Annotated in this window: 56 protein-coding genes (1 of these 56 cut by a window edge); 29 read left to right on the top strand and 27 right to left on the bottom strand. The window is 66.0% G+C overall.

Annotated elements, in window-relative coordinates:
• Nucleotides 1–344, bottom strand: partial view of a molybdenum cofactor biosynthesis protein B gene (moaB, locus tag J6500_RS02635; protein ID WP_225711113.1) — the 5' portion only. Its footprint begins 217 nt before the window's first position; 344 of the gene's 561 nt are visible here — the first part of the coding sequence; the start codon lies at nt 342–344; the stop codon falls past the left edge of the window.
• 174 nt (nt 345–518) lie between these two features.
• On the bottom strand, nt 519–1,457 hold the full coding sequence (gene ypfJ, locus J6500_RS02630; protein ID WP_225711112.1) for a KPN_02809 family neutral zinc metallopeptidase: 939 nt from the start codon (nt 1,455–1,457) through the stop codon (nt 519–521).
• A gap of 394 nt (nt 1,458–1,851) precedes the next feature.
• Between ypfJ and J6500_RS02625 the strand changes: the two genes are divergently transcribed.
• The 3 genes from J6500_RS02625 (at nt 1,852) to J6500_RS02615 (ending at nt 4,270) form a co-directional block, all read left to right on the top strand.
• Entirely contained in the window at nt 1,852–2,985 is a 1,134-nt protein-coding gene (locus J6500_RS02625) for a site-specific DNA-methyltransferase (RefSeq protein WP_225711111.1), read from the top strand.
• Nucleotides 2,986–3,153: 168 nt separating this feature from the next.
• Nucleotides 3,154–3,450, top strand: a complete 297-nt coding sequence (locus J6500_RS02620) for a hypothetical protein (protein ID WP_225711110.1) — start codon at nt 3,154–3,156, stop codon at nt 3,448–3,450.
• A gap of 133 nt (nt 3,451–3,583) precedes the next feature.
• Nucleotides 3,584–4,270 carry a glutathione S-transferase family protein gene (locus J6500_RS02615; protein WP_225711109.1) on the top strand — a complete coding sequence of 229 codons (687 nt, stop codon included), beginning with the start codon at nt 3,584–3,586 and terminating at the stop codon, nt 4,268–4,270.
• Between the two features lie 126 nt (nt 4,271–4,396).
• Here the strand turns inward: J6500_RS02615 and J6500_RS02610 are convergent, their stop codons facing one another.
• Nucleotides 4,397–4,840 carry a nuclear transport factor 2 family protein gene (locus J6500_RS02610; RefSeq protein ID WP_225711108.1) on the bottom strand — a complete coding sequence of 148 codons (444 nt, stop codon included), beginning with the start codon at nt 4,838–4,840 and terminating at the stop codon, nt 4,397–4,399.
• Nucleotides 4,841–4,932: 92 nt separating this feature from the next.
• Here J6500_RS02610 and J6500_RS02605 point away from each other — a divergent pair, with 92 nt between their 5' ends.
• Nucleotides 4,933–5,847: a LysR family transcriptional regulator gene (locus J6500_RS02605; protein WP_225711107.1), complete on the top strand. Its 915-nt coding sequence runs from the start codon at nt 4,933–4,935 to the stop codon at nt 5,845–5,847.
• Nucleotides 5,848–5,914: 67 nt separating this feature from the next.
• Here the strand turns inward: J6500_RS02605 and J6500_RS02600 are convergent, their stop codons facing one another.
• The gene (locus J6500_RS02600; protein WP_225711106.1) at nt 5,915–6,538 is read right to left on the bottom strand and encodes a glutathione S-transferase family protein; all 624 of its coding nucleotides are present in this window, start codon (nt 6,536–6,538) and stop codon (nt 5,915–5,917) included.
• 173 nt (nt 6,539–6,711) lie between these two features.
• On the opposite strand from J6500_RS02600, the gene J6500_RS02595 reads away from it, so the two are divergent.
• On the top strand, nt 6,712–7,986 hold the full coding sequence (locus tag J6500_RS02595) for a flavin-dependent oxidoreductase (RefSeq protein WP_225711105.1): 1,275 nt from the start codon (nt 6,712–6,714) through the stop codon (nt 7,984–7,986).
• A gap of 270 nt (nt 7,987–8,256) precedes the next feature.
• Here J6500_RS02595 and J6500_RS02590 read toward each other — a convergent pair whose 3' ends face one another.
• Nucleotides 8,257–8,676, bottom strand: a complete 420-nt coding sequence (locus J6500_RS02590) for a PaaI family thioesterase (protein WP_225711104.1) — start codon at nt 8,674–8,676, stop codon at nt 8,257–8,259.
• Between the two features lie 70 nt (nt 8,677–8,746).
• Nucleotides 8,747–9,856, bottom strand: a complete 1,110-nt coding sequence (gene mutY / locus J6500_RS02585) for an A/G-specific adenine glycosylase (RefSeq protein ID WP_225711103.1) — start codon at nt 9,854–9,856, stop codon at nt 8,747–8,749.
• 156 nt (nt 9,857–10,012) lie between these two features.
• Between mutY and J6500_RS02580 the strand changes: the two genes are divergently transcribed.
• From J6500_RS02580 to J6500_RS02545, 8 genes are all read left to right on the top strand, one after another.
• Nucleotides 10,013–10,492 (top strand): DUF721 domain-containing protein, encoded by a 480-nt coding sequence (locus tag J6500_RS02580; protein ID WP_225711102.1) that lies wholly within the window; start codon nt 10,013–10,015, stop codon nt 10,490–10,492.
• Between the two features lie 120 nt (nt 10,493–10,612).
• Nucleotides 10,613–11,269, top strand: coding sequence for a DsbA family protein (locus J6500_RS02575; protein WP_225711101.1), 657 nt, complete (start codon nt 10,613–10,615; stop codon nt 11,267–11,269).
• Between the two features lie 390 nt (nt 11,270–11,659).
• Nucleotides 11,660–15,124 (top strand): chromosome segregation protein SMC, encoded by a 3,465-nt coding sequence (gene smc / locus J6500_RS02570; RefSeq protein WP_225711100.1) that lies wholly within the window; start codon nt 11,660–11,662, stop codon nt 15,122–15,124.
• Between the two features lie 148 nt (nt 15,125–15,272).
• Nucleotides 15,273–16,280, top strand: coding sequence for a small ribosomal subunit Rsm22 family protein (locus J6500_RS02565; protein WP_225711099.1), 1,008 nt, complete (start codon nt 15,273–15,275; stop codon nt 16,278–16,280).
• A gap of 215 nt (nt 16,281–16,495) precedes the next feature.
• Nucleotides 16,496–17,056 (top strand): LemA family protein, encoded by a 561-nt coding sequence (locus J6500_RS02560; protein ID WP_225711098.1) that lies wholly within the window; start codon nt 16,496–16,498, stop codon nt 17,054–17,056.
• Nucleotides 17,057–17,089: 33 nt separating this feature from the next.
• The gene (locus J6500_RS02555) at nt 17,090–18,289 is read left to right on the top strand and encodes a M48 family metallopeptidase (protein WP_225711097.1); all 1,200 of its coding nucleotides are present in this window, start codon (nt 17,090–17,092) and stop codon (nt 18,287–18,289) included.
• Between the two features lie 165 nt (nt 18,290–18,454).
• On the top strand, nt 18,455–19,204 hold the full coding sequence (locus J6500_RS02550; RefSeq protein WP_225711096.1) for a P-loop NTPase family protein: 750 nt from the start codon (nt 18,455–18,457) through the stop codon (nt 19,202–19,204).
• A 60-nt stretch (nt 19,205–19,264) separates the two neighbouring features.
• On the top strand, nt 19,265–19,933 hold the full coding sequence (locus tag J6500_RS02545; RefSeq protein WP_225711095.1) for a P-loop NTPase family protein: 669 nt from the start codon (nt 19,265–19,267) through the stop codon (nt 19,931–19,933).
• Between the two features lie 165 nt (nt 19,934–20,098).
• On the opposite strand, the gene J6500_RS02540 is transcribed toward J6500_RS02545, so the two are convergent.
• Nucleotides 20,099–20,638, bottom strand: coding sequence for an adenine phosphoribosyltransferase (locus J6500_RS02540; RefSeq protein WP_225711094.1), 540 nt, complete (start codon nt 20,636–20,638; stop codon nt 20,099–20,101).
• A gap of 114 nt (nt 20,639–20,752) precedes the next feature.
• Entirely contained in the window at nt 20,753–22,918 is a 2,166-nt protein-coding gene (locus tag J6500_RS02535) for an anthranilate synthase component I (RefSeq protein WP_225711093.1), read from the bottom strand.
• Nucleotides 22,919–23,244: 326 nt separating this feature from the next.
• Between J6500_RS02535 and J6500_RS02530 the strand changes: the two genes are divergently transcribed.
• Together J6500_RS02530 and J6500_RS02525 are read left to right on the top strand one after the other, a co-directional pair.
• Nucleotides 23,245–24,243 carry a VOC family protein gene (locus J6500_RS02530; protein WP_225711092.1) on the top strand — a complete coding sequence of 333 codons (999 nt, stop codon included), beginning with the start codon at nt 23,245–23,247 and terminating at the stop codon, nt 24,241–24,243.
• 161 nt (nt 24,244–24,404) lie between these two features.
• The gene (locus J6500_RS02525) at nt 24,405–24,560 is read left to right on the top strand and encodes a hypothetical protein (RefSeq protein ID WP_225711091.1); all 156 of its coding nucleotides are present in this window, start codon (nt 24,405–24,407) and stop codon (nt 24,558–24,560) included.
• 51 nt (nt 24,561–24,611) lie between these two features.
• Here J6500_RS02525 and J6500_RS32140 read toward each other — a convergent pair whose 3' ends face one another.
• The 5 genes from J6500_RS32140 to petA all read right to left on the bottom strand — a co-directional run bounded on the left by J6500_RS32140 (nt 24,612) and on the right by petA (nt 28,752).
• A complete protein-coding gene (locus J6500_RS32140) occupies nt 24,612–24,902 on the bottom strand; it encodes a type II toxin-antitoxin system RelE/ParE family toxin (RefSeq protein WP_225711090.1) in 291 nt (96 codons plus the stop codon).
• Nucleotides 24,899–25,126: a hypothetical protein gene (locus J6500_RS02515; protein ID WP_225711089.1), complete on the bottom strand. Its 228-nt coding sequence runs from the start codon at nt 25,124–25,126 to the stop codon at nt 24,899–24,901. The genes J6500_RS32140 and J6500_RS02515 overlap by 4 nt, the downstream gene beginning before the upstream one ends.
• Before the next feature lie 118 nt (nt 25,127–25,244).
• Nucleotides 25,245–25,919 (bottom strand): dienelactone hydrolase family protein, encoded by a 675-nt coding sequence (locus J6500_RS02510; RefSeq protein ID WP_225711088.1) that lies wholly within the window; start codon nt 25,917–25,919, stop codon nt 25,245–25,247.
• Between the two features lie 158 nt (nt 25,920–26,077).
• Complete coding sequence (locus J6500_RS02505; RefSeq protein ID WP_225711087.1) at nt 26,078–28,150, bottom strand: cytochrome c1; 2,073 nt, start codon at nt 28,148–28,150, stop codon at nt 26,078–26,080.
• 71 nt (nt 28,151–28,221) lie between these two features.
• Complete coding sequence (gene petA / locus J6500_RS02500; protein ID WP_211984960.1) at nt 28,222–28,752, bottom strand: ubiquinol-cytochrome c reductase iron-sulfur subunit; 531 nt, start codon at nt 28,750–28,752, stop codon at nt 28,222–28,224.
• A 277-nt stretch (nt 28,753–29,029) separates the two neighbouring features.
• On the opposite strand from petA, the gene J6500_RS02495 reads away from it, so the two are divergent.
• The 6 genes from J6500_RS02495 to J6500_RS02470 all read left to right on the top strand — a co-directional run bounded on the left by J6500_RS02495 (nt 29,030) and on the right by J6500_RS02470 (nt 32,547).
• Nucleotides 29,030–29,491 (top strand): tRNA (cytidine(34)-2'-O)-methyltransferase, encoded by a 462-nt coding sequence (locus J6500_RS02495; protein WP_225711086.1) that lies wholly within the window; start codon nt 29,030–29,032, stop codon nt 29,489–29,491.
• Between the two features lie 11 nt (nt 29,492–29,502).
• Nucleotides 29,503–30,135: a 7-carboxy-7-deazaguanine synthase gene (gene queE / locus J6500_RS02490; RefSeq protein ID WP_225711085.1), complete on the top strand. Its 633-nt coding sequence runs from the start codon at nt 29,503–29,505 to the stop codon at nt 30,133–30,135.
• A 34-nt stretch (nt 30,136–30,169) separates the two neighbouring features.
• Nucleotides 30,170–30,535, top strand: coding sequence for a 6-pyruvoyl trahydropterin synthase family protein (locus J6500_RS02485; protein ID WP_225711084.1), 366 nt, complete (start codon nt 30,170–30,172; stop codon nt 30,533–30,535).
• A gap of 2 nt (nt 30,536–30,537) precedes the next feature.
• Nucleotides 30,538–31,428: an oxygen-dependent coproporphyrinogen oxidase gene (gene hemF, locus J6500_RS02480; protein ID WP_225711083.1), complete on the top strand. Its 891-nt coding sequence runs from the start codon at nt 30,538–30,540 to the stop codon at nt 31,426–31,428.
• Nucleotides 31,419–32,159 (top strand): HAD family hydrolase, encoded by a 741-nt coding sequence (locus J6500_RS02475; protein WP_225711082.1) that lies wholly within the window; start codon nt 31,419–31,421, stop codon nt 32,157–32,159. The genes hemF and J6500_RS02475 overlap by 10 nt, the downstream gene beginning before the upstream one ends.
• A 112-nt stretch (nt 32,160–32,271) precedes the next feature.
• Nucleotides 32,272–32,547, top strand: coding sequence for a DUF2158 domain-containing protein (locus J6500_RS02470; protein ID WP_225711081.1), 276 nt, complete (start codon nt 32,272–32,274; stop codon nt 32,545–32,547).
• Nucleotides 32,548–32,674: 127 nt separating this feature from the next.
• On the opposite strand, the gene J6500_RS02465 is transcribed toward J6500_RS02470, so the two are convergent.
• Genes J6500_RS02465 through J6500_RS02450 form a run of 4 tightly spaced genes read right to left on the bottom strand, consistent with a single transcriptional unit; the run spans nt 32,675 to nt 35,515 of the window.
• Nucleotides 32,675–33,931, bottom strand: coding sequence for a CCA tRNA nucleotidyltransferase (locus J6500_RS02465; protein ID WP_225711080.1), 1,257 nt, complete (start codon nt 33,929–33,931; stop codon nt 32,675–32,677).
• Entirely contained in the window at nt 33,928–34,194 is a 267-nt protein-coding gene (locus tag J6500_RS02460; RefSeq protein WP_225711079.1) for a DUF6111 family protein, read from the bottom strand. Before J6500_RS02460 ends, J6500_RS02465 begins: the two co-directional genes overlap by 4 nt.
• Nucleotides 34,191–34,862 carry a CoA pyrophosphatase gene (locus J6500_RS02455; RefSeq protein ID WP_225711078.1) on the bottom strand — a complete coding sequence of 224 codons (672 nt, stop codon included), beginning with the start codon at nt 34,860–34,862 and terminating at the stop codon, nt 34,191–34,193. The genes J6500_RS02460 and J6500_RS02455 overlap by 4 nt, the downstream gene beginning before the upstream one ends.
• Nucleotides 34,859–35,515 (bottom strand): DUF1285 domain-containing protein, encoded by a 657-nt coding sequence (locus J6500_RS02450; RefSeq protein WP_225711077.1) that lies wholly within the window; start codon nt 35,513–35,515, stop codon nt 34,859–34,861. The genes J6500_RS02455 and J6500_RS02450 overlap by 4 nt, the downstream gene beginning before the upstream one ends.
• A gap of 242 nt (nt 35,516–35,757) precedes the next feature.
• Between J6500_RS02450 and J6500_RS02445 the strand changes: the two genes are divergently transcribed.
• The 6 genes from J6500_RS02445 (at nt 35,758) to J6500_RS02420 (ending at nt 45,727) form a co-directional block, all read left to right on the top strand.
• Complete coding sequence (locus tag J6500_RS02445; protein WP_225711076.1) at nt 35,758–36,762, top strand: AAA family ATPase; 1,005 nt, start codon at nt 35,758–35,760, stop codon at nt 36,760–36,762.
• On the top strand, nt 36,762–37,703 hold the full coding sequence (locus J6500_RS02440) for a DUF58 domain-containing protein (protein ID WP_225711075.1): 942 nt from the start codon (nt 36,762–36,764) through the stop codon (nt 37,701–37,703). Before J6500_RS02445 ends, J6500_RS02440 begins: the two co-directional genes overlap by 1 nt.
• Nucleotides 37,703–40,513 (top strand): DUF4159 domain-containing protein, encoded by a 2,811-nt coding sequence (locus tag J6500_RS02435; RefSeq protein WP_225711492.1) that lies wholly within the window; start codon nt 37,703–37,705, stop codon nt 40,511–40,513. Before J6500_RS02440 ends, J6500_RS02435 begins: the two co-directional genes overlap by 1 nt.
• Nucleotides 40,514–40,580: 67 nt before the next feature.
• Nucleotides 40,581–42,644, top strand: a complete 2,064-nt coding sequence (locus J6500_RS02430) for a hypothetical protein (protein ID WP_225711074.1) — start codon at nt 40,581–40,583, stop codon at nt 42,642–42,644.
• Nucleotides 42,645–42,798: 154 nt separating this feature from the next.
• Nucleotides 42,799–43,224 (top strand): DUF2946 family protein, encoded by a 426-nt coding sequence (locus tag J6500_RS02425; RefSeq protein ID WP_225711073.1) that lies wholly within the window; start codon nt 42,799–42,801, stop codon nt 43,222–43,224.
• 112 nt (nt 43,225–43,336) lie between these two features.
• Nucleotides 43,337–45,727, top strand: a complete 2,391-nt coding sequence (locus tag J6500_RS02420; RefSeq protein ID WP_225711072.1) for a TonB-dependent receptor — start codon at nt 43,337–43,339, stop codon at nt 45,725–45,727.
• A 408-nt stretch (nt 45,728–46,135) separates the two neighbouring features.
• On the opposite strand, the gene J6500_RS02415 is transcribed toward J6500_RS02420, so the two are convergent.
• From J6500_RS02415 to J6500_RS02405, 3 genes are all read right to left on the bottom strand, one after another.
• Entirely contained in the window at nt 46,136–46,453 is a 318-nt protein-coding gene (locus J6500_RS02415) for an EthD family reductase (RefSeq protein ID WP_225711071.1), read from the bottom strand.
• Between the two features lie 119 nt (nt 46,454–46,572).
• Nucleotides 46,573–47,085 carry a GNAT family N-acetyltransferase gene (locus J6500_RS02410; RefSeq protein ID WP_225711070.1) on the bottom strand — a complete coding sequence of 171 codons (513 nt, stop codon included), beginning with the start codon at nt 47,083–47,085 and terminating at the stop codon, nt 46,573–46,575.
• A 39-nt stretch (nt 47,086–47,124) separates the two neighbouring features.
• Complete coding sequence (locus J6500_RS02405) at nt 47,125–47,613, bottom strand: NUDIX domain-containing protein (RefSeq protein ID WP_225711069.1); 489 nt, start codon at nt 47,611–47,613, stop codon at nt 47,125–47,127.
• A gap of 135 nt (nt 47,614–47,748) precedes the next feature.
• On the opposite strand from J6500_RS02405, the gene J6500_RS02400 reads away from it, so the two are divergent.
• Complete coding sequence (locus J6500_RS02400) at nt 47,749–48,633, top strand: metallophosphoesterase family protein (RefSeq protein ID WP_225711068.1); 885 nt, start codon at nt 47,749–47,751, stop codon at nt 48,631–48,633.
• A gap of 160 nt (nt 48,634–48,793) precedes the next feature.
• Here J6500_RS02400 and J6500_RS02395 read toward each other — a convergent pair whose 3' ends face one another.
• From J6500_RS02395 to J6500_RS02375, 5 genes are all read right to left on the bottom strand, one after another.
• Nucleotides 48,794–49,597 (bottom strand): hypothetical protein, encoded by an 804-nt coding sequence (locus J6500_RS02395; RefSeq protein ID WP_225711067.1) that lies wholly within the window; start codon nt 49,595–49,597, stop codon nt 48,794–48,796.
• 215 nt (nt 49,598–49,812) lie between these two features.
• A complete protein-coding gene (locus tag J6500_RS02390; RefSeq protein ID WP_225711066.1) occupies nt 49,813–50,565 on the bottom strand; it encodes a glycine-rich domain-containing protein in 753 nt (250 codons plus the stop codon).
• Between the two features lie 22 nt (nt 50,566–50,587).
• Nucleotides 50,588–51,166 (bottom strand): hypothetical protein, encoded by a 579-nt coding sequence (locus tag J6500_RS02385; protein ID WP_225711065.1) that lies wholly within the window; start codon nt 51,164–51,166, stop codon nt 50,588–50,590.
• A 205-nt stretch (nt 51,167–51,371) separates the two neighbouring features.
• On the bottom strand, nt 51,372–51,581 hold the full coding sequence (locus J6500_RS02380; protein WP_028347002.1) for a DUF4170 domain-containing protein: 210 nt from the start codon (nt 51,579–51,581) through the stop codon (nt 51,372–51,374).
• Between the two features lie 30 nt (nt 51,582–51,611).
• Nucleotides 51,612–53,249 (bottom strand): isocitrate lyase, encoded by a 1,638-nt coding sequence (locus tag J6500_RS02375; protein WP_225711064.1) that lies wholly within the window; start codon nt 53,247–53,249, stop codon nt 51,612–51,614.
• A gap of 423 nt (nt 53,250–53,672) precedes the next feature.
• Here J6500_RS02375 and J6500_RS02370 point away from each other — a divergent pair, with 423 nt between their 5' ends.
• A complete protein-coding gene (locus tag J6500_RS02370) occupies nt 53,673–55,115 on the top strand; it encodes a helix-turn-helix domain-containing protein (RefSeq protein WP_225711063.1) in 1,443 nt (480 codons plus the stop codon).
• Nucleotides 55,116–55,144: 29 nt separating this feature from the next.
• On the opposite strand, the gene J6500_RS02365 is transcribed toward J6500_RS02370, so the two are convergent.
• On the bottom strand, nt 55,145–55,399 hold the full coding sequence (locus J6500_RS02365) for an iron oxidase (protein WP_225711062.1): 255 nt from the start codon (nt 55,397–55,399) through the stop codon (nt 55,145–55,147).
• Between the two features lie 42 nt (nt 55,400–55,441).
• Nucleotides 55,442–55,906, bottom strand: a 465-nt coding sequence (locus J6500_RS02360; RefSeq protein ID WP_376707746.1) for a hypothetical protein, incomplete at its 5' end; no start/stop codon positions are given.

Here is a 55,906-nt window from a genome sequence, read left to right as displayed (position 1 = left end):
ATCTTGGCGTGGCTCAGCATGTGGAAGGCAATCGAAAAGCCGTCCATCCGCTTCTCGAACAGCGGCTCGACCGCCTCCGGCGTGACGTCGCGGCCGGTGAAGCCGGTGCCGCCGGTGGTGATGACGGCATCGACGCCGTCATCGGCGATCCAGCGCCGGATCACCGCGCGGATCGCCTCGACATCGTCGGTGACGATCTCGCGCGCCGCGAGCTTGTGCCCGGCCGCGGTGAGACGGTCGGCGAGCGTAGTGCCGGACTTGTCGTCCGCGAGGCTGCGGGTGTCGGAGATCGTCAGCACCGCGATGTTGAGCGGGATGAAGGTTTTGGTTTCGTCGATGGCCATGTTTGCTCTCTCGCTCCCTCTCCCACTTGCGGGGGAGGGTTGGGGTGGGGATGTCACCACGAGTCATTCTGTGGAGAGAGCCCCCACCCGCTTCGTATCTTTCGATGCGAAGCGACCTCCCCCGCAAGCGGAAGAGGTGAACTGCGTTCGCGGCTCCACCTCCACCAACAGCGGCTACCCGCCGCTGCCAAACGTATTGCACGACTGCACCGTGCCCTGTTGATAGCCTCGCATGAACCATTCCTTGCGCTGCGCAGCGGAGCCGTGAGTGAAGGAGTCGGGGACCACCCTGCCCGTCGCCTGGCGTTGCAGCGTGTCGTCGCCGATCGCGTTCGCGGTGGTCAGCGCGGCGTCGATGTCGCCGGCCTCGAGGAAGCCGGGCCGCTTCTTCTCCTCGCGGTTGACCCAGACGCCGGACAGGCAGTCGGCCTGCAACTCGACGCGGACCTGCAGCGCGTTGGCCTCCGCCTTGCTGCCGGCCTGCTGCTGCAGCCGCGTCACGCGCGGGATGATGCCGAGCAGGTTCTGGATGTGGTGGCCGGCCTCATGCGCGATGATATAGGCCGCGGTGAACTTGCAGGCGTTGCCGGAGCAGCCGCGGAAGCGGGTCTCGACTTCGCGGAAGAAGCCGGTGTCGAGATAGATGGTCTTGTCCGGCGGGCAGTAGAACGGCCCCATCGCCGACTGTGCCATGCCGCAGCGGCCGCCATTGGTGGCGTTGCGGAACAGCACGATCTTCGGACCGGTGTAGTTCTGGCCGGAGGCCTGGAAGATCTCGCTCCAGCGATCGTCGATCTCACCGAGGATACCTGAGATCATGCTGCCCATCTCGTCGGTGGGCGCGCCGCGCTTGACCTGGCCGCCCGACGACTGCCGGTCGGTCTGGTAGGTCGGCGCCTGGCCGCCGCCGGTCAAAATCTCGGCCCCGCCGATCAGGATGCGCGGATCGATGCCGAAGGCATAGCCGAGCAGGCCGAGCACAATGATGGTGCCGATGCCGAGCCCGCCACCGCCGCCCATCGGGATGCCGAATCCGCCGCCGCCTCCGCCCATTCCGCCTTCGTCGCGACGGTCCTCGATGTCGTCGCTGCGGCGGAAGTCATCATAGCGCATGGCGGTTTCCCTTCATTCCAGTCGGTGACCCAACGCGGCACACACGGACGTAAAATTTCCAGTGTGTTAATCAATAACCTGCCCGGCAAAAATTGCCTAGTACGCGAATGCGCAAGTCCGCACCGCGCAACCGGCCCTGCCGCCGCGCAAATCCTCGGCCGAATCCTCGGGGAGAATCGCGACGGATTCGTGATCCTCGAAGTTTTCGTCGCATCGCATTGACGCAGCAAGCAGGTTGCGAACGCACATGCGCACGCGCCAACATTGGGGCCGCAATCTTTGACGCGAACATTTCCAATTAAGTCGATTTTTACTTTGCCCGGTCAATGTGTGGCCAGTCGGTTGTTTAGTCCCGCGTCGCCGACAGCGTCGCCTGAGTCAGAGTTCTTGAGTCATGGTAGTGTCGCGTCGCGGGGCGTCTGCAAAGGCGCCCCGCACTAAATTTGAGAGTGCCCCGTCGGTCCGGATCGTCGTTGGCGATTGCGTGGCCGAGCTGTCGAAGCTGCCGGCCGCCTCGGTCGACCTGGTCTTCGCCGATCCTCCCTACAATCTGCAGCTCAAGGGCGAACTGAAGCGCCCCGACGAGTCGCATGTCGATGCGGTCGACGACGCGTGGGACAAGTTCTCCTCGTTCGCCGCCTATGACGATTTCACCCGCGCCTGGCTGCTCGCCTGCCGCCGCGTGATGAAGCCGTCGGCGACGCTGTGGGTGATCGGCTCCTATCACAACATCTTCCGCGTCGGCGCCATCATGCAGGACCTCGGGTTCTGGCTGCTCAACGACATCGTGTGGCGCAAGTCGAACCCGATGCCGAACTTCCGCGGCCGCCGCTTCACCAACGCGCACGAGACCATGATCTGGGCCGCGCGCGACGAGAAGGCCAAGGGCTACACCTTCAACTACGAAGCGCTGAAGGCGGCCAATGAGGACGTGCAGGCACGCTCCGACTGGCTGATCCCGCTGTGCACCGGCGAAGAGCGTCTCAAGGGCGCCGACGGCAAGAAGGTGCATCCGACGCAGAAGCCCGAGCAGCTGCTTGCCCGCGTGCTGCTGTCGTCGTCGAAGCCCGGCGATCTCGTGATCGATCCGTTCAACGGCACCGGCACCACCGGCGCGGTCGCCAAGCGGCTGGGCCGCAACTATATCGGCTTCGAGCGCGACAGGGCCTACGCTGCCGCCGCCGAGGCGCGGATCGCCGCGATCGAGCCGCTGCCGGAAGCCACGCTGGCGCCGTTCATGACGGCGCGCGAGGCCCCGCGCGTCGCATTCTCCGAGCTGATCGAGCGTGGCATGATCCTGCCCGGCGCAAAACTGGTCGACGCCAAGAGGCGCCACGGCGCGCTGGTCCGCGCCGACGGTGCCATCATGCTCGGCGACAAGGTCGGCTCGATCCACCGCATCGGCGCCGTCGCACAGGGCTCGGGAGCCTGCAACGGCTGGACCTTCTGGCATGTCGAGACCAAGAACGGCCTCAAGCTGATCGACGAACTGCGCGCTGAGATCCGCTCCGGGATGGCCGCGGGCTGAGCTGCGGGCCGAGCAACTTGACGTCTGGCCGTCAACGCGAGCGGCAGCCGGCGCCCTTGCTTGCGGCGGTCCCTGGCCTGACCGGGGCCTGATGCGACCGCGTTAAGCATCCGGGGCGGCGGAGGCCACGGGCTACCGCTCGGCCGTCATTTCGCGACATTGCTGCTCGTGCCGTTGTTGCCGATCTTCCTGCTCGGCATGTTTCCGATGCTGCTGATCGGCTTGCTCGGCTTTTTCGGCCTCATCATCTTCGGCGTGCTGCTCGTATGCGTCGGACTGACGCTCGGGCTCGAGGCGCATGGCGAATTCAACGAAGGGATCATCGTGCACGGCTATGCGCGCGGCTCCGAGCGCGCGACGCAGGCATCCCGCCTGCATGCCGCGATCCGTTCCGCGGCGGTGCTGAAGGCTGCCGGACTGGCACTGATCGCCACCGGCGTCGCGGGCTTCTTCTGCTCCGGCTGACCAGCGCGCCGCGCGGCCCTGATTCACAAACTCGTCGCTTGCGCCGCGCGGCGAAGTTTGCGCATGAAGGGCCGCCTGCAGCCGTCCTGGCGCGTCCCGATCTCGCCGGTCACATCATCAAGGGAGTCCATTCATGATCAAATTCTATTTCAACGGCGCACCGAACCCGATGAAGGTCGCGCTGTTCCTCGAAGAGTCCGGCCTGCCCTACGAGGCGATCCCGGTCGACACCCGCAAGGGCGAGCAGTTCGCGCCCGACTTCCTGAAGGTCAATCCGAACGGCAAGGTGCCGGCGATCGACGATGACGGCGTGTTCGTGTTCGACAGCAACGCCATTCTGCTCTACCTCGCCGAGGAGCACGGCAAGTTCCTGCCCGCCAACACGCCGGCCAACCGCGCCGCGACGCTGTCTTGGCTGATGTTCATCGCAACCGGCCTCGGCCCCTATTCCGGCCAAGCCGTGCACTTCAAGCACTTTGCGCCGAAGGATCTCGACTACGCCCACAACCGCTATCAGTACGAGGCGCATCGCCACTACAAGATCCTCGACGATCATCTGGCGAAGTCGCGCTACATGATCGGCGACAGTTACACGATCGTCGACATGGCGTTCTGGGGCTGGGTCCGCATGGCGACGTTCATCCTCGGCGAGGAAGGTTTCGCGAAGTATCCGAACGTCAAGCGGCTGCTCGACGAGATCTCGGCGCGGCCGGCGGCAGCCCGCGCCAATGCGTTGAAGGACAAGCACACCTTCAAGGCCGAGATGGACGACGAGGCCCGCAACATCATGTTCGGTCACCTCAAGAACAAGGTGGCATGACGCCGGTTTGTTGCACGCTGCGCAGGGTGGGCAAAGGCGCGTAAGCGCTGTGCCCACCCTAGGTAGGCGCTCATGGCGGCCAATACAGCTTGGCCCTGTCGGGCCGCCAAGATGCTCATCAACGGCTCAGCCTGCCGCCCGCACCGCGGCCGCCGGGAACGGGCCCAGCGCCTTCTCGGTCAGCGCCGAGTCGCAATACTCCCGCACTTCCTTGATCCGGCCGCCGTCGAAGCGGAACACCAGGCAGTAGTCATTGTCGTAGCGCTGCCCCTCCCTGGTCAGGTTGTCGCCCTTGGCCTCGACCACGACGATGTCGCCGTCGGCAACGATGCGATGGGCGATGGTGCGGCCGCGCTCGACCAGCTTTGAACGGACATGGCCGTGCAGGTCGGTCATGATCGATTGCTTGCCGGTGAAGCTGCGCGACCAGGAATACTGCCCAGTCACGGTCCAGACCGCGTCGTCGGCGAGCGAGGCCATGAACAGCGATTTCTCGCGCACCGCGGGATCGGGATCGCCGGCGATCGCGAACATCTCCTGCACCAGTTTCTTGTTATCGGCTGCGCTCATGGCGGCTCTCCATCGACGGGGTTGGTGAGACATCCTTGCCGCGCCCGTGCACATTCTTCCAATCGATAGTTGATATGATATATATTCATCTGATGAATTTGAATTCACTCGACCTCAACCTGCTGGTCGCGCTCGACGCGCTGCTGAAGGAAACAAGCGTCAGCCGCGCCGCGATGCGCCTGCATCTGTCGCAGCCGGCGACCAGCCACGCGCTGCAACGCTTGCGCGATCTGCTCGGCGATCCCTTGCTGGTGCGCAACGGGGCGCGAATGGAGCTGACGCCGCGGGCCCAGGCTTTGCGCGCGCCGCTGGCACACGCGCTCGACCAGGTGCGCGCGCTGTTCGTGCCCGACGAGTTCGACGCTAAGAGCAGCGAGCGGCATTTCCGCCTGATGATGCCGGACCTCGCGGTCGAGCTGTTGATGCCGCCGCTGATGGAGAAGGTGACGCGGCTGGCGCCAAGCGTCACCATCGACGTGGTGCCGTGGCGGGGACCTGCAATCTTTGCCCCGGAATTTGCCCGCACCATCGACGTCGTGATCTCGATCGGCAACTCCTTCAAGGGCTTTCATCGCCAGTTGCTCTACACCGACAGCGACGCGCTCGCGGTGCGCCGCGGTTATCCGGCTGGCGAAAAGCTGAAGCAGCGCGAGGCGTTCCTCGCCGCGCGGCATGTCGCTGTGATCATCCGCGGCCAGAACGAGGACCTGATCGACAGCTGGCTGCGCACCAAGGGCATCGAGCGGCGGATCGCGCTGGTGGTGCCCGGCTATATCGAGGCGCTGCACGTCACCGCGCGCACCGACCTCGTCGCCTTCGTGCCGCGGCGGCTGATCTCGGCATTGTCCAGACAACTGTCGCTGACGACGGTGACGCCGCCGCTCGATCCGGGGATCGACGAGCAGTACATGTTCTATCCGACGCGGGCGCAGATGGACCCCGGCTCGATCTGGCTGCGCAAGCTGATGCTGGAGACCGGACGGGAGCTGGAGGCGCGGAAGAAGTAGATTCGACGAACTCCCTCCCCACGTCGTCCCGGCCTTCGCCGGGACGACTCTGAGTGTGCGATTAGCGCTATCCGCCCTTCTGCTCGGCCAGCACCTTCTGCACGGCCGGCCGCTGCTCCATCCGTTCCTTGTGCGCCTTCACCTTCGGCAGGGTCGCGATGTCGACGCCGTCGCCGTCGAGCCAGGTGGTCAGCGTGTAGAGATAGGGATCGCAGACCGTGTAGCTGTCGCCCATCACCCACGGCCCCTTCAGCATGTCGCGCTCGATCAGGCCGAAGCTCGCGGCCATGGTCTTCGACACCATCGACTTCATATCAGCAAACGAGGTCTCCTGCGTCGCCCAGCGATAGCCGCGCCCCTTGTGGGCGTGGTTCACATGGACGGTAGAGCAGAGATAGGAGTTGAACGCCTGCACCCTGGCGAACTCGAAGACGTCGTCGAGCGGCGCCAGCTTGGCCTGCGGAAAGCTCTGCGCGATGTAGGCCAGGATCGCCGGCGTCTCGGTCAGCACGCCGCGATCCGTCACCAGCGTCGGCACCCGGCCCTTCGGATTGATCTTGAGATATTCCGGGCTGTTCTGCTGGTTGGTCTTGAAGTCGAGCCGCTCGACCGTATGGGACGCGCCGGCCTCGACCAGCGCGATGTGGGACGCGAGCGCGCAGGTGCCGGGGACGTAGTAGAGCTTGAGCATATTGCGGTCCTCTCCGAGCCTTGTCGGTTCATACAGAACCCGGCTCTGGTCGTTGTTCTGACGCGGCGGAGACTATCGGCGCGACCGATTGCCGTCCATCCCCCGCAACCTTTCGCGGTTGCCCACCGCCGCGCTGTCATGTCATGACCATGGCCGATCGAAGAGGATTTCTCATGACTGTACTCATCGCGGGCGGCGGAATCGGCGGGCTGACGCTGGCGCTCAGCCTGCACCAGATCGGTGTGCCCTGCCGCGTGTTCGAGAGCGTGCCCGAGCTGAAGCCGCTCGGCGTCGGCATCAACGTGCTGCCGCATGCGGTGCGCGAGCTGATCGAGCTCGGGCTGCACGATCAGCTCGACGCCCTGGCCGTCCGCACGCGCGAACTCGCCTACTTTTCAAAACACGGCAAGCCGATCTGGAGCGAGCCGCGCGGGCTCGAGGCCGGCTACAAATGGCCGCAATTCTCGATCCATCGCGGCCGGCTGCAGCAGATCCTGCTGGACGCCGCGACCGAACGGCTGGGGCGAGAGAACATCCTCACCAGCCATCACCTCACCGGCTGGACCGAGACCGCCGACGGCGTCCGCGCCGAGTTCATCGACCGCGCCACCGGCAAGCCGGCGGGCAGTTACGACGGCGCCATCTTGATCGCGGCCGACGGCATCCATTCGGCGGTGCGCGAAAAACTCTATCCGCACGAGGGGCCGCCGATCTGGAACGGCCGCATCCTCTGGCGCGGCATCACCCGCGCCAATGCCTTCCTGACCGGCCGCACCATGATCATGGCCGGCCACGAGATCCTGAAATTCGTCTGCTACCCGATCTCGAAGCAGGCCGGCGCCGACGGCAAGTTCGATATCAACTGGGTCGCCGAGCGGCACATGCCGCCGACCTATCAATGGCGCCGCGAGGACTATAACCGCACCGCAAAGCTCGACGAGTTCCTGCCGTGGTTCGAGAGCTGGAATTTCGACTGGCTCGACGTGCCCGGCCTGATCAGGAACTGCCCGCACGCCTACGAGTATCCGCTGGTCGACCGCGACCCGATCCCGCAATGGACCTTCGGCCGCGTCACGCTGATGGGCGACGCCGCGCATCCGATGTATCCGATCGGCTCCAACGGCGCCTCGCAGGCGATCCTCGATGCGCGCGTGCTGACGCGAGAGGTGTTGGCGCACGGCCCGACGCAGGCCGCGCTCACCGCCTATGAGGCCGAGCGCCGGCCGGCGACGACCGACCTCGTGATGCTGAACCGCCGCAACGGGCCGGAGCAGGTGATGCAGCTGGTCGAGGAGCGCGCGCCCGACGGCTTCGGCGTGGTCACCGACGTGCTGTCGCAGCAGGAACTGGAAGACATCGCGGCCAACTACAAGCGCGTCGCCGGCTTCCAGGTCGAGGGGCTGAACGCCAAACCGCCGATCGTGCCTCGCTGGGACCTTTTGAACTGAGCTCGCTCCCCGACCCATGCAAAGGCTCCGCCTTTGCGCGGCGATGACGGATTGGCCTGCTCAACTTGCTTGGTGTCATCGCCCGGCTTGAACACTTGACCGGGCGATCCAGTATTCCAGAGACAGTCGTTATTGAACCGATAGGCCGCGGCGTACTGGATCGCCCGGCCCATGTGCGCAATTGCGCACAGGCCGGGCGATGACAGCGGTGGGTGGGACAAAGCTTCACACCCTCTCAGGGTGACGGGACGCGTTGGGTGGGACGCGTGCCTAGCGCAGCGCCCGCGCCGCTTCCACCAGGCGGATGCTGCTGGTCGCGGTCGCGAGCGGCGTGCCGTCGTCGGCGGTCAGCCGTCCCTCGACGAACGCAATGGTCTTGCCGAGCTGCGTCACCGTGGCCTCACCGGTGATCGGTCCGGGCTTTGCGGGCGCCAGGAAATTCACGGTCATCGTGATGGTCGTGGTGAACAGCCTGCCGTCGGTCATCACGAACACCGCCGGCCCCATCGTGTCGTCGAGCATCGAGGACAGGATGCCGCCCTGGATGAAGCCGGCTGGATTGCAGAAATCCGGTTTGCCGTCGAAGGCCATCTTGATCCAGCCGTCCTGCGGACGGGCGTCGACGAGGCGCCAGCCGAGCAGTTTTGCTACAGGTGGCATCGGAATGTGGTCGAGCGCGGTTGCGATCATGGCGGCCTCCGTTTGTCCACGGTGATAGCCGGGCCCTGCTGCCAGCATGGTGTCAGCAGGAGAGACAACGCTAGAGATCGAGGCCGTGGGCGATGACTTTTCGCATGACGTTGGGAAACGCCTCGTCATCGAGCGTCGCAATCGGCACCCAGCGCATACCGTCGGGCGCGCGGGTCCGCGGCGGAACACCGGCCGTGTAGACCACGAGTTCCAGCGGGAAATGCGTGAACACATGGCTGACCACGCCGGCCTTGCGGTGCCAGCGGACGACGCCCCTAAGCGCGGGCGCCTGAGCCAGCGCCGCCGCGTCGTCCTGGCCCGCGAGCCATTCCGATCCCGGCACCTCGGTCATGCCGCCGAGTAGGCCCTTGTCCGGGCGCGAGCGCACCAGCAACTCGCCACCGCGCGTCACCACGAAAGCGGCGCCGCGGCGCAACGTGCCGCTCTTCTTCGGCGCCTTGCGCGGAAAACTCTCCTGATCGCCGCGCGTCCGCGCCGCGCAATCCTCATGCAACGGACACAACGCGCAGGCCGGCTTCTTCGGCGTGCAGATCGTGGCGCCGAGGTCCATCAAGGCTTGCGCGCTGTCGCCGGCGCGAGTTCTCTCGTCGCCGGGACGGGGCGAGCCGAGCAAGGTCGCGGCCATGCGTTGGATCAGCGGTTTGGCCTGCGGCAGCGCGTGTTCGACCGCGTAGAGCCGCGAGACCACGCGCTCGATGTTGCCGTCCACCGGCATGGTGCGGCGGTCGAACGCGATCGCTGCGATCGCTGCCGCCGTGTAGGGACCGATGCCGGGCAACGCGCGGAGACCCTCCTCGGTATCCGGGAACACGCCGCCGTGATCACTGAGCACCGCGACCGCGCAGGCATGCAGGTTGCGCGCCCGCGAGTAGTAGCCGAGCCCGGCCCACATCCGGAGCACATCATCGAGCGAGGCGCGGCCGAGCGCCGACACATCCGGCCAGCGCGTCACGAACTTTTCGAAATACGGCCCGACCGCCCGCACCGTGGTCTGCTGCAGCATGACCTCCGACAGCCACACCCGGTACGGGTCACTCAATTCCCCCGCCGGCGCCCGCCACGGCAGCTTGCGGCGATGCCGGTCGTACCAGGCCAGCAGCCGCGCGGGACGGTCGGAGGCGTCGATCTGTTTCGTCTTGGCGGTGGCTCGAGAACTCATAGACCTACTTTAGGACAAATCTCTCCCCGTCATGCCCGGGCTTGCCCTAAGCATCCACGTCTTTCTTTGTGCTGTCAGGTTAGACGTGGATGGCCGGCCCCGCCGGGACGGCAGGAACGTTCCGTACACGATCGGCGCAGTGCTATAACCCCACCCATGTCCAAACCCGGCCCGATCGGCGCAAAGCCCCTGTCCATCCTGCTCAGCGACGTCTTCACCGATGCCTACGCAAAACAGGGCTTTGCCGCGCGCGAGCTGGTGACGCGCTGGAGCGAGATCGCGGGCGAGCGGATCGCGGCCTATTGCGAGCCGCTGAAGATGCAGTGGCCGCGGCCGGTGGAGGGACAGCCGCAGGAGCCGGCGACGCTGGTGCTGCGGGTCGAGGGGCCGATGGCGCTGGAGATCCAGCACTCCTCGGACGTCATCCTGGAACGGGTGAACCGGTTTTTCGGCTGGCACGCCGTGGGGCGGCTCACCATCCGCCAAGCCCCGTTGACCCGCCGCGACCGCGTGGTGCGGCCGCGCGCGCCGGACGCTAAAGCGGTGGCCCGGGAGGCCGAGAACCTCAAGGCGGTTGAGGATGACGAGCTGCGCGCGGCGCTCGCCCGGCTGGGCGCCACGATCAAGCGAAATTGACGCTTTTCGCCGGCTCCGCCGCGGGAACCCGCCATTGCCACCATGGTCGTTTCAAGCTAGCGAAGGCTTCGTTTCAGGACCCTTTTGCAGGGTACGCATGCGCCAATCCGGGAGCAGACCTTGATCATCACGCGCCGCGCCTTCACCACCGCTCTCTCGCTGACCGGGCTTGCCGCCCTCGCCGGCCTCTCGCCGCTGCGCCTGATCTCGGAGGCGTTTGCGCAGACCGCCGCCGACGTCGCCAAGCCGCAGTCGCTGCCCGACATGGCGCTCGGCCCGCAGGATGCCAAGGTAACCATCACCGAATACGCCTCGATGACCTGCCCGCATTGCGCCAATTTCAACGAGACCGTGTTCCCGAAGCTCAAGGCGGCGTACATCGACACCGGCAAGGTCCGCTACGTGTTCCGCGAATTCCCGCTCGACATCAAGGCCGCCGCCGGCTCGATGCTGGCGCGCTGCATCGCCAAGGACGACGGTCCGAAATACTTCGCCGTGATCGACTTATTGTTCCGCCAGCAGAACGACTGGGTGGTCAAGAACACCACCGAGACCCTGACGCGGATCGGCAAGCAGGCCGGCCTCAGCCAGCAGCAGGTCGAGGATTGCCTGAAGGACCAGAAGCTGCTCGACAAGATCGCCGCCGACCAGAAATACGCCAACGACGTGCTGAAGGTGAACTCGACGCCGACCTTCTTCGTCAACGGCGAGGTGCTGAAGGGCGAGACCTCGTTCGAGGAGTTCAGCAAGAAGATCGATCCGCTGCTGAAGAGCTGATCGAGACGCTGGCGAACCCAACTCGATGTCGTCCTGGCGAAAGCTAGGACCCATTACCCCAAGTACTCGAACGTCGGTCACGTCGCGCCGACAACGTCGTGCCCGCACGATAATTGTGGATGACTTACGAGCGCTGCGCACGCCGTCGCGTTATTTCGTTGTTGAAAACTTGATTCGCACGCGCCGAATCTTTTGCGACATGCAGGGATCGCAAAACCGCAGCAAATCCCTTGGGAAAAGCCGCCTCTGGCGGTTGCCCTCGCGCGCGGGCCTCGCCATTGTCGCACCCCATGAGAGCTGCATGCAGCAACTCACCCACACACCGACATTGCCTTCTATGGTACTGTCACGGCAGGGAGATTCGCGCCCGGCCAAGCGAGATTTGTGTACATGAAGCTCACGCGCCTCCGCCTTCACGGTTTCAAGTCGTTCGTTGAACCTACCGACTTCATGATCGAACCGGGTCTCACCGGTGTGGTCGGACCGAACGGCTGCGGCAAATCCAACCTCGTCGAAGCGCTGCGCTGGGCGATGGGCGAGACCTCGCACAAATCGCTCCGCGCCGCCGACATGGACGCGGTGATCTTCGCCGGTTCCGGCAACCGCCCGGCGCGCAACCACGCCGAAGTCGTGATGACGATCGACAATTCCGATCGCAGCGCGCCGGCGGCGATGAACGACAGCCAGCTGCTGGAAATCTCCCGCCGCATCGAGCGCGAAGCCGGCTCGGTCTACCGGATCAACGGCCGCGACGTGCGCGCCCGCGACGTGCAGATCCTGTTCGCCGACGCCGCCACCGGCGCGCGTTCGCCGGCCCTCGTCCACCAGGGCAAGATCGGCGAGATCATCCAGGCCAAGCCCGAGCAGCGCCGCCGGGTGCTGGAAGACGCCGCCGGCGTCGCCGGCCTGCATGCCCGCCGCCACGAGGCGGAACTGCGGCTGAAGGCGGCCGAAACCAACCTCACCCGTGTCGAGGACGTGATCGGCCAGCTCACGGGCCAGATGGAAGGGCTGAAGAAGCAGGCCCGCCAGGCGATTCGCTACCGCGAGGTCGCGGCCAAGGTGCGCAAGTCCGAGGCGATGCTGTTCCACCTGCGCTGGATCGAGGCCAATGCCGACGTCAACGACGCCGCGCACACGCATGATGTCTCGGTGCGCGAGATGGCGGAGCGGACCCGCGAGCAGGCCGAGGCCGCCCGCATCCAGGCGATCCGCGCCTCCGAACTGCCCGCGCTGCGCGATGCCGAAGCGCGCGCCGCCGCCGCCCTGCAGCGCCTGACCAACGCCCGCGAGCTGCTCGATCGCGAGGAGCAGCGCGCCAAGGAGCGCGTCAGCGAGCTCGATCGCCGCCTCACCCAGTTCGCCGCCGACATCGCCCGCGAGCAGCAGCAGACCTCGGATGCCGACGTCGCCTTGCTGCGGCTCGATACCGAAGACGCCGAGCTGAAGGAAGAGATCAAGTCGCGTGTCGAGAAGCGCTCCGGCGTCGACGAGCGCGTCGCCGAGGCCGAGGCGATCCTGGCCGCGACCGAGCGCCAGTTCACCGAACTGACCACCGAACTCGCCGACCTCACCGCCAAGCGCAACCAGCTCGAAGCCGGCGTGCGCACCCATCGCGACCGGCTGGCACGGCTCGATCAGGAGATCGCGAACGTCGCGGCCGAGGAAGAAAAGCTGGCGCAGGAGACCGGCAGTCTCGGCGACATCGATGCGCTGGCCTCCGCCATGGAGATGGCGCAGCAGGCGCTCGCCGAGTCCGAGGCCGCGGTGCAGGCCAGCGAAGCCCATCACGCGGCGGCCCGCCAGACGCTGGAATCGTCGCGCAATCCGCTGACGGAAGCGGAGAAGCGCGTGCAGCGGCTGGAGACCGAAGCCCGCACCATCTCAAAGCTGGTCAACAGCGAGACCAAGAATCTGTGGCCGCCGATCATCGACGGCATCACGGTCGCCAAGGGTTATGAGAAGGCGATCGGCGCCGTGCTCGGCGACGATCTCGACGCGCCGGTCGATCCCTCGGCGCCGATGCGCTGGACCAATGTCGGCGCCGTCGGCGACGATCCGTCGCTGCCCGACGGCGTCGAGCGGCTCGCCGACCATGTGCAGGCGCCGCCGGAGCTGGCGCGCCGCCTGGCGCAGATCGGCGTGGTGTCGAAGGAGCGCGGGGCCGCGCTGGTGTCGCAGCTCAAGACCGGCCAGCGGCTGGTGTCGCTTGAGGGCGACGTCTGGCGATGGGACGGTTTCGTCGCCGGCGCCCATGCGCCGACCGGGGCCGCACGCCGCCTCGCCGAGCGCGCCCGCCTCGTCGATATCGAGCAGGAGCTGGAGCAGGCCCGCATCGATGCCGCCGCCAAGCGCCAGGCGCTGGAGGCCGCCGAGATGGAGCTGCGGTCGGCCTCCGCTGCCGAGGGTGCGTCCCGCGAGGCCGTCCGCGCCGCCCGCCGCGAGGCCGATGCCGCGCGCGAGCGCCACGCCGCGACTGAGCGCGAGATCAACCGCCACGCCACGCGCAAATCGGCGCTGACCGAAGCCCACACCCGCCTCGCTGCCGACCGCGCCGAGGCGGAAGCCGCGCATGAGAGCGCCGTCGCTGCGCTGAGCGAATTGCCGCCCGGTATCGAGACTGAGGCGCAGCTCGCCGCGGTGCGCGCCGAGATCGAGAACCAGCGCCGCGCCGCGGCGCAAGTGCGCGCCGAGGCGCAGGCGCTCGCCCGCGAGGCCGAGCTCGCCGACCGGCGCGTGCAGGCGATCCTCGCCGAGCGCAACGAGTGGCAGACCCGCAAGACCAGCGCCGCCTCGCAGGTCGGCACCATCGAGGCGCGCATCGCCGAGGTGTCGATCGAGCGCGAGGAACTAGCCAACGCGCCGGAAGTGTTCGCCGAGAAGCGCAGCGCGCTGATCACGGAGATCGAGCACGCCGAAGGCGACCGCCGCATCGCCGCGGACGCGCTCGCCACCGCCGAAGCCGCGATGGCGGAGACCGACCGCCTCGCCAAGGCCTCGCTCGAGGCGCTCTCCAGCGCCCGCGAGAGCACAGCGCGCGCCGAGGAGCGCATGGAAGGCACCCGCCGCCGCCTCGCCGATATCGAGCGCGAGATCCACGACATGCTCGAGGTCGAGCCGAACGCGGTCGCCGCGATGGCCGAGATCGAGCCCGGTGCCGAACTGCCGCCGGTCGGCCAGATCGAGGAAGAGCTGGAAAAGCTGCGCCGCGATCGCGAGCGCCTCGGCGCCGTCAACCTGCGCGCCGAGGAAGAGCTGAAGGAGGTCGAGACCCAGCACACCGCGCTGGCGACCGAGCGCGACGACCTCGTCGAGGCGATCAAGCGGCTGCGCCAGGGCATCCAGAGCCTCAACCGCGAGGCCCGCGAGCGGCTGCTGACCTCGTTCGAGACCGTCAACGAGCACTTCAAGCGGCTGTTCACCCAGCTGTTCGGCGGCGGCGAGGCCGCGCTACACCTGATCGAGAGCGAGGACCCGCTCGAGGCCGGCCTCGAAATCATCGCCAAGCCGCCGGGCAAGAAGCCGCAGACGCTGTCGCTGCTGTCGGGCGGCGAGCAGGCGCTGACCGCGCTGGCGCTGATCTTCGCGGTGTTCCTCACCAACCCGTCGCCGATCTGCGTGCTGGACGAAGTCGACGCGCCGCTCGACGACCACAACGTCGAACGGTTCTGCGACCTCCTCAACGAGATGACCGGGTCGACCGAGACGCGCTTCATCATCATCACGCACAACCCGATCACGATGGCGCGGATGAACCGGCTGTTCGGCGTCACCATGGCCGAACGTGGCGTCTCGCAGCTGGTCTCCGTCGACCTGCAGGGCGCGGTGGATATTCTCGACCAAAACGTGGCGTAGGGCCGACACCGGTCTCCTTTAAGCTTGCAACGGGGCCCGCTGGCCCCGTCATTGCGAGGAGCGAAGCGACGAAGCAATCCATCTTTCCGTGCATGCAGCGCGATGGATTGCTTCGCTTGGCTGGCAATGACGTGGCAAGGTACGGCGCATGACCTCACCCGATCTCCCGGCCGAACTTCGCGCCTCACTCAATGCGCGCCTCGAAGGCCTGTCGCGCAGCGACGCTGCGAGCCGTGCGGCCGTGATCTCGCAGACCTATCGGGAGGGCGGCGGCTCCGGCACGATCAGGACTGAGACCGATGCGCTGGCCTACGCACTGGCGCGAATGCCGGCAACCTATGCCGCCGTCGTGGCGAGCCTCAACGCATTCACCGAGATGCGGCCGGACTTCGCGCCAACGACCCTGCTTGACGTTGGCGCCGGCCCGGGAACTGCGACCTGGGCCGCCGCCGAGGCTTTCGCCTCGTTGCAGCATTTCACCCTGCTCGACGCCAACGGCGCGTTGCGAACGCTGGCGCAGGAGCTGTGTGGCGACAGCAGGCGGCTGAACGACATCGGCTATCGGCTCGGCCAAGCGCGCGCACTGCTTGCGCAAGCCGAGCCCGCCGACCTCGTCGTCGCCAGCTACATGATCGGCGAGATCGGCGATGCCGAGCGCGCTTCATTGGCGGACGCCCTGTGGTCGAGGACGAAAGACACGCTGCTCGTCGTCGAGCCGGGCACGCCTTCCGGCTATGCGCGGATCATCGCGCTCCGCGCGCAATTGATCGCGGCCGGCGCCCATGTCGCCGCGCCCTGCCCGCATGACGGCGCCTGCCCGCTGGTCGCGCCCGACTGGTGCCATTTCTCGCAGCGCCTGCAACGCTCGCGCGCGCACAAGCAGGTCAAGGGCGCCGAGCTGCCATTCGAGGACGAGCGCTTTGCCTATGTCGCGCTGAGCCGGACACCGGTAACGGCGCGGCCATCCCGCGTGCTGGCGCAGCCCGATGTCGGCAAGGTCGAGATCGCGGCCAAGCTGTGCACGGCCGAGGGCATCGCGACGACAAAGATCCCGCGCCGCGCCAGGGACGACTACGCCCGCGCACGCCGTTGGCGCTGGGGGGATGTGGTCGACACCAACTCCCTGCGGCGTCCCGGCGAGGGCCGGGATCCATAACCACCGATGCATGTTGTTGGAGCGAGCTGGAGCTCCAGCGCATTCCCGCCGCTTATAGCGGCGGTTGATGGTCCCGGCCTTCGCCGGGACGACGGCGTTGAACCAATCTTCGCAATCATCCGACCAACGCAATGCCCACCTTTCCGCGGCGGGCTGCCGTATGCGCGGTTTTGCGCTACTGTGCCGCCGTTTCGTCCCATCAGGAGCTGCCCGTCATGTCGACCAGCTGGATCGTTATCGGCGTCATCGTCCTTGTCGTGCTGTTTGCGTTCGGCGCCTACAACCGCCTCGTCGCGCTCAGCCAGCGGGTCGGGCAGGCCTTTGCCGACATCGACGTGCAGCTCAAGCAGCGCCACGACTTGATTCCGAATCTGGTCGAGACGGTGAAAGGCTATGCCTCGCATGAACGCGGCACGCTCGACGACGTGATCAAGGCGCGCAATTCGGCGATGTCGGCGCAAGGGCCGGCGCAGGTTTCGGCGGCGGAGAACCAGCTCTCCGGCGCGCTCGGCCGGCTGATCGCGCTGTCGGAGGCCTATCCGGACCTCAAGGCCAACGCCAACTTCCAGCAGCTCGCCTCCGAGCTGTCCGATATCGAGAACAAGATCGCCGCCAGCCGCCGCTTCTTCAACAACGCGGTCCAGGAATACAACACCGGCATCCAGCAAATGCCTGCCGCGCTGTTCGCCGGCATGTTCGGCTTCACCCGCAAGGAATTTTTCGACCTCGGCGCCAGCCGCACAGAAGTCGAGACCGTGCCGAGCGTGAAGTTCTGAGACACGCAACCTCCTCGGGCGAGAGGCTGCTCCATGGCCGCCTACGGTCTCTACACGCATATCGCATCGAACAAGTTTCGTTCGCTGCTGCTGCTCGCGGGGCTGTTCCTCTTGATCTACGTGCTGGTCTATGCCGGCGCGCTGGTCGCGGAAGTGGTGATCGATAGCGGCCGCTCGGTCAACGACTACCTGACGCGGGCCTCGCGCGACCTCGTCTCCGCTCTCCCCTGGGCGACGCTGGCGGCCGCAGCCTGGATCGTGATCGCCTATTTCTTCCACCAGAACATGATCGACGCCGTCACGGGCGGCGAAAGCGTCACGCGGCAGCAGCAGCCGCGGCTGTACAATTTGCTGGAAAACCTCTGCATCTCGCGCGGCATCCCGATGCCGAAGCTGAAGATCATGGACAGTCCGGCGCTGAACGCGTTCGCGGCCGGACTGAACCCGCGGCAATATTCGATCACCGTCACCACGGGTCTGCTCAACGCGCTGAACGACCAGGAGATCGAGGCCGTGCTCGGCCACGAGCTCACCCACATCAAGAACGGCGACGTGCAGCTGATGGTGGTCGCCGTGATCATCGCCGGCGTGGTCGGCTTCTTCGGAGAGATGTTCTTTCGCGTTTTCACAAATCTGTCGTGGAACTCGAGCGGCAGCGGCGGCTGGTCGTCGTCATCCTCCCGATCCTCGTCTTCATCGGATCGCGACAGCAAGGGCTCCGGCGGCGGCGCGATCATCGTGATCATCATCGCCGTCGTGCTGATCATGCTGGCCTGGCTGCTGTCGCAAGTGGTCAAGCTGGCGCTGTCGCGCTCGCGCGAATTCCTCGCCGATGCCGGCTCGGTCGAGCTGACGAAAAACCCCAACGCGATGATCTCGGCGCTGCGCAAGATCGAGAACCGCGGCGAGTTGCCGGACGCGACGTCGGCAGTGATGGAACTGTGCGTCGACAACCCGCGCGAGGGCTTTGCCGACCTGTTCGCCACCCACCCGTCGGTGCAGTCCCGGGTCGATGCGTTGGTGAAATATGCCGGCGGACACGATCCCGGGCCGCTGGCGCTGCCGGACGAGACCTCGGAGGCGCCGGCAGGCGGCGAGCCGCCTTCGGCGATCAAGCATGGCCCGTGGGGCGATGCGCCCGCGGCACCGGGCGACCCGCCGGCGCTGCCGGGCGCCAATCCTCAACAGGGCTCGCTGGGTCCGCTTCAGGGACCGTGGGGCCGGCACGTCTGAATTGAGCGCTAGCCATTTCAATCCATTAAGGAAATCCCCACCAAACCAGCCATGGGCGCCTTAAAGATTTGAATTCCCCCTCGTTTCTGCCATGTTCGCGCCCAAAGCAGATATGGGGACTTGCCGATCGCCGTCGCGATCGGGAGCGCGCTTTAAGGGACTTCCATGGCAAAACCGGTCGTGATCGTGGTGGGCGCTGACAAGGGCGGGGTCGGCAAGACCACCGTCTCGCGGACGCTCCTGGACTATTTCAGTGCCAACAATGTGCAGACCCGGGCGTTCGATACCGAATCGCCGCGCGGCACGCTGAAGCGCTTCCACCCCGACATCACCGAGATCGTCGACATGACGACGACCGCGGACCAGATGAAGATCTTCGATACGCTGAACTCGGGACCCTCGGTCACCGTGATCGACGTCCGCGCCGGCCTGCTGTCGCCCGCGCTGGCCTCGCTGCGCGACATCGGCTTCCTCGATGCGGCGCGCTCCGGCCAGATCACCTTCGCCGTGTTCCATATATTGGGTCCCTCGATCGCATCGCTGGACGAGATCGCCGAAACCTCGAGCTTCATGACCGGCGCGAAGTATTACCTGGTGAAGAACTTCATCAACGACACCCAGTTCTTCCAGTGGGACCAATCGACCTACAATTCCTATTTCAACAAGATCAAGGATGCGACCGACCTCACCATCCCCAAGCTCAACGAAATGGCCTATGAGCAGGTCGAGGTGTCCTCGGTTCCGTTCCTGAAATTCGTCGCCAACAAAAGCGTCAACGACGACGCCGCGAATTACTCCTTCGTGCTGCGCGGCTACGTCCGGCACTGGCTGGCCAATGTCTGGAGCGAATACGACCGGATCAAGCTGACCGACCTGGTCGGCGCCAAGTCGACTACCCGCGGCGGCGAAAAATAGTCGCGCTCCCGGCCGCAATGGGGCTGGATTAGGGGAGGATTTGGACTGATATAGCGGGCGATGTCATCCACGCCCGTCTACATCATCTGCTCGCCCCGCCCGCAGGTCGGCAAGACGCTGACCGCGCGGCTGCTCGGCGAATTCCTGCTGCTCAAGAACGGCGACGTGGCTTGCTTCGACGTCAACCTGAAGGAGCCATCGCTGCTCGACTATCTGCCGCGGGTCACGGAAACCGCCGACGTGATCGACACCTACGGCAAGATGCAGCTGATGGACCGGGTCATCATCAATGACGGCGTCGCCAAGGTGATCGACCTCGGCTACCACGCCTTCGACGAATTCTTCAAAATGTGCCACGAGATCGGGCTGATGAAGGAGGCACTGCGCCGCCGCGTCGCGCCGATCATGCTGTTTGTCGCCGATACCGACCGTGCCTCGGTGCGCAGCTTCCAGACGCTGTACGAGCTGATCTCGGCGAATGCGCTCGTCGTCATCGACAACGAGTTCGTGGTGCGCGGCGAGCTGCCGCCGGTGATGACCCGCAGCCGCGTGCTGCGCCTGCGCGCGCTGCCGGTGTTTTTGAAGACCTATATCGACCGGCTCAGCTTCTCCTTTACCGGCTATTTGCGCCAGGAAAAGGATTCATCGACCGAGCTGCATCAGTGGATCCGGCGGAATTACACCATGTTCCGCGATCTCGAACTGAGCATGGTGCCGCAGAGGTCCTAGCCGTAGCTCTTCCCCCTCTCCCCGTTCTTACGGGGAGAGGGTCGGGGTGAGGGGCCGGCTCCGCAGATTCGATCGAGATCGGAGTACGCGGAGATTCCCCCTCACCCGGATCGCATCTTCGATGCGACCGGCCTCTCCCCGCAAGCGGGGCGAGGCGAGGAAAGACTAATGCCCCTCGAACGCCATCAGCGTGCGCACCGGGACTTCCATTGCGCGCAGCTTGTCGGCGCCGCCGAGGTCGGGCAGGTCGATGATGAAGCAGGCGGCGACCACGTTGGCGCCGATCTGGCGGAGCAGCTTCACCGCGCCCTCCGCGGTGCCGCCGGTCGCGATCAGATCGTCGACCAGGATCACGCGCTCGCCGGGCTCTATCGCGTCGGCATGCATCTCCATCTCGTCGATGCCGTATTCCAGCGAATAGGCGATCCGCACCGTGGTGTGCGGCAGCTTGCCCTTCTTGCGGATCGGCACGAAACCGGCCGAGAGCTGATGCGCCACCGCGCCGCCGAGGATGAAGCCGCGCGCCTCGATGCCGGCGATCTTGTCGACCTTCGACCCGGCCCAGGGATGCACGAGCTCGTCGACCGCGCGGCGAAACGCGCGGGCGTCGGCGAGCAAGGTCGTGATGTCGCGAAACAGGATACCCGGCTTGGGGTAATCCGGGATGGTGCGAACGGTCGACTTGATGTCCTGGTCGAAGGTCATTGGTGTCTCGCTTTTCTCCGCATCGTCATTGCGAGGCGCGCAGGCGAGGAAGCAATCCATCTCTCCGCGGGGGAGACATCGATTGCTTCGCTGCGCTCGCAATGACGGTTCAAGTCAATTCGTCCCCGGGTTGAGCCGGAATGCATTCTCCACGATACGCAGTCCGACCTCGTTGCCGAGCGACATCAGCGACTCCGGGTGGAACTGGACGCCGGCGACCGGCAGCGTCTTGTGCTCGATCACCATCGCGACACCATCCTCGGTGGTCGCGGTCACATCGAGCACGTCGGGCACGCTGTCGCGCTCGACGTAGAGCGAGTGATAGCGGCCGATCACGATCTCGTTCGGCAGGTTCCGCATCAGCCGCCCGCCGCGCACCTGGACACGCGAGGGCCGGCCATGGGCCGGCTGGGTGAGTTGGCCGAGCTCGCCGCCGAAATATTGGCCGATCGCCTGCACCCCTAGGCAGACGCCGAAGATCGGCAGCTGCCTTTCCAGCGCGGTACCGATGGTCTTCGCGATGCCGAAATCCTCCGGCCGCCCGGGTCCCGGCGACAGCACCAGCAGATCCCAGCCGCGCTGCTTCAGCATGTCCTGGGCGTGGACGTGCCGGACCACGGTGACGTTGGCGCCGACCTGGCGGAAGTAATCCGCCAGCATGTGCACGAAGCTGTCGTCGTGGTCGATCAAGAGCACGTTCTTGCCGGAGCCGGTGGCGTCAGGGGCGAAGTCCGACAGCGGCTTCGGCGGATCGCCACGCAGCGCCTGGAACAGCGCCGCGGCCTTGACTTGGCACTCGCGGTCCTCGGCGGCCGGATCGGAATCGAACAGGCAGGTGGCGCCGACCCGGACCTCGGCGAGGCCGTCCTTCATGCGGATGGTGCGGATGGTCAGGCCCGTATTGATGCTGCCGTCGAAGTTGACGCAGCCGATCGCGCCGGCGTACCAGCGCCGCGGCGAGCGCTCGTGGTCCTCGACGAACTGCATCGCCCACAGCTTCGGCGCGCCGGTCACCGTCACCGCCCAGGCATGGGTCAGGAAGGCGTCGAGCGAATCGAAGCCCGGCCGCAGCATGCCCTCGACGTGATCGACGGTGTGGAACAGCTTTGAGTAGGTCTCGATCTGCCGCCGCGCCAGCACCTTGATGGTGCCGGGCACGCAGACCCGTGCCTTGTCGTTGCGGTCGACGTCGGTGCACATGTTGAGCTCGAACTCGTCCTTCTCCGAGTTCAACAGCTTGCGGATCTGCTCGGCGTCGCCGATCGAGTCGGTGCCGCGCGCGATGGTGCCGGAGATCGGGCAGGTCTCGACCCGGCGGCCGTCCGAGCGCACGAACATCTCCGGCGATGCGGAGACCAGGAATTCGCCCTCGCCGAGATTCATCAGCGCGCCATAGGGCGACGGGTTGATGCGGCAGAGCCGCTGGAACACTTCCGCCGGCGAGCGCTCGCAGAGCTCGGCAAACAGCTGCCCGGGCACCGCCTCGAACAGATCGCCGCGAGCGAACGCGGCGCGCGCGGTCTCGACGGTCGCCTGGTATTCGCCGGGCGCGTGATCGGCAAAGCCCTGCCGCCCCGTCTTCGCGTAGACGCTCTCGGCGGTGTCGTGCGGCAGGCCCGCGGTCGACTTGCCCTTCCACGCGAACTCGTAAGTGAGCGCCACGCCGCGCCCGGTGGCGCGGTCATAGGCAAGCAGGCGGTCGGGCACGTAGAGCACGATGTCGCGCTGGTCGGCCTCGCGGGGGCGCTTCTGCACGAGGTCCTCGATCTGGAATACGAGGTCGTAGGCGAAGGCGCCGAACAGCCCGAGCAGCGGATCGGCATTGGAGGTGAACGCCGCCACCATATCGCGCACCAGCGACATCACGCTGGCGCGGCGGGTGCGCTGATCCTCCTCGACCGGCGCGGCGCCGCGGACGATGTGGCCTTTGAGCCTGACAGCACTGCGCTCGGTGATCACCGCACAAGGCTCGCGCAGGACGTCGCCGAGGAAGGCGATCAGCACCTCGCCGCGCGGGTTCAGCGCGGTGAGCGAGAAATCGGTGCCGGAGGTTTCCAGCACCAGCGGCGGATCGGCAAAACCGAGATCGAAGCTCTCATAGCGGCCCGGCACCGTGGTGCCCGAGGACAGCACCACGCCGCGGCGGCGGTCGAGCAGCGCGATCAGGTCGTCGAGGCGGTTGGCGCCGCCGGTGAACTGCTCGACCACGCGGGCGACCGCAAGCCCGCCATTGGTCAGGTACTCGCTCTTGGCCGGCAGGGAGAAGACTGTCCTGTTCATGTGATCCTCTTACGAGACTTGCCGAGAGAGCGCCACACAGGACAAACGAAGGTACCGTCGCACTGCGATGGCGACCTTCGACGTTTTTGGGGAATGAACCGCACCGGCCACCTATGAGAAGGTGGGCCACCAACGACGGGATGGGCTGGCAACGGTGTTCATGGCAGCTACTCACCACCGGGCGCGGGCCGTGTCAAGGGAGGCGCGCCCGCACTGCCCCGGCCCGGGACAACCTTTTCCGGTTCGAAAGGCGGCAAATCCGCGTAGGATTACGCCAATGGCGGACGGTCGACCGCCCAAAAAACGGACAGCGGATGGAGACGCACATGGCGATACTGGGTCTCGGCTATGCCGGCTTCGGTTCGGACGCCCTCGACGACTGGCGACAATTCGGCACCGGCCTGGTCGGACTGCAGGCCATCGAGCGCGGCAACTCGCTGCTCGCCTTCCGGATGGACGACCGCAAGCAACGCATCGTGATCGACCGCGCGCTAGGCGAAGGCGCGCGCTTCTTCGGCTGGGAGGTGGCGGATACGGCCGCGCTCGACGCGCTGGCGGCGCGGCTGGAGCGTGCCGGGGCCGCGGTGACCGCCGAGCCGCCATCGCTCGCCGACAGCCGACGGGTACGCAGCCTGATCTCGTTCCACGATCCCGCCGGCAACCGCCTCGAGGCATTTCATGGCGCCGAGATCGACGACACGCCGTTCAAGCCGGGGCGATCGATTTCCGGCTTCCGCACCGGCGCGCAAGGGCTCGGCCATGCCGTGCTGACGGTCGAGCACATCGCACCTGTGATGAGCTTCTATGTCGACGTGCTCGGCTTCGGCCTCAGCGACTACATCGAGAAGCCGTTCCGCGCCTACTTCTTCCACGTCAATCCGCGCCACCACTCGCTGGCGCTGATCGAGACCGGCAGGAGCGGCATGCATCACCTGATGGTTGAGCTGTTCTCGCTCGACGATGTCGGGCAGGCCTACGACGTCGCGCAGAAGGAAGACCGCGTCAACGTCACGCTCGGCCGCCACACCAACGATCTGATGACGTCGTTCTACGCCAAGTCGCCGTCGTCCTTCATGGTCGAGTGCGGCTGGGGCGGCCGCGAGATCGATCCGGCGACCTGGACCCCGTTCGAGATGCATGATGGCCCGAGCCTGTGGGGCCATGAGCGCATCTGGCTGTCACCGGAGGACCGCGCCATCGCCCGCGAGATGCGGATGCGCGCCGCCGCGGAGGGCCGCCGCGCGCCGGTGCAGGTGATGGAAGGCAATTTCAAGCTGATGTCCGGCACCTGCCCATGGTGGGACGGTGTGCGCGACAGGAATTAATGACACGCGTAGGCCGGATCGCGTGTAGCCCGGATGGAGCGCAGCGTAATCCGGCCTACGGATCGCTGCGTGCCGGGGCGCAATATGTCGATCGATGTCTCACGCCTTACCTACGCCGCTTTCCGTGCACGACATGGGCTCAACGCAACTGGAGCCCCGAGATGTCGGACGACGAACGCTACAAGGAAGTCTTCAACCGCGCACACGAAGCCGAGATGGCTGCAGCCGATGCGCGCAAGAGCAAAATGCTCGCGCGATCCGCCTTTCTGGTCGCGGTGCTGACGCTCGCCGTGACGATATGCGACCATTGGAGGTGATGCGTTCCGAGCCGGGTAGCCCGGATGCAGCGCAGCGCAACCCGGGGCCGGCTAGAGATCGCCCGCCTTTGGCACATCGCGCCGGCCATGCCGGATATGAAGGATAATAAGTTCGTGCTCTGTAACTCGGTGGTAGACGAGATACGGATATCGAGAGGTCGGCAAGACCCGCACCTCTGGAATGTCCGGTTTCCCGGCCAGGCCGGGATATCGCGCAAGCAGCTCGATCGTCAGCCGTATCTGTCGAACGACTGCCGTCGCCGCCCGCCTGCTGTGCTCTGAGATGTAATCGTGAATTTGGTCGATATCGTTGCGCGCTCGCCGTGCAAAACGCAACTTCACAGGCCGCACTTCTCCCAGAGTGCCGCCATTTCCTCATCGCTCGCGAATTCGCCGCGCCGAGACTGTTCGAGGCCTTCGAGAATGCCGGCTCGGTGCTCGTCCGGTACGACGAATGCTTCGGCTCCCGCCGCGACGATCTGCTCCAGCAGTTCTGCGACATATGCTTGCCGGTCTGGAGGCAGCCGGCGGAACTTCTCGATGGCGTCTTCCAGGATCCGGTTCATGGCCGAAATATAAGGCCGCCGGACCGCCAAATGCGAGTAGCCCTGATGAGCCGGAGAGCCCGCTATTCGGTCGTCCCTGCGGAAAGCAGGGACGACATCACGCTGGCGGTTGACCGCCCTACCCCAGGTGCTTCCTGAAGAAGTCCGTCGCGCGGCCCCAGGCGAGTTCGGCGGCTTCGCGGTCGTGTACCGACTGGCGCTGCTCGTTGACAAAGGCGTGCTCGGCGTCATAGCGGAACAGCTCGAGCGATTTGCCGGCGGCCTTCATCGCCTTCTCGAAATTGCCGACCAACTCCGGCGTGCACCAGTCGTCCTTGTTGGCGAAGTGCGCCTGCAGCGGGATCTTCACGTCGGCGGGCTTGGCCGCCTGCTCCGGCGGGATGCCGTAGAACACGACGCCTGCAGTCAGTTCCGGTACGTGCACCGCGCCGATGATGGTCACCGCGCCGCCGAGGCAGAAGCCGGTCAGGCCGACCTTGGCGCCGTTCTTGGCGAGATATTGCGCGGCGCCGCGCACGGTCTGGGTGGTGGCGTCCATGAAGTCGAGCGAGTTCATTTCTTTGCCGGCCGCGTCGGTGTCGTGATACGGCACCACCTTGCCCTTGTACAGATCGGGCGCCAGCGCATCGAAGCCGGCCACCGCGAAGCGGTCGCACAGGCCCTTGATCTGGTCCGACAGGCCCCACCATTCCTGGATCACGACGACACCGGGCGCGTTGCCGCGTGCGGCATTGGCGAGATAGCCCGTGGCATCCTTGCCGTCCGGACGCTTGAAGCTGATGCTGGTACCCATGAGTTCCTCCGCAATGTTGGCCGGCGATTGGCCGGCATCTTGTCCGCACTCCGCGACTGACGCAATCGCCCGCAGGCGAACTCGCGGACTCGTCATTGCCGGACAGCAAAAAAGCCCCCGCAGGGGCTTTTTCAATGTCGCGATACCGTGCCTCCGCGTCAGTGCGCGTCGGCCCAGACCTTCTTCTTGGTGAAGTACATCAGGCCGGCGAAGATGATCAGGAAGGCGAACACCTGCAGACCGAGCCGCTTGCGCGCCTCCATGTGCGGCTCGGCGGCCCACATCAGGAAGGTGGTCACGTCGTGCGCGTACTGCTTGACCGTCGCCGGCGAGCCGTCGTCATAGGTGACCTGGCCGTCGGAGAGCGGCTTCGGCATCTTGATGGCGTGACCGGGGAAGTACTTGTTGTAGTACGAACCCTCGGGGATCGTGACGCCGGCCGGCACCTTGTCCTCGAAGCCCTGCAGGATCGCGTCGACGTAATCCGGGCCCTGTTCCTGGTACTGGGTGAAGAAGTCGACCACGAACATCGGGAAGCCGCGCTTGTAGGAGCGCGCCTTGGCGATCAGCGACAGGTCGGGCGGCGCCGCGCCGCCATTGGCCGCGCGGGCGGCCTGCTCGTTCGGGAACGGCGACGGAAAGTAGTCCGCGGCGCGGCCGGGACGTTCGAACATCTCGCCCTGGTCGTTCGGGCCGTCCTTGATCTTGTAGTCCGAGGCGAATGCCGACGCCTGCGCCGCCGAGTAGCCGGGACCGCCGGGGTCGGCGAGGTTGCGGAACGCGACATAGGACAGGCCGTGGCAGGCCGCGCAGACTTCCTTGTAGACTTTCAGGCCACGCTGCAACGAGCCGCGGTCATAAGTGCCCAGAGGTCCCGAGAACGACCACTTCTGGGCCGGCGGCTTGTCGCCGCCCTCCTCGGCCTTGGCGCTTTGCGCGCCGCCGACCAGGAGGCCGCCCGCGATCATGATGGCGATCACGGTCGACACCATCGGCTGGGCCTTGCCTTTGCTCTTCGCCAGCACGTCGTCGGCGATCGAGTTCGGCACCGGCCGCGGGGTCTCGATGTAGGACAGCAGCGGCAGCACGATCAGGAAGTAGGCGAAGTAGCAGACCGTCAGGATGCGGCCGGCGATCACGTAGATGCCTTCCGGCGGCTGCGAACCGAGATAGCCGAGCCCGATGCAGACCACCACGAAGATCCAGAAGAACTGCTTGGCCAGCGGGCGGTATTTCGACGACCGGGTCCGCGCGCTGTCGAGCCAGGGCAGGAAGCACAGGATGATGATCGCCGAGAACATCGCCACCACGCCGGCAAGCTTGTTCGGGATCGAGCGCAGGATCGCGTAGAACGGCAGGTAGTACCATTCGGGCACGATGTGCGCCGGCGTCACGCCCGGGTTCGCCGGGATGTAGTTGTCGGCGTCGCCGAGATAGTTCGGCATGTAGAAGATGAACCAGGAATAGAACAGCAGGAAACAGGACACGCCGAACATGTCCTTGATCGTCGCATACGGCGTGAACGGCACCGTGTCCTTCTCGGTCTTCGCCTCGACGCCGGCCGGATTGTTCTGGCCCGCGACATGCAGCGCCCAGATGTGCAGCACGACGACGCCGGCGATCACGAACGGCAACAGGTAGTGCAGCGAGAAGAAGCGATTCAGCGTCGGGTTGCCGACCGAATAGCCGCCCCACAGCAGGGTCACGATGCTCTCGCCGAAATACGGGATGGCCGAGAACAGATTGGTGATGACGGTGGCGCCCCAGAAGCTCATCTGGCCCCACGGCAGCACGTAGCCCATGAAGCCGGTCGCCATCATCAGGAGGTAAATGATGACGCCGAGGATCCACAGCACCTCGCGCGGCTCCTTGTACGACCCATAATAGAGGCCGCGGAACATGTGGATGTAGACCGCGAAGAAGAACATCGACGCGCCGCAGGCGTGCATGTTGCGCAGCAGCCAGCCGTAATTGACGTCGCGGACGATCAGCTCAACCGACTTGAAGGCGAGGTCGGCGTGCGGCGTGTAGTGCATCGCCAGGATCACGCCGGTCAGGATCTGCACCGCCAGCATCATCGACAGGATGGCGCCGAAGGTCCACCAGTAGTTCAGGTTGCGCGGCGTCGGATAGGCCACGAAGGACGAGTGGATCAGGCCGAAGATCGGGAGGCGCCGTTCGATCCACTTCAAGGCGGGGTTGCTCGGTTGATAATCGGATGGTCCGCTCATTGATGCGATCCTGAGAAGAAAAACGACGCGATGGGTCCAAGTGGAGGCCGAAGCCCCGGAAGCTCCGGGACTCAGCCGATCTGGATTTTGGTGTCGGAAACGAAGGTATAGGGCGGCACCGCCAGGTTGGCGGGCGCGGGCCCCTGACGGATACGACCGGAGGAGTCGTACTGCGAGCCGTGGCAGGGGCAGAAGAAGCCGTCGTAATTGCCCTCATGAGCGATCGGGATGCAGCCGAGATGGGTGCAGATGCCGATCACGACCAGCCACTGATCGTGGCCAGCCTTGACGCGCGCGGAGTCGGGCTGCGGATCGGGCAGGCTCGAGAGCTGCACGTTCTGCGCCTCTTCGATCTGCTTCTTGGTGCGATGACTGATGTAGATCGGCTTGCCGCGCCAGAAGACCTTGATGTCCTGGCCCTCGGCGATCGGCGTCAGGTCGACCTCGATCGGCGCGCCGGCAGCAATGGTCGCGGCATCCGGGTTCATCTGAGCGACCAGCGGCCAGACGACGGACGCGGCGCCGACCGCAGCAGCGGCCCCGGTTGCAACAAAAAGGAAATCACGGCGTGTCGGATGGTCCGCCGAAGACGCTGTCGTCACGTTTCCAAGCCCTTTCATATCCGCAGCCGGTGAAACCGCCCCGGAGACGCAGGAACGCGCCCAGGAAAGGCTGCCGGCGCCCGCGGCCCCCGCGGCGGCAGAAAACCACCATTCCACACCCCAAATGGCGGAACAGCAGTCCAGAATCGTTCTATTGGCACCCTTGCCGGATCAGTGCAAGCCCGCTATCGGCTCGCAAGCGTGCAATGCACGAAATCCGCCCCGGGCGATGTTTTATTGAGACAATTTCATCCAGTCTTCACAGGTCGTGAGCACCATGCAGATCGCGCTGTTCCAGCCCGATATCCCCCAGAATACAGGGACAATACTGCGCCTGTGCGCTTGCCTGGACGTGGCGGCCCATATCATCGAACCGGCGGGCTTTGACACGTCGGACCGGCATTTCCGCAGGGCGGGTATGGACTATCTCGACCATGTGCGGTTGAAGCGTCACGACTCATGGTCGAAATTCGAGGAATGGCGGGCCGAGGCCGGCTGCCGGCTGGTCCTGTTCACGACCAAGGCGGCGGAATCCTACCTTGATTTCGCCTATGCTGCCTCCGATGTCCTGCTGTTCGGGCGCGAGACGGCCGGGGTCACCGATGCGGTGGCGGCCGCCGCGGATGCGCGGCTGGTGATTCCGATCAGGCCGCCTCTGCGCTCGCTCAATGTGGCCGTCACGGCGGCCATGGCGGTCGGCGAGGCGCTGCGCCAGACCGGTTCGACAGGTTCAGGCTAAAGGGATTTTTGGTGAGCTACGCGGTCAAGGAGATCTTTCTGACCCTGCAGGGCGAAGGCGCCCATGCGGGCCGCGCCTCCGTGTTCTGCCGCTTCGCCGGCTGCAATTTGTGGAGCGGCCGCGAGCAGGATCGCGCCGGAGCGGTTTGCCGGTTCTGCGACACCGATTTCGTCGGCACCGACGGCACGCTGGGCGGCCGCTATGCGACCGCGGGGGAACTCGCCGACACCATCGCCGCGCAATGGACCGGTGGCGACACTGAGCGCTACGTCGTGCTGACCGGCGGCGAACCGCTGCTGCAGGTTGACGCCGCCTTGATCGACGCCCTGCACGGGCATGGCTTTGCCATTGCCCTCGAAACCAACGGCACCATCGCGCCGCCTGACGGGCTCGACTGGATCTGCGTCAGTCCGAAGGCCGACAGCGAGCTCGTCGTGCGCAAGGGGCACGAGCTCAAGCTGGTCTATCCGCAGCCGGAGAACCGGCCGGAGGATTTTGCGAACCTCGCCTTCGAGCGCTTCTCGCTGCAGCCGATGGACGGTCCCGAGGTGATCGAGAACACCGCGCGCGCGATCGAATACTGCCTGAAGCATCCGCAATGGCGGCTCAGCGTGCAGACGCACAAGTCGCTCGGCATCAGATGAACTGGATTTAGAGAGAACTGGACTAGCGAAACAGATGTGGGAATTGACGAAGGCGTTCCGGTTCGAGGCTGCGCATGCGCTGTCCGGAACGACATTTGGTGCAGACAGCGAGGAGATCCACGGTCACTCCTTCCGCGCAGAGGTCACGGTGCGCGGCACGCCGGATCCGGCCACCGGCATGGTGGTCGATCTCGGCCTGCTCGAACGCGGCATGGAAGAGGTGCGCAAGACGCTCGACCACAAGCTGCTCAACAGAATCGAGGCGCTCGGCCCGCCGACGCTGGAGAACCTGTCGCGCTTCATCTGGGAGCGGTTGCAACACTCCGCGAAGCTGACCCGTGTCAGTGTGCATCGCGACAGCTGCAACGAGAGCTGCACCTATTACGGACCGCAGGGATAGAAATGCTGCCCACAGACCCCGCCATCACCGAGGATCGCAAGGCGCGCGCGCGCGGCTGGTTCGAGACGCTGCGCGACGATATCTGTGCGGCGCTCGAACGGCTTGAGGACGAGGCGCCCATGGCGCTCTACCCCGGCGACGCCGGCCGCTTCGTGCGCACGCCGTGGGACCGCACCGATCACAGCGGCAGACCGGGCGGCGGCGGCGTGATGTCGATCATGAAGGGACGGCTGTTCGAGAAGGTCGGCGTGCACTGCTCGACTGTGCATGGCGAGTTCGCGCCCGAATTCCGCGCGCAGATTCCGGGCGCCGCCGACGATCCGAGATTCTGGGCCTCGGGCATTTCGCTGATCGCGCATTTGCGCAATCCGAACGTGCCCGCCGTACACATGAACACGCGCTTCGTCGTGACGACGAAAGCCTGGTTTGGCGGCGGCGCCGATCTGACCCCGGTGCTGGACCGGCGGCGCACCCAGGAGGATGCCGATACGGTCGCCTTCCACGCCGCGATGCAGGCGGCCTGCAGCAGCCCGGTCGCCGACTACGAGAAGTACAAGAAGTGGTGCGACGAGTATTTCTACCTGCCGCATCGCAAGGAAGCGCGCGGCATCGGCGGCATCTTCTACGACTGGCACGACAGCGGCGACTGGGAGGCCGACCTCGCCTTCACCCAGGACGTCGGACGCGGCTTCCTGAAAATCTATCCCGAGCTGGTGCGGCGCAATTTCTCGGCCGCCTGGACCGCCGAGGATCGCGAGGAGCAGTTGGTCCGCCGCGGCCGCTATGTCGAGTTCAACCTGCTCTATGACCGCGGCACCATCTTCGGGCTGAAGACCGGCGGCAATGTGGATTCGATCCTGTCGTCGCTGCCGCCGGAGGTGAAATGGCCCTGATCAAACTGCCGCGCGCGATGCTGATCGACATGGATGACACCATCCTGTCGGCCTATGGCCGCCCCGAAATCGCGTGGAACACGATCGCCGCCGAATTCGCCGACGAACTGGCACCGCTGCCCCCGGCCGAGGTCGCGACCGCGCTGTTGGCGTCGGCGCGACAATTCTGGGCGGCGGCGGAGCCGATCTGGCGGATCAAGCTCGGCGAGGCGCGGCGGCTCACCGTGCGGGGCGGCTTCGCGATGCTCGCGGCTGCCGGCCATCGTGCCCTGCCGGACGAACTTGCCGACCGCATCGCCGATCGCTTCACCGCCTATCGCGAGGAGGCGATGTTCGTCTTCCCCGGCGCGCACGAGGCGATCGACGCGTTCAAGGCGCTCGGCATCAAGCTCGCGCTGGTCACCAACGGCAATGCCGACATGCAGCGCGCCAAGGTCGAGCGCTTCGCGCTCGGCCATCGCTTCGACCATATCCAGATCGAGGGCGAGCATGGCTTCGGCAAGCCGGAGGAGCGTGCCTATCTGCACGCGATGGAGGCGCTCGGCGTCACCGCGCCCGACACCTGGATGATCGGCGACAATCTGGAATGGGAAGTCGTGGCGCCGCAGCGGCTTGGCATCTACGCGATCTGGATGGACGTGCACGGCGTCGGGCTACCGCCGGAATCGACGGTGAGGCCCGACCGCATCATCCGTTCGCTGACCGATCTGCTGCCCGCTGCGCAGGGATAGCGCGGCGGAACCTTTTCCACGTCAAATCGATCCTTCCGCCGCGGGCCGTGATCGGACTGTCATCACCGCTCGCTAGCTTGCGGGCCGCGTCATCAAACGCGGAGGGAAGATCATGGAACTGAAGCCAGGCGACGTTGTCATCCTGAAATCCGGCGGCCATCCGCTGACGGTGGTGGAAGTCAACGAAGAGAACGTCGAGTGCCTCTGGATGGGCGTCGACGGCGACCTGTTTCGCGAAACGTTGCCCGTCATTGCGCTCGAATCGACCGAACTCGATCCGGAAGAGGACGAGGAGGAAGACGACGAGGAGGACGAGGACGACGACGAGGAGGAAGAGGCCGACGAAGACGACGACGGCGACCGCAAGAAGAAGCGCAAGGCCGCGTAGCTTCGCTCAGTGCGATGCTGCCTGGCAAATGCCGGCGGCATCGTCTCCCTCGCTCCCCCAATCCCATGCAGTCATCGATCATCGCACGCCGCCGGCGAGCCCGGCAGCGGCGCTTCACGGCTGATGGTTACAGCCGATGGTCGCGGGTGAAGCGGGAAACGGTCTGGTCGGCGATATCGGCCAGAACCTTCGGCTCCAGCGGAAAGTCCGCGGCGAGCCAGGCATCCTCGGCGAGGGTCAGGACATGTCCCAACGCCGGCCCCTCGGCAATGCCGCGCGCGATGAAATCGGACGCTCTCAAGGGAAAGTGAGGCGCGCGCCAACGCTGCGGCAGCGCCGCGAGCGAGCGCCACTGATCGACATCGCCCCGCGCGCCGCTGCGCGCCCAGGCCAGCAAGAGCCGGTCGCGATAGGGCTCCTCGCCGAGCCGGTAGAGCCGGCGCCGCGCATGCGCCTCGTCCATGCCGGGCAGTCGCCACCACCGGTGCCCCATCGAGTCGAGCGCCTTGGCTTCGGCGTTCGAGAGCCGCAGCCGACCTGCGATGCGCCGCGCATCCTCGGTCACCGCGACCGTCAGTGCGGCGAGCCGGCGCACCGCGCTCGGCGCCAGCTCCATCAGCCGCTCGATCTCGATCATCGCGGCGAACGGGCCGGTATAGGCGACGCCGCCGAACAACGGCTGCAACAGGCCACCGTCGCCCATCGCGACGACCGCGGAAGCGGCGCCGTCCGCCACCACGAGCTTGATCATCTCCATGCGGATGCGCTCAGCCGACAGGCCGGCGAGCCCGGCGCGGCCGCCGATGCAGGCGAGATAGCCGGCGCGGTCGACCTCGCCTTCGCCATAGGCGGCGTGGAAGCGGAAGAAGCGCAGGATGCGTAAGTAATCCTCCGCAATCCGCTGCGCGGGATCGCCGATGAAGCGCACGCGCCGTGCCTCGACATCGGCAAGCCCGCCGACATGATCATGCACGACGCCGTCAGCATCGACCGACAGGCTGTTGATGGTGAAATCGCGCCGCATCGCATCGCGCACCCAGTCGCGGCCGAACGTCACCTTGGCCTTGCGGCCGTAGGTCTCGATGTCCTCGCGCAGCGTCGTCACCTCGAACGGCTGGCTCTCGACGACCAGCGTCACGGTGCCGTGCTCGATGCCGGTCGGCACGCTCTTGATGCCGGCCCGCCTGGCGCGGCGAACCACCTCGTCGGGCGGCGCGGTCGTTGCGATGTCGATGTCGCCGAGCGGAAGCCGCATCAAGGCGTTGCGCACCGCGCCGCCGATCACCCGCGCCTCTTCACCATCGGCGTTGAGCAGTGCGAGCACCCGCGCGGCCGGTCCCGAGGCCAGCCAGGGCGCATCGGACAATAGGCGCGCCTCGCTCATTGCTCAGCTCCGGGCACCAGCCTGCCGTGCTCGTCGATATGGGCGGGAACGTAGGTCGAGTTCGGCGGCGCGCCGGTGTATTGCGCCAGCAGAATGAAGCTCGCGATCACAAGCACCAGCGCCGCCAGCGTCAGCTTCGCCAGCATGTCGAGCGGCCATGATGCCGGCAGCGTCACGCCGGCGCGCGTCGCCATGAGGAAGATGGCATAGACCGCGAACGGGATCAGGAAGATGCCGATCTCGGTCAACACCGTGCGGATCATGACAGGTAGATCCGCTCATACAGTACCCGCAGGATGCCTGCGGTCGCGCCCCAGATGTAACGCTCGGCAAACGGCATCGCATAATAGGACCGGTCCATGCCGCGGAATTCCTTGGTGTGGACCTGGTGGTTTTCCGGATTCATCAGAAACGCCAGCGGCACCTCGAAGGCATCGACCACCTCGGCCTCGTTGATCTCAAGCGCAAAGCCCGGCCTCACCTTGGCGACCGTGGGCAGGATGCGGAAGCCGAACGCGGTGCCGTAGAGGTCGAGGTAGCCGACCGGATCGATATATTCGCGCTTCAGCCCGACTTCCTCGCACGCCTCGCGCAGCGCGGCGTCGAGCGGCGAAGCGTCGGTGGCGTCGATCTTGCCGCCGGGAAACGAGATCTGCCCGGCATGGCTCGACAGGTTGGGCGAGCGCTGCGTCAGCAGCACGGTCGGCTCGGGATGATCGACGACCGGGATCAGCACCGCGGCCGGCCGCACCGACTGCTCCTGCGCGACGATCTCCAGCATGCGGTCGTTGCCGGAATCCCCGGTGCGCGGAATGATGTGCGGATCGACCAGCCCCGGTGGCACCTCGAAATTGAGCCGCGTGCGGGCCCGCGCAAAGAATTCCGTCGAGCTGAGCGTCGCCGGCTCCACCTTCAGCAACGGCTCGTTCAAAGTGCGTCCCTCACCTGCTTGGCGTCGGCCATCGCGAAGAATTCGCCGCCGGACTCGATGCCGAACATTTCTTCACCATCGACCATTCGCGCCTCGCCCATGTCAACCAGATCGTAATAGAGCGCGCGCGTGACCTTGGCCCAGAGGTCGGCGCGGACATGCAGATAGGGCGTCAGCCCGCCATCCTCGGCGGCCTCGAATCTGAGGCCATGGCCCTTCGCGCAATCGACCCAGTCGTCGACATTGGTGCGGAACCTGAGCAGCCGGCCGCGCTCGTCGTGCAGCGTCTGCATTTCCACCGCGAGGAACGGCGCGTCGTCGACACGGATGCCGACCTTTTCGACCGGTGTCACGAGAAAGTGCTTGCCGTCCTCGCGCTTCAGGATGGTGGAGAACAGCCGCACCAGCGCCGGTCGGCCGATCGGCGTTCCCATGTAGAACCAGGTGCCGTCAGGCGCGATTCGCATGTCGATATCGCCGCAGAATGGCGGATTCCACAGGTGAACCGGCGGCAGGCCCTTGCCTCCGGCCGGACCCGATGTCGCAGCCCGATTGGCGGCGGCGGTGAGGCCGTCGAGGCCCTTGCCGCCGAGCCCCACGGTTTCTCGGCCCGAGGTCTCGCTGGCGGGATCGGTTTGCCCTTGCTTCGCCATTGTTTGCCTTAAACTTTCCAACCCTCAATCTGGCACATTTGGTGCACGTACCTGAGATGTGGTCGGGACGTCATTCTCGCCACATCGTGATGCCGTTCATACCCTGAAATGCCGATAAGGTGGGGATAGTTTAATTCAACGAATACATGGCCTTCGCGCAGGTTTAGCATGATGGCCATGCGATGACGACGCAAGACGACGACGCGGCAATGCGCGGATCGTCAGGAAACGGAGCGGACCGAATGGCTGGTGCAGACAGCGTCGAGAAACTGGAGGATGTGATCGTCCGTTCGGCCGAGCAGGTCGCCGGCCAGATTCGCGCCGCCAAGGAGGCGGTCTCCACCGTCATTTTCGGTCAGGAGCAGGTGATCGAAAACACCTTGGTGACGATCCTGTCCGGCGGCCACGCATTGCTGATCGGCGTCCCCGGTCTCGCCAAGACCAAGCTGGTCGAGACGCTCGGCGTCACGCTCGGTCTCGATGCCAAGCGCGTCCAGTTCACGCCCGACCTGATGCCGTCGGACATTCTCGGCGCCGAGGTGCTCGACGAGAGCTCGGCCGGCAAGCGCTCGTTCCGCTTCATCTCAGGTCCGGTGTTCGCGCAGCTCTTGATGGCCGACGAGATCAACCGCGCCAGCCCGCGCACCCAGTCGGCGCTGCTGCAGGCCATGCAGGAGCAGCACATCACCATTGCCGGTGCGCGGCACGATCTGCCGAAGCCGTTCCATGTGCTGGCGACGCAGAACCCGCTGGAGCAGGAAGGCACCTATCCGCTGCCCGAAGCACAGCTCGACCGCTTTCTGATGGAAATCGACGTCGATTATCCCGATCGGGACGCCGAGCGGCGCATCCTGTTCGAAACCACCGGCGCCGAGGAGACTGCAGCCAAGCCGGCGATGGACACCGAGACGCTGCTCGCAGCGCAGCGGCTGGTGCGCCGCCTGCCGGTCGGCGACTCCGTGGTCGAAGCGATCCTGTCGCTGGTCCGCGCCGCGCGCCCCGGCCCCGACGGCGGCGAAGCCGGCAAGCTGATCGCCTGGGGACCCGGTCCCCGCGCCAGCCAGTCCCTGATGCTCGCGGTGCGCGCCCGCGCGCTGCTCGACGGACGGCTCGCGCCGTCGATCGACGACGTGCTCGATCTCGCCGAACCCGTGCTGAAGCACCGCATGGCCTTGACCTTCTCGGCGCGCGCCGAGGGCCGCACCATTCCTGACGTGATCAGGCAATTGAAGACGCGGATCGGCTAATGGCTGCCGACGACAGGCACCAGCAAGGGGAGATCCTGGCGGTCCGACGTGCTGATGGCGAAAGCCGAACGCTCGCCGCATCGCTGCCGCGCCTGGTGCTTGAGGCCCGCCGCATCGCGGCCAATGTCATCCACGGCCTGCATGGCCGCCGCCGTGCCGGCGCCGGCGAGAGCTTTTGGCAATACCGCCGCTTCGTGTCCGGCGAGCCGGCGCAGCGCGTCGACTGGCGCCGCTCCGGGCGCGACGACCATCTCTATGTCCGCGAGCAGGAATGGGAGGCTGCGCACACGGTCTGGATCTGGCCGGACCGCTCGCCTTCTATGGTGTTTGCCTCGCGCGATGCGCGTGACTCGAAGCTTGAGCGCGGCCTGATCGTCGCCTTCGCGCTGGCCGAGCTTTTGGTTTCCGGCGGCGAACGCGTCGGCATCCCCGGCCTGATGATGCCGACCGCGAGCCGCGCCGTGATCGACAAGATGGCGCAGGCGATCCTGCACGATGAAGCGACGCGCGCCAGCCTGCCGCCCACCTTCGTGCCGTCGTCGCTCGCCGAGATCGTGGTGCTGTCGGACTTCTGGTCACCGCTGCCGGAGATCAAGACCATGCTGGCCGGGCTCGCCTCGTCGGGCGCGCACGGCTCGCTGATCCAGGTGGTCGATCCCGCGGAAGAGACCTTCCCCTATTCCGGCCGCGTCGAGTTCGTCGAGCCGGAGGCCGGCAGTGTCATCACCGCGGGCCGCGCCGAAAGCTGGGCGAACGACTACGTCGCCCGCGTCGCGCTGCATCGCGACCAGATCCGCGCCGAGACCAACCAGCTCGACTGGCTGTTCTCGACCCACACCACCAGCCGCTCCGCGGCAGAGCTGCTGCTGTTCCTGCATGCCGGCATGATGGTGAGCAAGAGCGGCGGACGCTCGACAGTGAAGGCGGGGCGCAGCGCATGATCGCAGGTCTTCCCCTCTCCTTTGCCGAACCGCTGCTGCTGATTGGGCTGGTCAGCCTGCCGGTGCTGTGGTGGCTGCTGCGCGTGATGCCGCCGCGGCCGCGGCGCATCGAATTCCCGCCGACCCGGCTCTTGTTCGACATTGCGCCGAAGGAGGAGACGCCGTCGCGCACGCCGTGGTGGCTGACCCTGCTGCGGCTCGCCGCCGCGGCGCTTGTCATCCTCGCCGCTGCCGGCCCGATCTGGAATCCGCAGACCGGCATCGCCGCGAGCAAGCTGCCGCTGGTGGTGCTGCTCGACGACGGCTGGAGCGCCGCTGCGAGCTGGGATGCGCGGATCAAGGCCGCGGACGAATTGATCACCGACGCCGATGCCGACCGCCGCGGCGTCGCGCTGGTGCCGCTGTCGGAGCCTGCGCGCGACATCACGCTGATGCCGGCCGGCACCGCACGCGTCGCGCTGCGCCAGCTCGCGCCGAAGCCGTACTCGATCGACCGCGTTGAAACCCTCGCTGCACTTGGGCGTTTCCTCAAATCGACCGGCGATAGCGACATCGTCTGGCTGTCCGACGGCGTCGACACCGGCCGCGGCAGCGAATTCGCCGAAGGGCTCGGCAAGGTCATCGAGGGCCGCAATTTGACGATCTATTCGGGTGGCGCGCCGTCCGCGCAGGCCCTGGTCGCGGCCGAGAACGCCGCCGCCAAGATGACGGTGAAGGTGCTACGCACCGGAAGCGGGATCGCCGGCGGCACCGTGCGTGCGGTCGATGCCAAGGGCTCACCGATCGGCGAAGCGCGCTACGCGTTCGGCGCAGAGGATCGTGAGACCGAAGCCGCCTTCGACCTTCCGGTCGAGCTGCGCAACGACATCGCCCGGCTCGAAATCGCCGGCGAGCGTTCCGCCGGCGCCGTGCAGTTGCTCGACCGGCGCTGGCGTCGCCGCGCCATCGGCGTGGTCTCGGGCTCCAGCGCCGACACCGCGCAGCCGCTGCTCGCCTCGACTTTCTATCTGTCCCGCGCGCTGTCGCCGTTCGCCGACATCAGGCTCGGCGATCGCGGCTCGCCGCAGCAGGCGCTCGCGCAATTCCTCGATCAGCGGCTGCCGATGATCGTGATGGCCGACGTCGGCACGGTGTCGCCGGATATCCGCGACCGCCTCAACGCCTGGATCGACCAGGGCGGCGTGCTGGTGCGCTTCGCCGGTCCCCGCCTCGCCCAGGCCGACGATGACCTCGTGCCGGTCAAATTGCGCAAGGGTGGCCGTACGCTCGGCGGCAGCCTGACCTGGGAGAAGCCGCAGCATATGGCCTCGTTCGCCGCCGACGGACCGTTCGCAGGCCTGACCGTGCCAAAGGACATCACCGTGAGCCGGCAGGTGCTGGCCGAGCCCGACGCGGTGCTTGCAACCAAGAGCTGGGCGTCGCTGGAAGACGGCACGCCGCTCGTCACCGGCGAGCGCCGCGGCAAGGGCGTGCTCAGCCTGTTCCATGTCGGCGCCGACATGCGCTGGTCGGACTTGCCGATGTCCGGCACTTTCGTCGAGATGCTGCGGCGGCTGATCGACATGTCCGGCTACACCTCGACGCCCGGCCCGGGCGTCGCCAGCGATCCCAAGGCCGAGATGGTCGCGCCGCTGCGCATACTCGACGGTTTCGGCGCGTTCGGCCCGCCGCCATCGACCGCCAAGCCGATGCCGGCCGACTATCGCGACCGCGGCACGGCGGATCATCCGCCCGGCTTCTACGGCACGGCGGAGAGCCCGATCGCGGTCAACACCCTCGCCTCCGCCGACCGCATCGCGCCGCTCGACACGTCCGGCCTCAAGGCGCGGCATGCGAGCTACACCAACACCGAACCGCGCGACCTGCGCGGCATCATGCTGTCGACGGCGCTCGCGCTGTTCCTGATCGATGCCATCGTGGTGGCGATGCTGGGCGGCGGCCTCGCGGCGCTGATCAGGCGGCGCACTGCGCCCGCGGTGCTTGCCTTCGCCTTCATGCTGGCGGCGCTCGCGCTGGCGCCCACGCCGACGCACGCCCAGAACAGCGACGACTTCGCCATCAAGTCGGTGTCGCAGACCCGGCTCGCTTATGTCGTGACCGGCAATGCCGACGTCGATTCCATCGTCAAGGCCGGCATGGGCGGCTTGACGCTGTTCCTGGCGCAGCGCACCGCGCTGGAGGCCGGCGATCCCGTCGGGGTCGATCCGGCGCGCGACGAACTCGCCTTCTTCCCGCTGATCTACTGGCCGATTGTGCCTGGCGCGCCCAAGCCGCCGCAGGACGCCATCAACAAGATCGATGCGTATATGAAGCAGGGCGGCACCGTCATATTCGACACCCGCGACGCGGTCGAGGCACCGCCCGGCGACAATGGCGGCGCGCAGACGCCGGCGATGCAGACCTTGCGCGAATTGCTGTCGACCCTCGACGTCCCCGAGCTCGAGCCGGTGCCGCGCGAGCACGTGCTGACCAAGACGTTCTACCTGCTGCGCGACTTCCCCGGCCGCTTCAATTCCGGCCAGACCTGGGTCGAAGCGCTGCCGCGCGAGGATGACGACGAGGAGGCCGCGCAGCGCCCCGCACGCGGCGGCGACGGCGTCTCCCCGATCATCATCACCTCGAACGATCTCGCCGGCGCCTGGGCGATCCGGCCCGACGGACAGCCGACGCTGCCGCTGACGCCGGGCGAGCCGCGCCAGCGCGAATTCGCCTTCCGCGCCGGCGTCAACATCGTGATGTACACGCTGACCGGCAACTACAAGGCCGATCAAGTGCACGCGCCCGCGCTGATCGAACGGCTGGGACAATGAGCATGATCCGGAAAAGTGGGAACCGGGTTTCCGAACCGATCATGCTCGCAACGAATAGAAGCTAGCCATGAACTACGGTATCGCGTTCACGCCGCTGGTTCCTTCGCTCGTGCTGTGGCTCGCGCTCGGCGCGATCGTCGTCATCGCGGTACTGCTTCTCGTGTCACGCTCCCGCGGCGCCGCGGTGCGCGTTGCCGCGCTGGCGCTGATCCTGCTCGCGCTGGCCAATCCCTCCTTCACCCGCGAGGACCGCGAGCCGTTGTCCTCGGTCGCCGCGGTCGTCGTCGATAAGAGCCCGAGCCAGAACTTCGGCACCCGCAACCAGGAGACCGACAAGGCGCGCGAAGCGCTGGTCGACAGCCTGAAGCAGATCAAGGGCCTCGAGGTCCGCGTCGTCGACGCCGGCCAGGCCGACGGTGAGACCGACGGCACCAAACTGTTCGGCGCGCTTACCTCGGCTCTCTCGGACGTCCCGGTCGAGCGCGTCGCCGGTGCCTTCCTGATCACCGACGGCCGCGTGCACGACATTCCCGCCAACGCCCAGTCACTCGGCTTTCAGGCGCCGGTGCATGCGCTGATCACCGGCCGCAAGGACGAGCGCGACCGGCGCATCGCCATCACCGCGGCACCGCGCTTCGGCATCGTGGGCAAGCCGCAGACCATCACCTACCGGCTCGACGACCAGGGCGTCAGCGGCGAGCGCGCCAAGGTCACGGTGCGCCGCGACGGCGAGGTGATCAGCGAGCGCACGCTGACCAGCGGCCAGACCGCCAGCGTCGACATCGACATCAAGCACGCCGGTCCCAACATCGTCGAGATCGAGGCTTCCCCGCTGGCCAACGAGCTGACCCCGGTCAACAACCGCGCCGTGGTCGCGATCGACGGCGTGCGCGACAAGCTGCGCGTGCTGCTGGTCTCCGGCGAGCCGCATTCCGGCGAGCGCACCTGGCGCAATCTGCTGAAATCCGATCCCAGCGTCGATCTCGTGCATTTCACCATTCTGCGTCCGCCGGAGAAGCAGGACGGCACGCCGATCAACGAGCTGTCGCTGATCGCGTTTCCGACCCGCGAGCTGTTCCAGCAGCGCATCAACGATTTCCAGCTGATCATCTTCGACCGCTACGCCCGCCAGGGCGTGCTGCCGATCGCCTATTTCGACAACATCGCGCGCTATGTCCGATCCGGCGGTGCGGTGCTGGTCTCGGCCGGCCCCGACTACGCCTCGACCACCAGCATCTGGCGCACGCCGCTGGATTCGGTGCTGCCGGCCGAACCGGTCGGCGTCACCGAGAAGCCGTTCTACGCGCATCTGAGCGATGCCGGGAAACGCCACCCGGTGACGCGCGGGCTCGAGGGCTCGGCCTCCGAACCGCCGCACTGGAGCCGGTTTTTCCGCACCGTCGATACCCGCAACGCGATCAACCCGCCGGTGATGACCGGCGCCGACGGCAAGCCGCTGCTGCTGCTGTCGCGCTTCGGCGAGGGCCGCGTCGCGCTGCTGCTGTCCGACCATATCTGGCTGTGGGCGCGCGGCTATGAGGGCGGCGGCCCGCATCTCGATCTGCTGCGGCGGATGTCGCACTGGCTGATGAAGCAGCCCGACCTCGACGAGGAAGCGCTGCGCATGCAGGTGCAGGGCAAGGACCTCGTCGTGGTGCGCCAGACCATGGCCGACGCCGTCTCTCCGGTCACCGTGACGTCGCCGAGCGGCACCACGCGCGAGATGACGCTGACCGCCGGCGATCCCGGCGAGTGGCGCGCGACGCTGCCTGCCGACGAACTCGGCCTGTGGCAAGCAACCGACGGCACGCTGAAGGCGCTGATCAATGTCGGCCCGACCAATCCGAAGGAGTTTTCGGAGGTCACCTCGACCACCGAAACGCTGAGGCCGCTGGCGCAGGCGACCGGCGGCGACGCGCGGCGCATCGTCGACGGATCCGGCCTCGACATGCCGCGCATCGTGCCGGTGCACGCCTCGTCGATCTTCCGCGGCGACGGCTGGCTCGGCGTCAGGATGCGCGATGCCAGCGTCGTCAAGGGCGTCGGCGTGCTGCCGATGTTCGCCGGCCTGGTCGGCCTGCTGCTGCTGCTCGGCGCCTTCGCGGCGACTTGGCTGCGCGAGGGACGGTAGCCCGCTCGTACGATCGGCTCCGTTGCGACAATCACACACCGGCAACAGATCGATACAATCGGTCTGAACGGCGGTTGACACCGCAATCGCGGTCCGATGTTATAATGTAACATCGGACGGCTGGGGTTCACGCCGCCCGATGGGGTGGGCGTCAATGAACTGGTTCCGGAAACACATCAAGACTGGCTCGCGGCTGGCGCTGTTCGCGCTCGCCGTGCAGGTCGTGTTGTCGTTCGGCCATTTCCATCCCCTCGCGGCGGTGCGGGCGGCCCCGGCGGCGGTCCAGAGCGGACTGTCGCAGCTCGACTTCGCCTATGTCGGGACGTCGGCGACGCCGGATCTCGCCATCCAGGTGGTGCAAAAGCAGCCGCCGGTCCATCACGACAATGAGCAGCAGCCGCGCGACCATTGCGCAATCTGCGTCGTCATCTCGATGGCGGGCAATCTCTTGGTCGCGACCCCACCGGTGCTGCTGTTGCCGGAAGCGATGGACTTCCTCCGCCGCACCACCGATGCCGAATTCCTTCACCTCAAGTCGGCGCCTGTAGCGTTCCAGTCCCGCGCCCCTCCGCAATCCTGACATCGATTGACTGCTGCGCCCGCAAGGGAGCAGCCGCGCCCCGCGCGCGGCCTCCCCGACCGGGACCATCGGAATCGATCCGTCGTGCGTCGACGGGATCAGGATCGGAACAATGACATTGCAGAAGAAACGAGCATTCCAACTCGGGAGCGCGAGCTGGCTGTTGCTGTGCGCGATGGGGCACGGCGCACTGGCCGACGATACGCCCTCGGCATCAACGCCCACGCAACTGCCCGACGTCACCATCACCGCGCCGAGCCCGATCCAGCGGCACCGCGCCGTGCCGTCGCGCACGCCGGCGCGCGTCGCGCGCAGCACCCCGAGCCGCAGCCGCGAGCGCGCGGCGGAGCAGCAGCCGGCGGCCGCAGCAACTGCACCGGCGCCGCAGCAGGGCGTGCTGCCCGTCGTCACCGACCAGTTCGCGACCGTCACCGTGGTGCCGAACGAGGAAATCCGCCGCTCCGGAGGCGCCACGCTCGGCGATCTGCTGTTTTCCAAACCCGGCATCACCGGTTCAGAGTTCGCGCCCGGCGCCTCCAGCCGGCCGATCATCCGCGGCCTCGATGTCAATCGCGTCGGCATACTCGAAAACGGCACGCCAGCCGGCGGCGCATCCGATCTCGGTGAAGATCATTTCGTTCCCGTTGACCCGATAGCCACAAACCAGGTCGAAGTGATCCGGGGCCCGGCCGCGCTCCGCTATGGGTCGACATCGATCGGCGGCGTGGTCGCCGCGACCAATAATAGGATCCCGAGCGCGCTGCCGGTATGCGAGGTCGCACCGTTTCAGAGCTACGGCCTTCCAACCAAGGCGCCGCTTGCGAATGTGCCGTCGTCTTGCATGACGGCCGAGACGCGGACGGCCGTCAACTCGGTCGATCGCGGCGTCGAGGGCGCGATCCTGCTCGATGCCGGCGGCGGAAATTTTGCCGTTCACGCCGATGCCTTTGGCCGCAAAACGAGCGACTACAGCGTCCCGTCCTATCCGTATCTGTTCGACCTGACCAAACCGTTCAACGGCAAGCAACCAAACTCTGCTGCACAAGCAGACGGAGTGTCGCTCGGCGGCTCCTATATCTTCGATGGCGGCTTCATTGGTGCGGCTGTCACGCAGAACGATTCGCTCTATCGCATCCCCGGCATCGACGGCGCCGATCACCAGACGCGGATCGACGCCCATCAGACAAAGTTCACGGCCAAGGGCGAATACCGGCCGGATGCCGCGGCGATCGATGCCATCAGGTTCTGGGCCGGTGCCACCGACTATCACCACAACGAGATCGGGCTCGCCGATCCCGCCGACCCCTCAACCGTCGGTGTCCGGCAAACCTTCACCAACAGGGAGCAGGAAGGTCGGGTCGAGGTGCAGATGGCGCCATTCAATGCGCGGTTTGCGGCGGTCACCACGGCATTCGGGCTGCAGGCGGGTCATCAGAAGTTGACCGCCCCGAGTCCGGATGATCCAGGCAGTCCCTTGAATGGCCTGTGGGACCCCAACAGCAACAACAGGGTCGCCGGCTACGTCTTCAACGAGCTGAAATTCACCGACACGACCAAGGCTCAAGTCGCCGGACGGGTCGAGCGAGTCAACCTTTCGGGTACGACGCCGGAATTCGTCCCGAGCGTGTTCGACGTTGCCGCCGATCCTGACTCGATCGGCCCTGCCACCGCCCGCAATCTGCACTTCACGCCGAAAAGCGCCAGCATCGGGCTGATCCAGGATTTGCCGTATGATCTCGTCGCCAGCATCACCGGCCAATATGTCGAACGCGCGCCAAAGCCGGCCGAGCTGTTCTCACGCGGCCCCCATGACGCGACCGCGACCTTCGACATCGGCAATCCCAATCTCGGTATCGAGACGGCAAAATCGGTCGAGATCGGATTGCGGCGGGCGACCGGACCGCTGCGCTTCGAACTGACCGGCTACTACACGCGCTTCAACGGCTTCATCTTCCGTCGGCTGACCGGCAACACCTGCGACGAAGCAGCGTGTGTTGATGCCGCCGATCCAGCTCCGCTGGAGCTCAAACAGGCGGTCTATTCGCAGCAGGACGCCATCTTCCGTGGCGCCGAATTCCAGAGCCAACTCGACGTAGGACCGCTCAATGGCGGTATCTGGGGCATCGAGAACCAGTTCGACGTGGTGCGCGCCACTTTCACCGACGGCACCAACGTGCCGCGGATACCGCCAGTGCGAGTCGGCGCGGGCGTCTATTGGCGCGATACCAACTGGTTCATGCGCATCAACCTGCTGCACGCGTTCGCTCAGAACGACGTCGCGGAGGTCGCCGAGACACCGACGGCTGGCTACAATTTGTTGAAGGCCGAGGTCAGCTACAAGACCAAGCTCGATCCCGCCTGGATCGGCGCACGCGAGATGACGGTTGGTCTCGTGGGCAACAATTTGCTCAACCAGAACATCCGCAATTCCGTCTCCTACAACAAGGACGAGGTGCTGCTGCCCGGCATCGGCGTGCGGGCATTCGCCAATTTGAAGTTCTGAGCAAGAAGTTGTGAACCAAACACATCTCCTCTGCCCCTCGCGGCTGAGGAGATGTCGCTCAGAACCAGCTTGTCCAAAACCCGCGTGTGGCACCCGCCCCGGCGGTGGCCTCCGTCGTTTTCTCCGCTTTCTTGCCCGCCGATTTCGCGACGTTGGACCCAGCGCCCATTGCCTGCAGGTTCTGCTGCGTTGCATCGCCAACGGACGTCGCTCCGGCTGCCGAGCAAAACACGAGACAGCCGTTTAGGACCGCGACGACATAATCGGTCCATGGCGTCGCCGCTCTGCGTTGCGGGCGCCGGCCGGCGCGCACCTGAATGCTGCAGCAGATAGCGTTCCGTCTGTGATTCAAACAGTGCGGCATCGCACCCGCGTGGCTGCGCATGACGGCAGCCTCGGCCGGCGCCGTCAGTGGCCGACGACGACTTCGCTGATCTGGATCACCGGCTGCAGATCGGTGTAGTTCGGGATGTCGGCCATGATCTCCTTGCCATGCTGTCCCATGCCGGCCGCGAACGCTTCGACCGAGTCGCAGAAGATATGGCACATCCCGACATAGGTCGCGGGCGCGCCCGGTGCGCCGCCCGCAAGACCCTTGTCGACGGTGTAGTATTTGCAGGCGTCGCCCAGCCGCGCCTTCACCAGCGGCATGTGCTTGTCGCGATAATAATCGTGATCGAAGCGCGCGCCGGGATTGTTCGGATACATCACACTGATCTTGATCATGGCGCGCACTCTCCCTGTTGATATGACATGCGCCGGTCCGGTCTTGTCCCGGCGCTTGCCCCAACTGTGCTTCAGATCGTGCAGGTGCGCAACAGGTCCGGGCGATGCGCGCGCGGATGTCAGATCGCCTTGCTCCAGTCCGGCTGGATCGGCCCGGACACGCCCTCGAAGGCGCCCTCGACCAGTTCCAGCACCAGCAGGCGGCTGTAGTCGACCGGACCGGGCATGGTGATCCGCCCCTTCTCGATCGGCTTGAAGCCGACGCGCGCGTAATACGGCTCGTCGCCGACCAGCACGATCAGACTGTGGCCCTTGACGCGGGCATCGTTGATCGCGCGCTCGAGCAGCGCGCGGCCGACGCCGCGGCTGCGGAACGGCGGCTCGACGGTCAGCGGGCCGAGCATGAGGGCTTGGGTATCACCGATACAGATCGGCAACTGGCGCACCGAGCCGACCAGCAGCGTGCCGATCCGCGCCGTGAAGGAGACGTCGAGCAGGTGCTCGACATGCTCGCGCAGCCGGTAGGCGCTGAGCACGAAGCGGCCGGGCCCGAAGGTGCGCTCATGCAGGCGCTCGATCGCCTGGGCGTCTTTCGGAGTCTCGGGCAGGATGGTCAGGGACAGCTCGGTCATGGTGGAGCGCGGGATAGCATCTGCTGCGCGCGCGGTCCATCACCGCCATGTCACGGTCGGGGGCCTGCCCTCGAGCACCTCCGCGATCCGCAGCCGCGTGCCGGGGGTGGTATCCTCGGGCAGCGCAGCCGGGTCGAAGAAGCCGCAGGCCACGATCTCGCGGTTCGGCTCCGGCAAACGGTCCTGCCGGTACTGCCTGACGACATAGACCGCGACATGATCGCGCGGCGAGACGTGGCTGTTGTGGAAGATGCCGTGCAGCACCGGCTCGCCGGCGAGCTCGATCCGCCCCTCCTCGGCCAGTTCACGCCGCAGCGATTCGAGGAAACTCTCGCCGACCTCGACCCCGCCGCCCGGCAGATACCAGCCGGGGACGTAGCTGTGCTTGACCAGGAACACCTTGTTGTCGGCATCCAGCACCACGGCGCGGACCCCGAGTGTCATGCTGCGGACCAGCCGCCAGTAGAAATGAAACACCCACCTGATCTGCGGCTCGTAGCGCTTGCGTAAATCCTGCAGGACCGTCACTGAACCCTCAACGTCATGATGTTTGATCCTTGCGCGGATGCGCACCGCTTGCCAATACAGGTCAGGACGCCCGGGATAGCATGACATGAGCGTTTGCCGGCCAGTTTTTGCCAGGATTCCGAACGGGGCCGAATGATGGCGGCATTCCGCCTTGCGCATCTGTCCGACCCGCATCTGCCGCCGCTGCCGGCGGCGCGGCTGCGCGACCTCGCCGGCAAGCGCGCCTTCGGCTACTTGAACTGGACGCGCAACCGGCACAAATACCACCGCCGCGACGTGCTCGATACTCTGGTCGCCGACATGCAGGCGCAGCAGCCGGATCACATCGCGGTCACCGGCGACCTCGTCAACCTGGCGCTGGATGCCGAGTTCAAGCCGGCCCGGGAATGGCTGGAGGGCGTCGGCACTCCCGAAGACGTCACTGTGGTGCCCGGCAATCACGATGCCTATGTGCGCGCGACGCGGCACCGCTTCGCCGGCATGTTCGGCGATTATCTGCGCGGCGATGCCGATGGCGCCGCGACCCACTTTCCGTTCGTGCGCCGGCGCGGGCCGGTGGCGCTGATCGGCGTCTCCTCGGCGGTGCCGACGCCGCCTTTGATGGCGACCGGATGGCTCGGCCACGCCCAGCTCGGCGCGCTGGAGCAGATCCTCGCGCAATTGTCGCAGGAGGACGCCTTCCGCGTGCTGCTGGTGCATCATCCGCTGCACTCCGACGGACGCGCCAAACGGCTGACCGATTCGCATCAGCTCCTGGGGCTACTCAAGCGGCACGGCGTCGAACTGGTGCTGCACGGCCACGACCACATCCATTCGACGATGTGGTTCGACGGCCCCGAGCGGAAAATTCCGGCGATCGGCGTGCCGTCGGCCTCGGCGCTGCCGCGCAAGCATTATCCGGCCGCGGCCTACAATCTGTTCTCGATCGAGCGCGACGGCAACGCCTGGCGCTGCGAGCAGACCGTGCGCGGCTTCGGCGCCGACGGCATGCGCGAGCTGCAACAAATGCGACTGTCCTAAAGCACGATCCGGAAAAGCGCGAACCGGTTTTCCGAAAAGATCATGCTCAAACAAAAGAGCCAGAGCGCGATGACGATCCAACCAAATCTCATCGCGCTCTAGCAGCGCGGGATCGTCCAACCTCTGCAAGACCGCGCCGGCGATGATGTTGCCTGATCTGTCAGGCGTTCCGGCGTCCGAAAGCGCGGACGGGAGTGTTCGCGCCGAAGGACGGCGCGGGAGAGAGGCCTTCCATGCGGCTGGCCGACGCCAGCGGCGACGATTCGCGCTGCAGTTGGCTCAGCCGATCCGCGATGCGCGCGTCGACGGATGCATAGGATGCTTCCATCGATTCATCCCTGCCCGCGGAATCCTTCGCCCGCAGGATGCGGTGACGGAGCTTCCAGACAGCACCCAATAGAATGGCGACAACCGCGACGATCGAGAGAGCGCTCAGCCAACCGGCGGTTCGGCCGGCGGTTGTGGACTGCGTCGGACCACCGACGGCCTCTTGTGCTGGACGGCTCGCGGCCCGCTCCGCCATCGCGGCTCGATGCGCCTCGATGAACGCCTTCTTGCGGGCCTCGAAATCCTCCGCCGATTCTCCGGCGCGACGCTCGACGACGTTGGGCCGCTCCTTCTGCGGCGGCGCCGGCCGCGCATATTCCGCGCGATGCCTCGCCGCGGGATCAAAACCAAGCACGCCGGTCAGCATGGCGATTTCGGCGTCTCCCAATTTGGTATAGCGGTCGCCCTGGTACAAAACGTAGGCATTGCCTTTCGGGCTGTGCAGATACCCGACGTCGATCCCCTGGCCATCCCTGATGAAAGGGGGCTCATTCGGAAGATCATAAACAAGGTCGATTCTCTCACCCCCGCCGCCGAAACCCGGGATCGGAATCATGCGAAACCGCCGAGCCTCTGCCGGCGACGCAAACATGGTAAATAGAATAATACCCGCAATGAAAAGCGACGCACTCCTCATCCTGACCTCGCAACGGCAGGTTGTTTTGAGGGATGCGTATCATCACGGCGTTAATGGGTCATTGAACGGATTACCTGCTTTGCAACGATCTCGCCGCGCGCCATCAGCCGGCGCAGCTAAAGCGCGATGAGATCGGTTGAATCGTCATCGCGCTTTAGCTCTTTGTTTGAGCATGATCTTTTCGGAAACCGCTTCGCACTTTTCCGGATCATGCTTTAGTCCCCGCCACCCCCGCCGCCGCAACCACCGCCGCAGCCGCCGCCGCTATCACCGCCTCCACCATCGCCGCCGCCATGCCCACCGCCGTCGCCGCCGCCATCGCTGCTGCCGGCGTCGCCGAAGCCAGCCGACGAGCCGTCGATCGACGAGTCGGAGAAATCGCCGCCGCAATAGGGGCTGCTGCCACTGGCGCCGCTGCGGCGCAAGGCCTCGCAGTCCGGATGGTAGACGAAGCCGTTCGGGATGTTCAGCTTGGCGTCGAGCGCGAACAAGAGCGGCAGCCGCGTCGGCCTCACCGGATCGATGTTCTCATATTTGCAGCAGTACCACCAGACCCGCCGCAGCCCCTCATTGCTTCGGCGCCGCTCCTTCACCAGCACCACCGCCGGCGTATGATGCAGGAAGCTGCCGAAGGCGCGGCGGCAGAACGCGTCATATTCGCGGGTGTAGAGGATGAATTCGTGCCAGAGGTCGTCGGCGGCCTGCGAGGGCATCGAGACGTAGCGCTTGCCGCTCATCAGATAGGCGAGGAAGAACTGGCGCAGCGCGCGCGAGACCAGCGCGCTGTCCTTGCGGGTGAAGCCGGGATGGCGCTGCTCGAGCCGGGCCAGCAGCCCCTGCGGCAGAGTGAAGGTGCGGATGAATTCGGCGCGGCGCAGCGTCTGCCACTTGCCGAACAGCACGGCGCTGCCGATCACCGCGGCGGCCGCCACCACGCCCATCAAGGCCGACACCGGTGTTACTACCACTACGCCCCCCGCCAGATGGCGGCTAGAGATTCTTCAAGCTCGCATACAGCGCAAGACCGAACAGCGCCAGAGCGCCCATCAGAAAGCCGAACACGAACATGCCGAAGCTGCCGCGGCGCCGCGGCGCGGCCACCGGGGCAGGCTGCGGCAGCGCCGGCGGCTCGGCAACCGGAAGCGGGGTCGCCACCATCGCATGCTCGCGCTCGATCATGCGGCGCGCGACATAGTCGGTGACGGCATCGACGATCACGGGAACGTCGTGCGATTCGGCGAGCACGATGCGGCCGAACCGCGTATCCTGCACGAAGCGGTAAATGCGCTTGTCGCGGCCCATCAGGACGTGCGCGACGACGTCGATCCACAGCCGCGGGGTCTCGCCCAGGCTGATGCCGCGGTCGAACAGGTCGACCTGGTCCGGCACCTGGGCGAACAGGGGATCGAGCGCCTCGTTGAGGATCTCGAGCCTTGCCACTTCGGCATCGCGCAATTCGACGACGACGCCGGTGCGGTCGGCCGCCTCGATCCGGGCCCGCCGCAGCGCCTCACGCAGCGTCGGGCGCATCTCGCGCGCCTCACTGCCCGTGTTCTGCGGATCAGACATCGCCGGCGGCCTCGTGGTGACGGGTTTTGCTCAGCGTTAACCTATCAGCAACCATGACGCCCGCAAAGCCGGTTGGTTCCCAAGCAGTTAGGCCGGCACTTATCCCCAGCGAAAGCAGGAAAAACCCCTGTCCCGAAAGCGGACGGCCCCACCCGGATGAACCGGATGGGGCCGCCGTCCTTGGACGTTTCTTGATTGATGAAGATCAGGCTGAGACCCGCGAGGGCTCCTCGACGATCGAGAAGCGCACGCCGGCCTTGTGGCGGCTCTCCTCCGAGACCTCCTTCCAGCACTCTTCGGCTTCCTTGCGGGTCTTGAACGGACCCCTGACCTGGGCCGAGCCTTCCACGAGCTTGTGGAAGTTCATCGAACCGAACTCGCCGCCGATCACCCAGAAATTGCTGCCTTTGGTCATTGTCAGTCTCCTGTTGCCCGGATCCAGCTGTTAGCCGAACTGGTTCATCGTATTGTGGACGCCACCCGCCTTCAGCGCGGCCTCGCCGGCGAAGTATTCCTTGTGGTCGTCGCCGATGTCGGAGCCGGCCATGTTCTGGTGCTTCGCACAGGCGATGCCCTGGCGGATTTCCGCACGCTGAACGTTCTTCACGTAACCAAGCATGCCCTGCTCGCCGAAATACTCCTTCGCGAGATTGTCGGTCGACAGCGCAGCCGTGTGATAGGTCGGCAGCGTGATCAGATGGTGGAAGATGCCGGCCCGCTTCGATGAATCGGCCTGGAAGGTGCGGATGCGCTCGTCGGCCTCGATGCCCAGCGGCGTATCGTCATATTCCGGCTTCATGAGCTCGGCGCGGTTGTACATGCTGACATCCTTGCCGGCTTCCTTCATCGCGTCGTAGACCTGCCAACGGAAGTTGATGGTCCAGTTGAACGACGGCGAGTTGTTGTAGGCCAGCTTGGCGTTCGGAACGACCTCGCGAATGCGGTCGACCATCTTTGCGATCTGCTCGATATGCGGCTTCTCGGTCTCGATCCACAACAGGTCGGCGCCGTTCTGCAGCGAGGTGATCGAGTCGAGCACGCAGCGATCCTCGCCGGTGCCGGCGCGGAACTGGTAGAGGTTCGAGGGCAGCCGCTTCGGACGCATCATCTTGCCGTTGCGGTTGATGATGACGTCGCCGTTGCGGGCATTTTCCGCCGTCACTTCCTCGCAATCCAGGAAGCTGTTGTACTGATCGCCGATGTCGCCCGGCTTGTGGCTGACGGCGATCTGCTGCGTGAGGCCGGCACCGAGCGAGTCGGTGCGGGTCACGATGATGCCGTCTTCGACGCCGAGCTCGAGGAACGCATAGCGGCACGCCCGGATCTTCGCGATGAACACCTCGTGCGGCACGGTGACCTTGCCGTCCTGGTGGCCGCACTGCTTCTCGTCGGAGACCTGGTTCTCGATCTGTAGGGCGCACGCTCCCGCCTCGATCATCTTCTTGGCGAGCAGGTAGGTCGCCTCGGCATTGCCGAAGCCGGCGTCGATGTCCGCGATCACGGGCACGACATGGGTCTGGAAGTTGTCGATCTTCTCGATCAGTGCAGCTTCCTTCGCCTTGTCGCCTTCCTTGCGGGCGGCGTCGAGCGCGCGGAAGATGTCGTTAAGCTCGCGGGAGTCGGCCTGACGCAGGAAGGTGTAGAGCTCCTCGATCAGCGCCGGCACGGAGGTCTTCTCGTGCATCGACTGATCAGGCAGCGGTCCGAACTCGGAGCGCAGCGCGGCGATCATCCAGCCGGACAGGTACAGATAACGGCGGTCGGTCTTGCCGAAGTGCTTCTTGACCGAGATCAGCTTCTGCTGCGCGATGAAGCCGTGCCAGCAGCCCAGCGACTGGGTGTACTTGGTCGGGTCGGCATCATAGGCCGCCATGTCGGCGCGCATCAGCGCCGCAGTGTAGCGGGCGATGTCGAGGCCGGTCTTGAAGCGGTTCTGCAGACGCATGCGCGCCACGGCCTCGGCCGAGACGCCGTTCCAGGTCGGCTGCGTCTTGAGGAGGGCTTCGGCCGCCTCGATCTGGCTCTGGTAGGAAGCCGGTCCCTGGATGGCCTGATCGCTGATGCCGCGCGGTTGGAAGTTCATTGTCTGCTCCTATTCGGTGATGGCAAACCGGCGGCTATTGCCTTTTCTGCCTGTCTGCCTTCGCCATACATTCTTGACAGTGCATTGCGAAATGCGTGGCAGGAGATAAACGCGATAAAACGAAGTCCGTATAGATGGCTTGTTTTTTATTGGTGATGTCATGTAACATATGAACTTGTAACAAATGTCGATTTGTAAATTTTGTCACTAAATGGGTAAGAAGGACTGCCATGGTTGCTGGTTTCGGAGGCGGTTTCTGCACTCCCTCTACCCGTTCTTACGGGGTGGGGGTTGGGGTGAGAGGCTCTCTCGGCAGCGGGACTTGCGGAGAGTCCCCCTCACCCGCCTCGCTCTTGCGAGCGCGTCGGCCTCTCCCCGCAGGCGGGGAGAGGCGAAGCGGAAGCACCAGCCCCGGAGTTCCCGATGCCCGCTGAGTCCGGAAAGAAACTCTTCGTCGGTCCCCGCTTCCGGCGGATCCGCCAGCAGCTCGGGCTGTCGCAGACCCAGATCGCCGAGGGGCTCGGCATCTCGCCCTCTTATGTCAACCTGATCGAGCGCAACCAGCGCCCGGTCACGGCGCAGATCCTGCTGCGGCTCGCCGAGACCTACGACCTCGACCTGCGCGACCTTGCCACCGCCGACGAGGACCGCTTCTTCGCGGAACTCAACGAGATCTTTTCCGATCCGCTGTTCCGCCAGATCGACCTGCCGAAACAGGAGCTGCGCGACCTCGCCGAGCTCTGCCCCGGAGTGACCCACGCCCTGCAACGGCTCTATGCCGCCTACACCGAGGCGCGCCGCGGCGAGACCCTGGTGGCGGCGCAGATGGCCGACCGCGAGGGCTCGCAGTTCGAGGCCAATCCGATCGAGCGGGTGCGCGATCTGATCGAGGCCAACCGCAACTACTTTCCCGAGCTCGAGACCGCGGCGGAGACCCTGCGCGACGAGCTCAACGTACCGGCCGAGGGTCTCTATGCCGCGCTGGCTGCGCGCTTGCGGGAAAAACACTCGATCGTCACCCGCGTGATGCCGGTCGACGTGATGCGCGAGACGCTGCGCCGGTTCGACCGCCACCGCCGGCAGCTGCTTATTTCCGAGCTGGTCGACAGCCCCGGCCGCAGTTTTCAGCTCGCGCTGCAGCTCGGCTTTGCCGAGTGCGGCGCCGGCATCGACGCGATCGTCGGCCGCGCCGGCCCGCTCGACGACACCGCGCGCCGGCTCTACCGCATCACGCTGGCGAATTATTTCGCGGCGGCCGCGATGATGCCTTACCAGGCATTCCATTCCGCCGCCGAAGCCTTGAGCTACGACGTCCATGTGCTGGCGCAGCGCTTCAACGCCGGCTTCGAGCAGGTCTGCCACCGCCTCACCACGCTGCAGCGCCCGAATGCGCGCGGCGTGCCGTTCTTCATGCTGCGCGTCGACAATGCCGGCAACGTCTCGAAACGTTTCTCGTCCGGCACCTTCCCGTTCTCGAAATTCGGCGGCACCTGCCCGCTGTGGAACGTGCATTCGACCTTCGATATGCCCGACCGCCTGCTCAGCCAGGTGATCGAGCTGCCCGACGGCACGCGCTACTTCTCGATCGCGCAGATGGTGCGCCGGCCGGTGGCGCCCTACCCGCAGCCGCAGCCGCGCTTTGCGATCGGCCTCGGATGCGAGATCCGCCATGCATCCAAGCTCGTCTATGCTACCGGGATGGATCTCGAGAAGGCCGAGGGCACCCCGATCGGCGTCAACTGCCGGCTCTGCGAGCGCGAGAATTGCAGCCAGCGCGCCGAGCCGCCGATCACGCGCAGCCTGATCCTCGACGAGACAACGCGGCGGGTCAGCTCGTTCGCGTTTTCGAATGCGCGGGAGCTGTAGTGTTATTCTCCCCTGCAGGGAGGATGCACTCAATCCACCGCAGCAAACGCGTTGCACCAGCCATCCCGGCTGATCGCACCCTCCACCACCTTGCAGCCGTCCGGCGCCACGAACAGGGTGCATAGAGCGCAGGAGTAGATGCCATTCGGCGTGTCCTGGTATTCAGCCTGCTGTTTTGACATCTTGTCGGACGCCGAGACCGCGCGAAAGAGAAGTGTTACGGGGAACGCGACGGCAGCCGCGATGAGTGCGCGCCGCGAATTTGCATTGTTCTGTTCGGCCATGGCGGTCACCTATGCGTCGTCCCGGCTCCGCAAAGCGATCGATCAGGGTTTGCGCAGATTGAGCGCGAACCGAAGATTGAGGGGTTGCAGCATTTCCGGCGGCGGCGCCTCGCCGACATTGCCGCGCATCAGGATGGTGCGCAAATCCTCGGTCGCGCGCGCGTCACCGAGCGCCGCGAACGAGACCCGCTCGACCGTGCCGTCGGGATTGAGCCAGGCCTTCACCACCAGCGAGGGCGGCGGGCCGCCCTCCTTGCCCGAATGCTCGGTGACCCAGTTGCGGAACCGGTTGGCGACAGCCTCGTCCGCCGCGATCCATTCCTCGAAGCGGTATTTCACCAGCTTGGCGAACTGCGCCCAGGACGGCGGCGCCTGATCGGCATTGCGAAAGTTGGGGCTCTGGGCGTGACCTGGTTCGACCGATAGCACCAGCAGGCCGAACGAGACGGCAAGCGTAGACCGCAAGACGAGCATTGTTCTGAGCAAGGCTGACCGGACGACGCGCGA

This window comes from Bradyrhizobium semiaridum (assembly GCF_020329505.1).
Classification (GTDB): Bacteria; Pseudomonadota; Alphaproteobacteria; order Rhizobiales; family Xanthobacteraceae; genus Bradyrhizobium; species Bradyrhizobium semiaridum.
The sequence above is the reverse complement of the archived record's forward strand: the minus strand, read 5'-3'. Positions and strand labels throughout refer to the sequence as shown.

Bases quoted from the DNA above. Each gene is read 5' to 3' on its own strand.
- ypfJ (WP_225711112.1), bottom strand. From the start codon at position 1,457: ATGCGCTATGATGACTTCCGCCGCAGCGACGACATCGAGGACCGTCGC.
- J6500_RS02625 (WP_225711111.1), top strand. From the start codon at position 1,852: ATGGTAGTGTCGCGTCGCGGGGCGTCTGCAAAGGCGCCCCGCACTAAA.
- J6500_RS02615 (WP_225711109.1), top strand. From the start codon at position 3,584: ATGATCAAATTCTATTTCAACGGCGCACCGAACCCGATGAAGGTCGCG.
- J6500_RS02610 (WP_225711108.1), bottom strand. From the start codon at position 4,840: ATGAGCGCAGCCGATAACAAGAAACTGGTGCAGGAGATGTTCGCGATC.
- J6500_RS02605 (WP_225711107.1), top strand. From the start codon at position 4,933: ATGAATTTGAATTCACTCGACCTCAACCTGCTGGTCGCGCTCGACGCG.
- J6500_RS02600 (WP_225711106.1), bottom strand. From the start codon at position 6,538: ATGCTCAAGCTCTACTACGTCCCCGGCACCTGCGCGCTCGCGTCCCAC.
- J6500_RS02595 (WP_225711105.1), top strand. From the start codon at position 6,712: ATGACTGTACTCATCGCGGGCGGCGGAATCGGCGGGCTGACGCTGGCG.
- J6500_RS02590 (WP_225711104.1), bottom strand. From the start codon at position 8,676: ATGATCGCAACCGCGCTCGACCACATTCCGATGCCACCTGTAGCAAAA.
- mutY (WP_225711103.1), bottom strand. From the start codon at position 9,856: ATGAGTTCTCGAGCCACCGCCAAGACGAAACAGATCGACGCCTCCGAC.
- J6500_RS02580 (WP_225711102.1), top strand. From the start codon at position 10,013: ATGTCCAAACCCGGCCCGATCGGCGCAAAGCCCCTGTCCATCCTGCTC.
- smc (WP_225711100.1), top strand. From the start codon at position 11,660: ATGAAGCTCACGCGCCTCCGCCTTCACGGTTTCAAGTCGTTCGTTGAA.
- J6500_RS02565 (WP_225711099.1), top strand. From the start codon at position 15,273: ATGACCTCACCCGATCTCCCGGCCGAACTTCGCGCCTCACTCAATGCG.
- J6500_RS02560 (WP_225711098.1), top strand. From the start codon at position 16,496: ATGTCGACCAGCTGGATCGTTATCGGCGTCATCGTCCTTGTCGTGCTG.
- J6500_RS02555 (WP_225711097.1), top strand. From the start codon at position 17,090: ATGGCCGCCTACGGTCTCTACACGCATATCGCATCGAACAAGTTTCGT.
- J6500_RS02550 (WP_225711096.1), top strand. From the start codon at position 18,455: ATGGCAAAACCGGTCGTGATCGTGGTGGGCGCTGACAAGGGCGGGGTC.
- J6500_RS02545 (WP_225711095.1), top strand. From the start codon at position 19,265: ATGTCATCCACGCCCGTCTACATCATCTGCTCGCCCCGCCCGCAGGTC.
- J6500_RS02540 (WP_225711094.1), bottom strand. From the start codon at position 20,638: ATGACCTTCGACCAGGACATCAAGTCGACCGTTCGCACCATCCCGGAT.
- J6500_RS02535 (WP_225711093.1), bottom strand. From the start codon at position 22,918: ATGAACAGGACAGTCTTCTCCCTGCCGGCCAAGAGCGAGTACCTGACC.
- J6500_RS02530 (WP_225711092.1), top strand. From the start codon at position 23,245: ATGGCGATACTGGGTCTCGGCTATGCCGGCTTCGGTTCGGACGCCCTC.
- J6500_RS02525 (WP_225711091.1), top strand. From the start codon at position 24,405: ATGTCGGACGACGAACGCTACAAGGAAGTCTTCAACCGCGCACACGAA.
- J6500_RS02515 (WP_225711089.1), bottom strand. From the start codon at position 25,126: ATGAACCGGATCCTGGAAGACGCCATCGAGAAGTTCCGCCGGCTGCCT.
- J6500_RS02510 (WP_225711088.1), bottom strand. From the start codon at position 25,919: ATGGGTACCAGCATCAGCTTCAAGCGTCCGGACGGCAAGGATGCCACG.
- J6500_RS02505 (WP_225711087.1), bottom strand. From the start codon at position 28,150: ATGAGCGGACCATCCGATTATCAACCGAGCAACCCCGCCTTGAAGTGG.
- J6500_RS02495 (WP_225711086.1), top strand. From the start codon at position 29,030: ATGCAGATCGCGCTGTTCCAGCCCGATATCCCCCAGAATACAGGGACA.
- J6500_RS02485 (WP_225711084.1), top strand. From the start codon at position 30,170: ATGTGGGAATTGACGAAGGCGTTCCGGTTCGAGGCTGCGCATGCGCTG.
- hemF (WP_225711083.1), top strand. From the start codon at position 30,538: ATGCTGCCCACAGACCCCGCCATCACCGAGGATCGCAAGGCGCGCGCG.
- J6500_RS02475 (WP_225711082.1), top strand. From the start codon at position 31,419: ATGGCCCTGATCAAACTGCCGCGCGCGATGCTGATCGACATGGATGAC.
- J6500_RS02470 (WP_225711081.1), top strand. From the start codon at position 32,272: ATGGAACTGAAGCCAGGCGACGTTGTCATCCTGAAATCCGGCGGCCAT.
- J6500_RS02465 (WP_225711080.1), bottom strand. From the start codon at position 33,931: ATGAGCGAGGCGCGCCTATTGTCCGATGCGCCCTGGCTGGCCTCGGGA.
- J6500_RS02460 (WP_225711079.1), bottom strand. From the start codon at position 34,194: ATGATCCGCACGGTGTTGACCGAGATCGGCATCTTCCTGATCCCGTTC.
- J6500_RS02450 (WP_225711077.1), bottom strand. From the start codon at position 35,515: ATGGCGAAGCAAGGGCAAACCGATCCCGCCAGCGAGACCTCGGGCCGA.
- J6500_RS02445 (WP_225711076.1), top strand. From the start codon at position 35,758: ATGGCTGGTGCAGACAGCGTCGAGAAACTGGAGGATGTGATCGTCCGT.
- J6500_RS02440 (WP_225711075.1), top strand. From the start codon at position 36,762: ATGGCTGCCGACGACAGGCACCAGCAAGGGGAGATCCTGGCGGTCCGA.
- J6500_RS02430 (WP_225711074.1), top strand. From the start codon at position 40,581: ATGAACTACGGTATCGCGTTCACGCCGCTGGTTCCTTCGCTCGTGCTG.
- J6500_RS02425 (WP_225711073.1), top strand. From the start codon at position 42,799: ATGAACTGGTTCCGGAAACACATCAAGACTGGCTCGCGGCTGGCGCTG.
- J6500_RS02420 (WP_225711072.1), top strand. From the start codon at position 43,337: ATGACATTGCAGAAGAAACGAGCATTCCAACTCGGGAGCGCGAGCTGG.
- J6500_RS02415 (WP_225711071.1), bottom strand. From the start codon at position 46,453: ATGATCAAGATCAGTGTGATGTATCCGAACAATCCCGGCGCGCGCTTC.
- J6500_RS02410 (WP_225711070.1), bottom strand. From the start codon at position 47,085: ATGACCGAGCTGTCCCTGACCATCCTGCCCGAGACTCCGAAAGACGCC.
- J6500_RS02400 (WP_225711068.1), top strand. From the start codon at position 47,749: ATGGCGGCATTCCGCCTTGCGCATCTGTCCGACCCGCATCTGCCGCCG.
- J6500_RS02395 (WP_225711067.1), bottom strand. From the start codon at position 49,597: ATGAGGAGTGCGTCGCTTTTCATTGCGGGTATTATTCTATTTACCATG.
- J6500_RS02385 (WP_225711065.1), bottom strand. From the start codon at position 51,166: ATGTCTGATCCGCAGAACACGGGCAGTGAGGCGCGCGAGATGCGCCCG.
- J6500_RS02380 (WP_028347002.1), bottom strand. From the start codon at position 51,581: ATGACCAAAGGCAGCAATTTCTGGGTGATCGGCGGCGAGTTCGGTTCG.
- J6500_RS02375 (WP_225711064.1), bottom strand. From the start codon at position 53,249: ATGAACTTCCAACCGCGCGGCATCAGCGATCAGGCCATCCAGGGACCG.
- J6500_RS02370 (WP_225711063.1), top strand. From the start codon at position 53,673: ATGCCCGCTGAGTCCGGAAAGAAACTCTTCGTCGGTCCCCGCTTCCGG.
- J6500_RS02365 (WP_225711062.1), bottom strand. From the start codon at position 55,399: ATGGCCGAACAGAACAATGCAAATTCGCGGCGCGCACTCATCGCGGCT.